Here is a 56,810-nt window from a genome sequence, read left to right as displayed (position 1 = left end):
GCTTTCGCGACAACCTCGTCGAGCGCCTGCGCCAGTTTCTGCCCGACGAGGCCGTGGTCACCGCGCCCAATTCCCTGGTCGAGTGTTCCACCGACGCCACCGACCTGCGCATGGAGCTGCCCCTGTGCATGCTCCTGCCCGAGACCGAAGGGCAGATTCGCGACATCCTGCGCCTGGCCAATGAACTCGAATTCGCCATCATCCCGCGCGGCGGCGGCTCGGGCCTGACCGGCGGCGCGGTGCCGACCCACAGCCGGGCCGCGATCTTGAGCCTGTCCAAATTCAAGAAGATCCTCCACATCGACCTTGAGGCCAAGACGCTGTGCGCCCAGACCGGCGTGCTGACGCTCACCGCCATCAAGGCGGCCGAGGCCAAGGGCCTGCTTTTCACCGTGGACCCGGCCTCCAAGGCGGCTTCGTCCCTGGGCGGCAACATCGCCGAAAACGCTGGCGGCCCCTTCGCCTTCGAATACGGCACCACGCTCGACAACATCATCAGCTACCGCATGGTCGAAGCCACGGGCGAGATCATCGAAATCCGCCGCGTCGACCATCCGCGCCACAAGATCCAGCCCGAGGAGACGGCCGTCTTCGAGATCCTCGACGAGGACGGCATTGTGCGCGACGTGGTCAAGCTGCCGGGCAACGAGATACGCGGCAAAAACCTCGGCAAGGACGTCTCCAACAAGTATCTGGGCGGCCTTCCCGGCGTGCAGAAGGAAGGCGTGGACGGCGTCATCACCGAGGCCTGCTTCGCCCTGTACGACATCCCGAAATATTCCCGCACCTTGTGTCTGGAGTTTTTCGGCCGCTCCATGAAAAACGCCATGTGCGTCATCCGCGACGTGGTGGGACTGCGCAACCGCATCCGCGAGGAAGGCGACGCGGTCAAGATTTCCGCCCTGGAGGAGTTCAACTCCAAATACGTGCGGGCCATCAGCTACGCCAAGAAATCCGGCCTCTACGAGGGCGACCCCATCTCGGTGCTGCTGCTGCAGCTCGATTCCGACGACGAGGACGCGCTGCTGCGCGCCGCCGCCGACATCGTGGACATCGTCGATCCCTACGACAACGTGGACGTGTTCGAGGCCAAGGACGCCAAGACCGCCGAACTCTACTGGGAAGACCGCCACAAGCTCTCGGCCATCTCCAAGCGCACCTCGGGCTTCAAGATCAACGAGGACGTGGTCATCCCCCTGTCCGTGGTGCCGGAATTCGCCGAATTCCTGGAAGACCTCAATCTCAAGTGCATCGCCCGGGCCTACCGCACCGCCCTGCAAAACGCCGGCCGGCTGCCCGGCGTGCCGGCCTCCGACGAATTCATCGCCATGGAGCTGGAATTCTGCGACCGGGTGCTGCGCGGCCGCATTTCCGCCCGCGACCTGTCCGACTCGGAAGTCGAGGTCCAGACCCACTATTTCTTCACCGACCTGGCCTCGCGCTATCCGCGCCTCAAGGACCGGCTGGTCGCCATCCACGCCGAGATGACCGCCACCCGCATCGAGGTGGCCAGCCACATGCACGCCGGCGACGGCAACTGCCACGTCAACATCCCGGTCAACTCCAACGATCCCGAGATGATGCGCCAGGCCTGGGAGGCCGCCGAAGCCGTTTTCGAGACCGTCACCAAGCTCGGCGGCGCGGTCTCCGGCGAACACGGCATCGGCATCACCAAGATCGCCTTCCTGGCCCAGGACAAGATCGACGCGCTTCGCGCCTACAAAAAGCGCGTGGACCCCAAAAACATCATCAACCCCGGCAAGCTCACCACCCGCGAGCTGGCCGTGGAACCCTACACCTTTTCCTTCAACCGCCTCATCCGGGACATCAAAAAGACCGCGCTGCCCGACAAGGACCTGCTGATTTCCATCTTAAGCGGCATCCAGTTCTGCAACCGCTGCGGCAAGTGCAAGCAGGTCTGCCCCATGTTCGCCCCGGAACGCGGCATGCTCTACCATCCGCGCAACAAGAACATCAGCTTCGGCGCGCTCATCGAGGCCATCTACTATTCCCAGATCACCCACGGCGAACCCGACGCTGCGCTGTTGGAACGACTTCGCGGCATTACCGACCACTGCACCGCCTGCGGCAAGTGCACGGGCGTGTGTTCGGTGAAAATCCAGTCCGGCCAGGTGGCCCTGGGGCTTCGCGGCTTCCTTGACCAGCAAGGGCACGGCGGCCATCCCATCAAGCACAAGATCCTCAACTATCTGGCCGAGGACCCCGCCGGCCGTGTGCCCAAGGCGGCCAAGCTCATGGCCTACGGCCAGCAGTTCCACGGTAAGCTCATGCCGCTTTTGCCGAAGTTCTGGCGAAACCGCATCGAGAACCCCGGCCTTCGCGGCCCCAATCCGTCCCTTGGCCTGCGCAATCTGGCCGAGCGCCTGGACCTGGACAAAGGCTCCATCTTCATCCCCCAGGAAGGCCGGGAAGCGCCCGAGACCGTGCTCTATTTCCCGGGCTGCGGCGCGTCGGTCTTCTCCAGCGCCATCGGCCTGGCGGCGGTGCATCTGCTGCTGCGCGCCGAGGTGGCCGTGCTCATGCCGCACACCCACCTGTGCTGCGGCTATCCGCTCCTGGCCGCCGGCATGGGCGAGGCTTACCGCAATAACCGCGAGCGCAACCGGGCCGCCCTGGCCGCGCTCCTGGACGAAGCCGAAAGCCTGGGCCTTCGCCCGACCTATTGCCTGACCAGCTGCGGCACCTGCCGGGAGTCGCTGGAAGAGCATGAGCTCAAAACCCTGCGCCCCAACCTCAAGCACATGGACGTGACCCAGTTCCTCATGGGCCGGCTGGATTTCCCGCCAGCCGAGGACGCCTCGCCCATCCTCTACCACGCCGCCTGCCACGCCGAATGGGCCGATGTGCCTAAGACCAAGGCGGCCGACATGTACAAGACCGCCCTGGCCAAGATCACCGGCCGGCCCGTGGCGCTGTCGCCCAATTGCTGCGGCGAATCCGGCACAGGGGCCATGACCACCCCGGCCATCTACAACCGCCTGCGCGACCGCAAGCGCGAGACCCTGGCCGAAAACCTGGCCGAAGCCCAAGAATCCATGCCCATCCTGGTCGGCTGCCCCTCCTGCAAGATGGGCATCAGCCGCATCCTGTCCGAGATGCGCGACAAGCATACGGTGCAGCATACCCTGGAATACCTGGCCGAGGCCCTGGACGGCCCCAAATGGAAAAAGCTGCTCGCCAAGGCGGCCAAGGCGGCCCGGGTGCGAGGGTAGGGTGGAGAAGATTCTCGCCATCGATTACGGCCAGGCCCGGGTGGGCCTGGCCGTTTGCGCTCCAGGGAGCGAGATCGCCTTTCCCCATTCCACCATCGCCTGGGAGACCCGCGACGACTTGTTTGCCAGGCTGCTTGCGGTTATCGAAGAACAAAACCCAGGCCGCATCGTCATTGGCTATCCGGCCCGGGCCGGCGGCGACGAAGGCCTCACCGGCCGGCAAGTCCGCAACTTCGCCGCCCGGCTGGCCCGGCGCACCGCCGTGCCCCTGGCCTACGCCGACGAGGCCCACTCCACCGAGGAAGCCGCCGAACGCCTGCGCGAAGCCGGCCTGTCCGGCCGGGAGTTGCTCGCCAAGGTGGACGCCATGGCCGCGGCCGTCATCCTCGAACGCTACCTGCGCGGCGGAGAACTATGTTTCGAGCCATCCTCCTTGGGTTCCTGATCGTCCTTGTCGTCCTTGGCGGAACCATCGGCTACAAGGCCTACGAATTCCTGGCCGTGCCGCCCCAAACGCCCGGCCAGAACAAAATCGTGCTCATCGAGCCCGGCCAGAACCTCGACGCCGTGGCCAACATGCTCGTGGCCGAAGGCGTGCTGCGCGACGCCGACGGCTTCAAGCTGCTGGCCAAGTTCCTGGACAAGGGCGGGCGCGTCAAAGCCGGTGAATTCGAAGTCTCCACCGGCTGGACCCCGCAAAAACTCCTCGATTACCTGACCACGGCCAAGGGTGTGCAACACAAGCTCGCCGCCCCCGAAGGCCTGACCATGCGCCAGATCGCCAGACTGGCCGAAGACGCCGGCCTGTGCTCGGCCGCCGCCTTCCTGCGCGCCGCCCGCGATCCCGAAATCCTCAAGAAATACAACATCCCGGCCGAATCCGCCGAAGGATTCCTGTTCCCCAACACCTACCTCTTCACCCGCAAACGCGGCGACGACGGAACCTACGTCGTCGAAGCCATGCTCAAGGAATTCTGGAAACAGGCCGAAGCCCTCTGGCCCGGCGAAAAACCGGCCGGCCAAAAACTCCTGGCCTTCGTCACCATGGCCTCCATCGTCGAAAAGGAAACCGGCGTCGATGCCGAACGCACCCGCGTCGCCGGCGTGTTCGCCAACCGCCTGGCCAAAGGCATGCTGCTGCAAACCGATCCCACCATCATCTACGGCCTGGGCGAAAAATTTACCGGCAACCTCACCCGCGCCCACCTCGAAGACGCCGCCAATCCCTACAATACCTACACTAAGCCCGGACTCCCGCCCGGCCCCATCTGCTCGCCCGGCCTCAAATCCCTGCAGGCCGTGGCCAACCCCGAAAGCCACGAATTCTACTACTTCGTCGCCACCGGCGAAGGCGAACACAAGTTCAGCAAGACGTTGGACGAACACATCAATGCCGTGAACAAGTACCAACGCGGCCGAGGCAAGAAGGACGACGGCAAGGCTAAGCCGTAGGGTGGGGGAATAGGGAAAGAAAAGATGCCTCCGGCGGCCGGGGGGCTCAGCCCCTTTGGCCGCCGGAGGCATCTTCCTGTCTTTCTAGTCTTTACTCCACCCTACCGCGTCAACACCTCACCAAGATCCGCCAAATACGCTTTGAGCATGGCAGGGGTGATGTCGCCCATGTGGCCGATGCGGAAGATGGGTTGTTTGCCGGCGGCTTCCAGGTCTTCGTTGAGTTTGGCGTAGCCGGGATCAAACAGGTAGCCTTTGGCGCGCAGGGTTTCTTTTATGGCGCGCAGGTCGGCGCTGGTCATGCCGGGTTTGGCGGCCACGGCGGTGACGGTGGGCGAGCGGAAGTCGGCGGCGGCGAAGGGGGCGTAGCCGGGCAGTTTGTCCACGAAGGCGATGGTGGTGTCGCGCATGGCGGCGTGGCGGGCGTAGCGGGCGTCGAGGCCTTCTTCTTCGACGATGTAGCGCAGTTGCAGGTACATCTGGTTGCCCAGCGCCCCGTTGGGGGTGGACTGGGTCTGGAATTTTTCGGCCCGGCCGAGGTGGCTTAAGATATCGGTGGCGTGGCCTCGGGCGGTGACGTGGCGGGCTTTTTCGATGGCGGCGGGGCTGACGAAGCCGATGCCGAAGCCGGCGTGGAGCCCGAGCGATTTCTGGGTGGCGGTGGCGTAGAAATCGCAGCCCGAGGCGGCGATGGGGCAGGGCGCGCCGCCGAAGATGCTGACGCCATCGACCAGGGCCAGGGCGTTGTGGGCCTTGATGACGCGGCATAGGGCCGGCACGTCATTGGTTACGCCGGTGGAGGTTTCGTTGTGGGTGATGGCGACCACGGCGGGTTTGTGCTGGGCCAGGGCGGCGTCCAGGGCTTCGGGGGTGACGGGCTGGCCGGGTTCGGCGGCCAGGCGCACGGCGTTTTTGCCGTTGGCCAGGCTCATTTTGTGCCACAGGTCGCCGAACGCGCCGCAGGTGGCGTGGAGGATGGTTTCGCCCTGCGCCACTAGCGAGCGGATGGAGGCTTCCATGGCGGTGGAGCCGGAGCCGAGAAACAGGATGGTGCGGTAGTCGGCCGGCAGTCCGGCGATAATGCCGAGGTTATGGAAGATCGGCTCGAAGCGTTTGGCGTTTTCGGCGTCGCGGTGGCCGTATTCGGGCCAGGAGCCGGCTTCGCGGACTTCGGGGCGGATGTAGGTGGGGCCGGTGATGAAAAGGGTCAGTTCTGGAAACGGCGCTTGGGCCATGGTGGTGCTCCCTGTTGGGGTGAGCGGCGAAATTTACGGAAAAAGGCCCTGGTGGGCAAGGGCGGGCCGGGCATGGATGCTGCAATAGAGAGGCAGGCCGGCAAAAGTGGCCGGGGAGGACGCCTATGCCTTATCGTTTGGTGCTTGTGATCCTGGCGCTTTGCGCCGCTTCCTGCGCGCCCATGGCCAACGGGGAGTTTGCCCGGCTCTATAACCGGGACAACGACGACTGCCTGACCCAGATGCAGGGGCGGCAGGATTTTCGCAGTTTCCGGCAGAAAACGCCGTCGTTCTTGTTGCCGTGACCGGGCAGGAACGCTCCCCGCGTCGGTCGCGGGGGGCGTTTGCCTGGGGCGTGGTGAAGCGGCGCGTGGCCGGGGTGGGCGTTGGGCTGGCCGGGGCCGGCCTCGTGTCGCGTCCTTGAAAATACGGGACTATTTTTTACGCAAGAGCCTGGCGTCTCGTGGGCTGGCCGGGCGACGCCCCAGGCGCATTGCGTGGGCGCGCCATCAGGGATGGTCGGTGGCCGGCTGGTCGGCGGGGGGCGTTTCGGCCTCGCCGTCTTCCGTGGCCGCCTGGGGATAGACGATCTCGCCGGTGGCCTCGTCGAAGTAGGGGCCTTCCTCGACGTCGGGGCGATCCCCTTTGCGCTGCAGTTTTTCTTCTTTTTTCTTCTTCTTGGCCAATTCCTTGGAACGTTTCGCAAAGGTATAGGCGTTTTTGGCCACTGTTCCTCCTGGGGAAGGTTTGTTCTCGGCAGGGGCCGGGGACCGGCCGACAGGGGGCGCGGGGCCCCGGGGACGAAGCGAGACGATGGCGTCTCGGCACCGACTATAACCGAAAGCGGCGGCTTGGGGAAGGAGAAAGGTCAGGGCCGGCCGGCGGCGGCTCGGGGCGCTGGCGGGGCAGGCAGCGGGCCCAGGAGCGTTGCGGCCGGGACCAGCGGCCACAAATGCCCCTGGGCCATGTTCCAATCGGCCCAGAGGACTTCCCAGGCTGCGCCAAAGAGGTAGTGGCCGGCCAAAAATTCGAAGGCCAGGGTGAGGGCGCACCACAGAATGCCCACGCCCAGCCGGGCGGCGGCCGAAGGGCGGTGGCGGCCGACAAAGCGCCGGGCAAGCAGGATGATGGCCAGGCACAGGGTCAGGGTCCCCACGGCCCGGGCGGCCATGTCGCCTATAAGCGGGGCCAGGACGAACTGGCGGCCCGCGCCGAGGGTTACGGCGCAGGCGAGTTGCAGGAGCCAGCAGGCCACGGCCAGGGACAGGAAACGGCGTCGCATGGGGCTATTGTAGCGCCAATCGCGCCTTGGGAAAAGCGTCCGTCTTGCCCCCGGCCGCGCCCGGCGCTATAGCCTTCCCCATGCAGCAGCCCGAAATCATCCTCATTCGCGTGGCCGGCGACGACAAGCCCGGCCTCACCGCCGCCATCACCGCCGAACTGGCCAAATTCGGGGCCGACATCCTCGACATCGGCCAGTCGGTCATCCACGACAGCCTGACGCTCGGCATCCTGGTGCGCGTGCCCACCACGGCCGAGTCCACGCCGTTTCTGAAGGACTTGCTCTTTTGCGCCCACAAGCTCGGCGTGAATCTCAGCTTCACGCCCGTGGACCCGGCCCATTACGAAAGCTGGGTCGAGGCCCAGGGCAAACCCCGGCGCATCGTCACCCTGCTGGCCCGCAGCCTCAATGCCGAGCATATCGCCGCCGTCACCGGCGTTATTGCCCGAAACGGGCTTAATATCGACATCGTCAACCGCCTGTCCGGCCGCACGTCCCTGGACGGTAAAAACGCCCCGCGCATGGCCTGCGTGGAATTTTCCGTGCGCGGCACGCCAACCGATCTGACGGCCATGAAAAGCGAATTTTTGGCCATCTCCGGCGACATGGGCGTGGACATCGCCATCCAGGAGGACAACGCCTTTCGCCGCAACCGGCGGCTGGTGGCCTTTGACATGGACTCGACGCTCATTGCCGCCGAGGTCATCGACGAACTGGCCAAGGCAGCCGGCGTGGGCGAGCAGGTGTCGGCCATCACCGAATCGGCCATGCGCGGCGAGATCGATTTCCAGGAGAGCCTGCGCCGCCGGCTGCGCCAGCTCAAGGGACTGCCCGAGGCCACCCTGGCCGAGGTGGCGGCGCGCATTCCGCTCAACGACGGGGCCGAGCGGCTCATCACCAACCTCAAGCGGTTCGGCTACAAGATCGCCATCATTTCCGGCGGCTTCACCTACTTCGGCAACCGGCTCAAGGAGCGGCTTGGCATCGATTATGTCTTTGCCAACGAGCTGGAAATCGAAAACGGCGCGCTCACCGGCGGGGTGGTGGGCGAGATCGTGGACGCGGCCAAGAAGGCCGAGCTGCTGCGCCTTATCGCCGACAAGGAAGGGTTGTCCCTGGAGCAGGTCATTGCCGTGGGCGACGGGGCCAACGATCTGCCCATGCTCGGCATCGCCGGCCTTGGCATCGCCTACCACGCCAAGCCGGTGGTGAAAAAGGGGGCCGGCCATTCCATTTCCACCCTGGGCCTGGACAGCATCCTCTATCTGGTGGGCGTGCGCGACCGCGACACCCTGTCGTAACCGGCCCGCCACGTCCGGCGGGCGGCCCAGGGCGCATTGACAGGGTTTGTTCAAATTGTCACATATCCGGCATGGCGTCGTAAACGAAAACCGTTCGTGACAAAGGGTAACGCCAACGCCGCCGCCGGGCCGACCCGCCCCGTCGCCAAACCAGGAGCCGCCCCTTGGAAACCCCGCTCGATCAGGCCATCCACAAGCTCAAGGTCGATGTGCTGCACATGATGCATCTGGCCCAGGACGCCGTGCAAAAAGCCGTGGCCAGCCTCCTTGACCACAACGCCGCCCAGGCCCGCGAAGTCATCGACGCCGACCGCGAGATCAACGACTACGAATGCCGGGTGGATTCGGAGAGCCTCAAGATTCTGGCCCTGCACCATCCCGTGGCCAAGGATCTGCGTTTTATCGTGGGGTCCATGCGGATGCTCGTCAATATTGAGCGCCTCGGTGACGAGGCCGTGAACATCGCCGAGCGGGTGCTGGTGCTGACCAGCGAAACGCGGCTGCCCGTCCATGGCAACCTACGACAGCTGGCCGATCTGGCCCGGGAACTCATGGCTGCCTCCATCGCCTGCTACATGGACCTTGACGACGCGGCCGCCCTGCGCATCATCGAACAGAACGCGGCGGCGCTGGAACTCAACGTCCGCATCTTCCGCGACGTGACCACCGAGATGATCAAGGAATCCCGGCCGGTGGAGCGGGCGGTGCAGCAGGCGTTCGTGGCCCACAGCTTAAAGCGCGTGTGCGACCAGTGCGCCAACATCGCCGAATCGACAATTTTCATCCGCCGGGCCGTGGACTACAAGCACAAGTGCACGCCCCTGCCGGGAACCGACAAATAGCCGGCCGTTTTTGCCTCGGCCAATGACAAAACGCCGGCCCGGGACAGCATGTCCCGGGCCGGCGTTTGCTTTTCAGCGAGGTTCGGTCTGGCGTCGTTTCCTCGAAACAGCGTTGGCGCTTTTCGCGCAGCCCTTTGGAAACCAGAGCAGCGGTGCTTTGGGTCAAAGGCGAATCACCCTTTATCCCTTTTCCCATCGAGGGGGTCCGGGGGGGATCATCCCCCCCGGCCGCCGGAGGCATCCCTCTACGGCGGTGCTAGAAAAACATGTCGCGCTTGCCGTGTTCGATGTCCTGCAGGCGCTCGATGGTCAGGTCGCGCACGCCGTCCTTGCTGATGGTGGACAGCGCTTCCTGGATGCGCTGTTCGCCGATGGCCCGGGTCTCGGGGTCGGCGTAGTCGATGAGATATTCCTTGAAGGTGAGCAGGGCGTTGGGCAGGCAGACGTGCTGGATGGTTCCGTCCTTGGCCAGGCTCATGAACCGGTCGCCGGTGCGGCCCTGGCGGTAGCAGGCGGTGCAGTAGCTGGGGATAAATCCGCGCTCGCACAGCATCCGGATGACCTCGGCCGGCGAACGCTGGTCGCTGGGCTCGAACTGCTGGCCGTTGTTGGTGTTGTTGGTGGGTTCGTGGTCCTCGTGGACCTTCTGGTAGCCGCCAACGCCCGTGCAGGAGCCGGCGCTGATCTGGGAGACGCCGTAGTTGATGAGCTCGTCGCGGAAATCCGGGTCCTCGCGGGTGGACAGGATCATGCCGGTGTAGGGCACGGCCAGGCGGATGACGGCGATGATTTTTTTGAAGGCCTCGTCGGGCACGAGGTAGGGGAAGGTGTCGAGGTTGACGGCTCCGGCCGGGCGCATCCGGGGCACGGAGATGGTATGGGGGCCGACGCCGAAGGTTTTTTCCAGATGCTCGGCGTGCAGGAACATGGCCACGGTCTCGTATTTCCAGTCATAGAGGCCGTAGAGCACGCCGATGCCCACGTCGTCGATGCCGCCTTGCATGGCCCGGTCCATGGCCGTGGTGTGCCAGTTGTAGTCGTGCTTGGGGCCGGTGGGGTGCAGGGCCGCGTAGCGCTCGCGGTTATAGGTTTCCTGGAAGAGGATATAGGTGCCGATTTCGGCGTCCTTGAGTTTTTTGTAGTCTTCGATGGTGGTGGCAGCGATGTTGATGTTGACGCGGCGGATGGAGCCGTTGCCGTCCTTGATGCTGTAGATGGCTTGTATCGCGTCGGTGACGTACTCGATGGGACAGTGAAGCGGGTCCTCGCCGGCTTCCACGGCCAGGCGTTTGTGGCCAAGGGATTCGAGAATCTCCACCTCGCGCCGGATTTCGTCCATGGTCAGGCGCTTGCGCAGCTGCTCTTTGTTGCTGCGCTTATAGCCGCAGTAGACGCAGTTGTTGATGCAGTGGCTGGAGATGTAGAGCGGCGCAAACAGCACGATGCGTTTGCCGTAGATGGCTTCCTTGACCTGTTTGGCGGCCCGGAACATCCGGTCGAGCAGGGCCGGGTCGGAGACTTCGAGGAGCACGGCCACTTCCTCGGCGTTAAGCCCCTTGTAGTCCAGGGCCTTGTCGATGATGGCGGCCACGGCGTCGGGGTTGGCGGCCAGGGTCTTGGCGTTGGAAAGGGCTGCGTGGATGCGGTCGTCGTCGATGAAGGCGTCCGAGGAACGCTGGGATTCGTCAATCATTTTGGGCCTCCTTGCCAAGCATTTTGCTCGTCAGGGCGGATTTGACGGTTACGCCGGGAATATTCCCGAGTCTGCCGGTAAGCGAACCGATCTCATCGGTTGTTCCTTCGATGATGAGCGAAACCACGCCGGCCTGATATTCCGGCTTGGGGATGCCCATGCGGCCGAGCACGATGTGGCCGTGGTCGCTGATGACGGCGTTGACCTTGTCCGAGACGTGTTTGGGGTCCTCGATGACGATGCCGATCACGCCGATGCGCCTGTTCATGGGTTCTCCTTTGGGGCAATAAAAAACGCCTTTGTTTCCCATGGGAAAACAAAGGCGTCGGTAAGCGGCTGGTTCATGGCGTCTCCCTTCGGCGCAGGGAGGCGTCCCCTTGCCGTCAGATCGCGGTATGGTGTCGTTGCCTTCGCGCCAGGACCCAGAGGGTACCGGTGCGGCAGCGCCTTGAACATGCCTGAAGTGGTTGCCTGAGGCAAGCATTGTTTGCGAGGTCGTGGCCGGCGTCAGCCATGGAGCGCCCGTTCGCGAGAGCCGGAATCTGGTAAATGGTGTAATCGGAATTGTTTTTGTATGGTATTGCCTTTTTCTTGCGGTATTTTCGGTGTATGCTAGGAATGATGCCGAGCAAGAGATTGCATTGTTTGAGGATGAAACAAAAAATGGTTGACAAGATAACTGATATTTCGAGCGATAGTCGGCGTGACATCTTTGGCAATCATTCTGATGCTGGTGAAAATTTGATAGAACGCTGTCCGGATTTGGATTTAGAAGAAACAGGATTTGTTGTGTCTGATGGTGGAATGCGATTTTTGTTAAAAAATAGCAGTGACATCATCTTTGTCGTTGATCCTGATTTCGAACGTATCGTCCAGGCAAGTCGTGCAGCCTGCGAATTCTTGGGTTTCAGTCACGGACACATCATTGGCAAGACGCTCTCCGTCCTCCACCCTGTAGAGGAGCACGCCGTTTGCCGCGAGGTGTTTCGGGCCTGCGTCACGGCGGCCGAAGCCGGCGCGCCGGGCCATAGCCCGTCCATGACACTTGTCCGCCGGGACGGCCTGCGCGCCTCTTGCCGCATGGCCGTGACCATGCTGGGCTGGGGCGTGCGCCGATTGGCCTGCTGCATCTATTCGAGCCCGGCCCTGCGAGGAATTGTCGGCAGCGGCCTGCAGGAAAGCGAAGCCTACTTCGCCCAGGCGCTGCCACATATCGATGACGGGGCCTGGAGCTGGAATCCGGTCACCGACGAAATTTTTCTGTCCCGGCAATGGTTGCGGCTGCTCGGCTACGAGCCTGGTGACATCCCGACCACCAGCGAGGACTGCAACGCCTTGCTGCATCCCGATGATCGCGACCGGGTACTGGGATTGCTTGCCGCTTGCGTGCGTGGCGAGAGGACCTCGTTTTCCATGGAATACCGGTTGCTGGCCAAGGACGGTTCCTACCGCTGGCTCCACGGCCGGGGCGCGCCGGTGCGCGACACGGCCGGCCGGTTGACCCTGCTTACCGGCGCGACCACGGACATTACCCGGCGCAAGGAAACCGAGCTGGCCCTGGCCCAGGCCCGGGACGCGGCCATGGCTGCCAGTCGGGCCAAGAGCGCCTTTTTGGCCAGCATGAGCCACGAGATCCGCACGCCCATGAACGTGATTCTCGGCATGGCCGAACTGTTGGCCGAGACGTCGATTTCCTCGTCTCAGCGGCGCTATCTGGAGGGCATTGCCGGCTCCGGCCGGATGCTGTCGCAGCTTTTAAGCGACATTCTCGATTTTTCCCAGATCGAGGCCGACCGGGTGGCGCTTTTCCCCGAGGTCTTCGATCCGGCGGCCCTGGCCCGGGAGGTGTGCGGTCTGGCCGGCGAGGCCGCCGCTGGCAAGGGGTTGGACTTGCAGGTGCATACGGACCCGTCCCTGCCCGACCGGCTGGTGGCCGATCCGTTGCGGGTGCGCCAGGTGCTGCTCAACCTCGTCTGGAACGCCGTCAAATACACCCAATCCGGCCGTATCACGGTTTCGGCCACGCCTTTGTCCGACCCTGCCGGCCAGGGCTTTGTCCTTTTTTCGGTGCGCGACAGCGGCCCGGGCATCGCGCCTGAGGCCATGGCCCGCATTTTTGATCCCTTCTCCCAGGCCGACGCCGCGGCCCATCGCCGCCAGGGCGGGGCCGGGCTTGGCCTTTCCATAAGCCGGGCGCTGGCCCGGCTCATGGGCGGCGATGTCGTGGCGGAAAGCGCCCCCGGCGCAGGGTCGTGCTTTTCCTTCACCCTGCCGGCGTTGCGAGCCGGCAGGCAGTGCGTGCCGGAACGACCGGTCGCTTTAGGTCTGTCCAACCCGGCGCGTCGGGAGACGACAATGGGGCATGGTGCAACAATAACAAAGCGGAGAGTGTTGTTGGCCGAGGATTCCGAATCCAACCGGGAACTCATTGCACTGTTTTTGGAGAACGAGCCGGTGGAACTCGTGTGGGCGCGAAACGGCTATGAGGCCGTGGCCGCCGTCACCGAGGCGCGGGAACCCTTTGACGCGGTGCTCATGGATGTGGAGATGCCGGTCATGGACGGGCTGGAGGCCACACGGCACATCCGCCGGCTGGAAGCCGACCGGGGCAGCTGTCGCACGCCGGTGGCGCTTTTGACCGCCCATGCCCTGTACGAGTTCGAGAGCAGGGGCCGCGAGGCCGGCTGTGACGCGTTTTTGACCAAGCCCATCCGCAAGGCCCGGCTGCTGGAGTATCTGGGCGGACTGTTCGGCTGGCGTCTGGCGGAGTAAGACCTGAGTGCAAGTAGGGCGTCTGTCCTGTTTGACCGCCTGTCCATAACGCGCGGCACGACGTTTTTCCTGGATTCCACGTGAGCAGTGGAATCGACGTCAGCCAGGTTTTTGGGCCAAACAAAACGGCCGGGGCACTGCCATGCCCCGGCCGTTTCGTTTGCGGATGTCCCGAAGTTATTCGGGTACGACTTCGAGGACCGGATCGCCGTAGGGATCGACCACGGTCTTCTTGATATTCAAGAGTTCTATCCAGCGCCGCACCGTGCCGACGATGACAACGGCCATGAGGGCGACCACGATGATGGCCAGGGTGGCCAGCAGGTAGAGGCCCTTGGGAATGTAGTTGTTAAACACCTGCAGATAGCCGGCCCACATGGTGATGACCACCATGGACAGGCCCGGCACGGCCGTCATCCAGGCATAGCGCGCCTTGCCCATGCGGATGATCATGGTGGTGCCGATTAAAAGTCCCACGGCGGCCAAGAGCTGGTTGGACATGCCAAAAAGCGGCCAGATGGTGGAGATGTCGCCGGTGTAGACGAGGTAGCCCCACATGAAGGTGAAGATGGCCGAGGTGGACAGGATGCCCGGCATCCAGTGCTTTTCCTGAAACTTGGGGATCACCTGGCCGATCATTTCCTGGAGGAAGAACCGGCCCACCCGGGTGCCCGTGTCCACGGCCGTGAGGATGAACACGGCCTCGAACATGATGGCGAAGTGGTACCAGTAGTCCATGAGGTGGTTCATGATGGGAATCGACGAGAAGATGTGGGCCATGCCCACGGCCAGGGACACCGCGCCGCCGGGGCGGCCGGTGATGTTCTCGCCGACGGCGGCGGAGAGTTGGGCCAGATCGACGGTGGCCATGCCCAGTGTGGCGAACACTTCGGGCTTGGTGTTTATCGCGAAATAGTCGGCCGGCACCAGCACGCAGGCGGCGATAAGGGCCATGATGGCCACGAAGCCTTCCATGAGCATGGCCCCGAAGCCGACGAAGAGCAGGTTGTTTTCGTTGTCGAGCATCTTGGGCGTGGTGCCGGTGCCGATGATGGCGTGGAAACCCGACAGCGCGCCGCAGGCGATGGTGATGAACAGGAACGGGAAGACCGCGCCCGGGATGATGGGGCCGCCGCCGCTGACAAACTTGGTGAGCGCCGGCATCTGCAGGTCGGGCCGGACGTAGAAGATGCCGATGGCCAGCATGGCGATGGTGCCGATCTTCAAATAGGTCGAAAGATAGTCGCGCGGGCATAGCAGCAGCCAGACCGGCAGCACCGAGGCCACGAAGCCGTAAATGGGGATGGTCAGCGCGATGGCCGGCCGGGGCATGTTGAACAGCGGTCCCCAGGTGGGGCTGGCGGCCACGTAGGGGCCGATGAGGATGGCGACAAAGAGCAGGCCCACGCCGATGATGGAGGCGCCAAGCACGTCGCCGTCGCGCCACTTGTGGAGATAGACGCCCATGATAAGCGCAATGGGGATGGTGGCGAAAACGGTGAACGTGCCCCAGGCGCTGTCGTGCATGGCGTTGACCACGGCAATGGACAGGCCGGCCAGGGTCAAAACGAGGATGAACAGCACGGCGAAGCCGGCCACCGAGCCGGTGCTCTTGCCGATTTCCTGGGTGGCAATGTAGGCCAGGGACCGGCCCTTGTGACGCACCGAGGCGAAAAGCACCACGGTGTCGTGGACGCAGCCGGCCATGACGCAGCCGACGAGGATCCACAGCGCGCCCGGCAGGTAGCCGAACTGGGCCGCGAGCACCGGCCCGAGCAGGGGGCCGGCCGCGGCGATGGCCGCGAAGTGGTGGCCGAAAAGGACGTACTTGTTGGTCTTTACGTAGTCATGTCCGTCCGCCATTTTGACCGCCGGGGTGAGCCGGTCGATCTTGGCTCCCAGCACCTTGCGGGTGAAAAACAACCCGTAGAAGCGGTAGCCGATGGCGAAGACGCACAGGGCGGCGAAGACCAGGGTCATGGCGTTCATGCCAGCCTCCCGTGTTTGGGCCTCCCGGGGATCGGGCGGGCCGTTGCCGATGTTCGGCCCCGAAATGACATCCCGGGTCGGCGACAACAAGACGCCGCGCGCCAAAAGGCGATTGTCGGGGGCGAAAGGGCGGTTTTACGGGGCGGCTGACAGGTCGGCCGGGTTTATGGGCCGGGGCGGGGTCGGCCCGGGGGGCACCGCGGCATCCCGGGTGTCCTGGGAGGGCCTGGGCGGCGCGGCCGGTGGGGTCCGAAAGACGATGCGCGCGCCCTCACCCGGAGCGCTTTCGATGCACAGGGCGTAATCGTGGCCGAAAAGCTGCACCAGCCGTTGGTTGGTGTTGCGCGCGCCAACGCCTTCGGTGAGCGACCCGGCGGCGTCGGGCGAGAGGATGCGCGCGCGGGTCTCGGGCGACATGCCAAGGCCCTCGTCGGCCACTTCCACCCACAGATGGCCGTCCCGGCGACGGACCGTCACCGTCACCCGGCCGCCTTCGGGGCGGCCTTGCAGGCCGTGGCGCACGCTGTTTTCCACCAGGGGCTGGATGAGCAGCGGCGGCAGCAGCCAATCCTCGCAACCGGGTTCGAGGTCGATTTCCGAGACAATGCGGTCGCCAAAGCGGGCCTGCTCAATGGCGAGATAGGAGCGCACCTGCTCCATCTCCTCGGACAGGCGGATGAGCCCCCGGGAGCTGTCGAGGTTGCGGCGCATGTAGCGGGCGAGGTCAAGCAGCAGTTCCCGGGCCTGACCCGGGGCGGTTCGGCAAAACGAGGCAATGGTGTTGAGGGAGTTGAACAGGAAATGCGGGTTGATCTGGGCCTGGAGGCGGCTTATTTCGGCATGGGCCAGGAGCTGGTTTTTGATGCCGATGTCTTCCAGTTCGAGCTGGGTGGAAAACAGATCGGCCAGACCCTTGGCCAACTCGAACAGGGGCTGGTCCAGGGGGCGCGCTTTGGTGCCGTAGATTTTCAGGCAACCGCGTATGGCCGCGCCCTTGCGCAAGGGCACGATGATGGCCTCGCGCAGGGGGCAGTCGGGCAGGGCGCAGCCGATGCTTTCCTGGTCGCGCAAGAAAAGGGCCGCGCCGGATTCGTAGGAGAGCCGCGTGGCCCGGGTGCGCCAGGGTTCGCCGGCCAGATGGTGGTCCTGGCCGGCCCCGACATGGGCCAGGATGGTGCTGTCGCCGGTGATGGCCACGGCGGCCACGCCGGTTTCCTTGCGGATGATGGCGGCCGTGGCCTGGGCCGATTCCGGGGTCAGGCCGCCGCGCAGGTGGGGCACAGTCTGGCTGGCGATGGACAGGATGCGCCGGGCCTCGGTGGAGTCCTGGCGTTCGCGCAGGCTGCGTTGGAGCTTGAGCGCTCTCGTGAAGATGGCCGCTCCCATGGCGTTTATGACGATCATGGGCGCGCCGATGACCTTGACCAGTTCCAGGGCCTCGCCAAAGGGCCGCGACAGGGCCAGCACCAGCCCCATGTGGACGGTCTCGCCCACCAGCCCCAGGGCCATGGCCCAGCCCCAGTCCAGGGACTGGCCAGGAAAGCGCCGGGCGATGAGCCCGGCCGCAGCACCCTCCAGGAATGTCGCCAGGGCGCAGGGCAGGGCGCTGAATCCCCCTACATCGATGAGATAGCGGTGGCCGCCGGCGATGAGCCCGGCTCCGATGCCGACCACCGGGCCGCCGAAAAGCCCGGCGGTAATCACGCCCATGGCCCGCAGGTTGGCGTAGGAATGGAACACGGCGTTGCCGGTGTAGGTGCCCAGTATCCCGAAAACGCCAAACAGCACGGTGACGGCGGCCGTGGCCCAGGCCGGGCGCTTTTGCCCCAGGCCCATGCGCTCGAAGGGGGCCAGGGTCATGATGGCGAAGCCGCCGGCCAACAGCAGGCCGAAGCGCTGGGAGAGATGGACAAAAAGCCCCGGGACTTCGGGGGTGAGGATGTCGAGGTTCATGGGGCCTCCGTCAGAGTCCCAGGCGTTCCTTGAAGTCGCGCACCCGGTTCCGGCTGACCGTCACTTCGGTGCGGGCCGGGTCGTTCATGACCAGCAGGTATTTGCCGCCGACCCAGGGCGAGAGTTCGGCGATGCGTTCCAGATTGACCAGCACGGCCCGGTTGGCCCGGAAAAAGGGCTGGCCGGTCAGACGTTCCTCGGCCCGGGTCAGGGTGGGGAAGCCGTGGCAGGGAAAGCGGCCCTGGTCGGTGAGCGCGCCCACGTCGCGGTCGTCGGCCTCGATGAGCACCACCTCGGCGGCGGGCAAGAGCGCAATGCGGCCGTGGCGCAGCACGGCCACCCGGGCCAGGCCGCCGCCGGCCCGGCCCAGGCCGGCCAGCAGCGACCCCAGGGCGTCGGTGAGGCCGACCCGGCCCTGGGCCAGCCGGCGACGCACCCGGTCGAGGCTCACGGCCAAGCGTTCGGCGGCCACGGGCTTTAAAAGATAGTCCACGGCGTTTTGCTCGAAGGCGGCCACGGCGTACTGGTCAAAGGCGGTGACAAAGACGAACAGCGGCACATCGGGCAGGCTGGCGGCCTCGGCCAGGACGTCGAAGCCGTCGCGGCCGGGCATGCGGATGTCGAGGAAGACGAGGTCCGGGCGGGAAACGGCCATGGCGGCCAGGGCAGCCTCGGCCCCGTCGGCCTGGCTGGCCTCGACGTCGGGGTGTTCGCCGAGCAGGTAGGCCAGCTCGTCGCGAGCCGGTTTTTCATCGTCAACGATAAGCGCGCGGATGCCCATGCCCGTATTTAGCCCCGCCGCCATCCCCTGTCCAGCCAGCGCCGCGTCAGCCTCTGACTCCCCAGCCGACAGCGCCGAACCCCCTTTTCCCCGTTGGGGGGTCCGGGGGCCTCAGGCCCCCGGCCGCCGGAGGCCTCTTTCTCTTCACATAACTAATCCCCCCGTACGGGGTCGCCGGTGTTGTCGGGCGACCATAGGGGTGTTTCGGTGCAGGCGCTTTGGCGCAGTTCGCAGGGGTTGGCGTCGCAGACCGGGCAGCAGGGCGGGTCGCAGGGGTCGGCGTGGATCATGACGTCGGCGTCGGGGCCGAGGTGCGCCAAGAGGAGCTTTTCCATGGCGTCCACCTGTTCGTGGGCTTCGGCCAGGGTCATGTCGCGGGGCAGGATCAGGTGCAGGTCCACGTGGACGGCACGGCCGGACTTGATGGCCCGCAGCCGGTGGATGTCGATCCAGGACGGGTGGCGGCGCTCCCGCAGCAGGTCGCAGATGCCGGCGAGCAGGGCCGGATCGGATTCGTTCATGAAGCCGGACACGGACTGGCGCACCAGCGCGATGCCGGTCCAGGCGATGTTGGCCCCGACCAGGCAGGCGACCAGCCCGTCGAGCCACAGCCAGCCGGTGGCCCAGACAAGCCCCAGGCCCAGAAGCACGCCGACGGAGGTGTAGACGTCGGTGAGCACATGGCGGCCGTCGGCTTCCAGGGTCAGCGACCCCGAGCGTTTGCCCTGGCGCAGGAGTTTGAGCCCCAGCCACAGGTTGACGCCGCTTGCCGCCGTCAAAAGCCCGATGCCCGCGCCCAGGCGCGGCAGGGGCTGGGGATTGGCGATCTTGTCGAAACATTCCCAAAAGATAGCCGCAGCAGCGAAGAGAATGAGCATCCCTTCGAACCAGGCGGCGTAGTATTCGATGTTGCCGTGGCCGTAGGGATGGCGCGCGTCGGCCGGCTTGGCGGCCACGGAGACGCTTAAGACCGCAAACGCGGCGGCCACCACGTTGATGATGGACTCCAGGGCGTCGGACAGGATGGCGGCGGAGTCGGTCAGCACGTAGGCCCACATCTTGACGGCCAGCAGGACCACGGCCACGGCCAGGGACAGCCGGGCCGCCCGCACCTCGGGCACGGCGGTTTTGGCGAAGAGTTGCATGGCGGCTTTGTACGTCGGGGGCGGCGTCCTGTCCATGGCCGAGGGCTTTTCCTTGACGCGGGGCGGCCGGACGGACACAAGAAGCCGATGACCGCCGCCATCGACATTACCCTCTTCCCGTATGCGTTTCCGGTTGCTGCAGCCATTTTGGGGCTGGTGCTGGGGAGCTTTTATTCGGTGTGCGTCTCCCGGGGCATCCGCGAGACCTCCATCGTGTCGCCGCCGTCCCACTGCCCGGAGTGCGGGCATCGGCTGCGGCCCTGGGAGCTTGTGCCGGTGGTGAGCTATCTGCTGCTGCGGGGGCGCTGCGCGGCCTGCCGCAAGCCCATTTCGCCGCTGTATCCGCTCATTGAACTGGCCTCGGCGGCCTGGGCGACGCTTTGCGCCCTGCATTTCGGGCCGAGCTGGTTTTTTCTGGGCTACCTCGCCCTGGGCGGGCTTTTCATCATCGCCTCGGGCATCGATTTCGCGGTCTATCTGCTGCCCAATTACCTCACCTATCCGGCGGCCGTGCTTGGCCTGGCCCTGGGCGCCTTGGACCCGGCCATCGGGCCGGTGCTGGCCGGCGTCGGCGCGGCCCTGGGCTTTGGCGTCTTTTGGCTGCTGGCCGCCGCCTACCGCACGGCCAAGGGCGTGGACGGGCTGGGCGGGGGCGACGTCAAGCTCATGCTCTCCATCGGTGGGGCCGTAGGGGGCTTGGGGCTGCCCTATGCCGTGCTCATGGGCAGTCTGGCCGCCCTGGTCGCCAGCCCCTACTATGTCCTGGGCCGGGGCAAGGACCGGCAGATGCCCATTCCCTTCGGCCCGTTTTTGTGTCTGGGCGGCATGATCCAGATGCTCTACGGCCAGCGGATTTTCGCCCTTTTGGCCGGCCGCTGACCGCCGGACCCGGGCTTGGGCTGGCCTGGGGCCGATGCTTCGTGTTAGAGAACCGACAGGCCCACGGGCCGTACCGCCATCCCGACGGAGGACGCCATGACGCGCCGTTTCGCCTGCCTTGCCACCGCTGCGGTTTTGGGCCTGATGACGGCCTGTACCCCCGTGCAGGTCAAACCCTATTCCGATTCCATGTTCTACGGCAATTGCATCATGCCCTTTGGGCCGGACCCCTGCGATTCGGACATGGAAATCTGCCAGACCTTCCAGGACGTGTTCAAGACGGACTATCCCAACGTCGAGGCCTGCCGGGCGGCCTGCAACAAGATTTTCATCGACCAGAACAACAAATACCTGGGCCGCAACTGCTTCTACATGCTCGACCACGGCGGCTCCCTGTGCGAGCAGCAGTGCAACCGGTTGTACCCGAAGCAAAAATGACGCTTGGCATTCGGGCCGGCCAGGGGCATGGTGTGCCCCGTCCGGCCCATGGCCGGGATAAACCCGTCACTTTCGGACCGCCCATGCGCCATACTCTTTTCCCGTCATGACACGTCCGGCCGCTCCGCCCCGGGCTGACGCCCCGCACCGCGACATCGTTGCCTCCGGCGGCGTCGTGACCCTGACCTTTTCCGGTTCCTGGCGCATGGACCAGACCCTGCCCGACATCGAGGCGGTGCGTCAGGCCCTGGCCGCTTCTCCCGCGCCCCAAAAGCTCGTGCTGGCCGGGGAGGGCGTGACCGGCTGGGACAGCCTGTTTCTCACCCAGTGCCGGGCCATCATCGCCCTGGCCCGGGAACGCGGCGTGGCCGTGGACGCCGGCGCCCTGCCCCCGGGCGTGGAGAGCCTGCTGGCCCTGGCCGCCAAGGTGCCCGAACGCCAGGGCGCGGCCCGCGCGGCCAAGCGCACGCCCTTTCTGGAGCGCATGGCCGACATGGGCTACGGCGCGGCCCAGGGCGTGCGAAACCTGCTCGATTTCACCGGCGACGTGACCCTGGCCGCCTGGGCCCTGGTGACGGGACGGGCGGTGTTCCAGCGTTCCCAGCTGACGACGCTTATTTACCAGGCCAGCATCGACGCCCTGGGCATCGTGTCGCTCATAAGCTTCCTGGTCGGCCTCATCCTGGCCTTTGTCGGGGCTATCCAGCTGTCGCAGTTCGGGGCGCAGATCTACGTTTCCACCATCGTCGGCATCGCCATGGTGCGGGTCATGGGCGCGATCATGACCGGCATCATCATGGCCGGCCGCACCGGCGCGGCCTACGCCGCCGAACTGGGCACCATGCAGGTCAACGAGGAAATCGACGCCCTGCGCACCTTCGGCTTTTCGCCGACCCAGTTTCTCGTGTTGCCGCGTATGATCGCCCTGGTCCTCATGATGCCGCTTTTGTGCATCTACGCCGACCTCATGGGCATCATGGGCGGTTTCGTGGTGGGCGTGTTCATGCTTAAGATCAACCCCATCCAGTACCTGACCCATACCTGGCAGTCGGTGCCCCTGGCCAACTTCTGGATTGGGCTGGTCCACAGCACGGTGTTCGGGGTGCTGGTGGCCATGGCCGGCTGCTACCGGGGGATGCGCTGCGGCCGCAGCGCCCTGGGCGTCGGGCAGGCCACCACGGCCGCCGTGGTCACGAGCATTTTGGCCATCGTCATCGCCACGGCCATCCTGACCGTGTGCTGCAACATCATCGGCGTGTGAGGCCCGCGTGAAGCCCGTTTACGACACCGCCGCCCAGGTGAGCGCCGCCGCAACGGACGATCCGGCCATCCGGGTCGAGGGCCTGACCATGGCCTACGGCGACTTCGTCATCATGCGCGAGCTGAATTTCGTGGTCCAAAAGGGCGACATCTTCATCATCATGGGCGGCAGCGGCTGCGGCAAATCGACCCTGCTGCGGGTGCTGGTGGGCCTTAAGGAACCGGCCGCCGGCAAGGTGTACTACCGCGAGGGAAGCCTGTGGGACGCCGAACCGGCCACCCGGGCGGCCATTTCCCGGCGCACCGGCATCCTTTACCAGTCCGGGGCGCTTTTCAGCTCCATGACCCTGGCCGAGAACATCGCCTTGCCGCTTTCGCAGTACACGGCGCTTACCCGCAAGCAGATCCGCGAGGTCTGCTCGCTCAAGCTCGCCCTGGTGGGTCTGGCCGGGTTCGAGGACTTCTATCCCTCGGAAATCAGCGGAGGCATGTGCAAGCGGGCCGGGCTGGCCCGGGCCATGGCCCTGGACCCGGACATTCTGTTTTTCGACGAGCCTTCGGCCGGGCTGGACCCGGTCAGCGCCCATCTCTTGGACGAACTTATCTTGGAGCTGCGCGAGAGTCTCAAGGCCACGTTTGTGGTGGTCACCCATGAACTGGCCAGCATTTTCGCCATCGGCAACAACTCCGTCTATCTCGACGTGGAAACCCGGACCATGACCGCCAGCGGCGACCCCAAGGAACTGCTGGCCCACAGCCAAGACCCCCAGCTCCGCCGGTTCCTCACCCGGGGCCAGGAACAGCAAAAGGACGACTGACCATGAGCGGCAAGGCCAACAAGACCATGATCGGGCTTTTCGTGCTGGGGGCGCTGACCCTGGCCCTGGCAGCCATCGTCGCCCTGGGTTCGGGCGTGTTTTTCACCAAGACGTTTCCCTGCATCATGTACTTTCCCAACTCCGTCTCGGGTCTGGAAGTCGGCGCGCCGGTGCTGTTTCGCGGCGTGCCCATCGGCTCGGTCAAGGAGATCAGCATCGAGGCCGACGCCTCGCGGCTGCATTTCTACATTCCGGTGGTGATCGAGATTCTGGGCAACAAGATCAAGCTGGCCCCGAACGAAAAGACCAAGGGCGCGGAAACCCTGGTCCAGGCCCGCAAGGAAACCCCGGGCGATCTGCTGTCCCAGCTCATCGAAAAAGGGCTGCGGGCGCAGCTTGTGACCCAAAGCTTCGTCACCGGCCAACTGGCCGTGTCCCTGGACCTCATGCCCGACACGCCGGTGCGTCTGGTCGGCGGCGCGCCGTTGCCGGAAATCCCCACCGTGCCCTCGACCTTTGAAAAGCTCACCGAGACCATCAAGCAACTGCCGCTCCAAGAGTTGGTCAACCGCCTGATTGGCGCAGTGACCGGCATCGAACAGCTCGTCAATTCGCCCGAACTGACCAAGATGCCGGCCAAGATCGATGCCGTGTTGACCAGCGGCGGCGAGCTCGTCACCGAACTGCGCGCCCAGGTCGGTCCGTTGTCCAAGAACTTCGAGGACGCGGCCCAAAGCTTCACCGAACTGGCCAAACATCTCGACAAGCGTACCGAAGGCATTAGCGTCTCGGCCAAGACGGCCATGGATTCCTTTGACGCCACCATGAAGGAGAGCCGGGCGGCGATTAGCCGGTTCCAGAAGATCATCAACAGCGATTCGCCCACGGTCACTGACCTCAACCGGGCGCTGTCGGAAATCGCCGCCGCCGCCCGGGCCATCCGGGAACTGGCCGACTACCTCGAACGCCACCCCGAAGCGCTCATCCAGGGCAAGGGAGGACCCCGCAAATGAACCCCGCCATCCGTCGCCTCGTCGTGATCCTGGCCGCCGGCGCGGCCTGCCTGCTGCCGCTTCTGGTCGGCTGCGGCAAATCCGCGCCCACCCATTTCTACTCCCTAAGCGGAGCGGCCCCGGCCGCCGAAGGCAGCGGGCCGTCCGGCCCGTGCCTGGCCGTGGGCATCGGGCCGGTGGACTTCCCGTCCTACCTGGACCGTTCCCAGATCGTCACCCGCACCGGGGCCAACCAGATGCATCTGGCCGAGTTCGAGCAGTGGATCGAGGCCCCCCACGACAACTTCCAGCGGGCGCTGACCGAGAACCTGTCGCGGCTGGTGTGCGTCAAGCCGATCTACACCTACCCCTGGCCGGTTGGGGCGCGCCTGGAGCGCCAGGTGGTCATCCAGGTGGCTCGCCTCGACGGAACCCTGGGCCAGGAAGCCGTGCTGCGTGTCAACTGGTCCGTCCTGGACGCCGACCACAAGACCCTGGAGTGGCGTTCCGGTGACTACCGCGAGCCGGTCTCCGGGCCGGACTATGCCAGTCTGGCCGCGGCCGAGAGCCGGCTGGTGGAGAAGTTCGCCAAGGAAGTCGCGGCCACCTTGGCCGGCAAATAGCCGGGCTGACCTCTCTTTCGCCCGAGTGGAGCGGGGCCGGACGCGATTGCCGCGTCCGGCCCCGCTTTTTTTGAGCTTTGGCGACAAGATAGGGGGCGGTCCTTGGCCGGGGAGGAGAATGCGATAGACGGAGAAGCCGGGCCGATGCGCGGCGCTGTCGCGGGAGAGAGGCGTGGGGCTTGGGCTTTGCCAGTCCTTTTCCCGGTTGCCGGACTGTGGAATCGTTCCTGCCCGGTCTGGCCGGCAGGCGATGCCGGGCAGGCAATCGTCCCGTCTGGTCTGCACTTCGGCCGCCTTCAAGCCATGAGGCGATGGACGGTATCCTGTTGGCAGCCAAAGCCCGAAGCAGGATAGCCGCGCCTGATGTGCGTCGCCATCTGCCGGATGACGGTGTTGGCGGCCCTCGCCCGTCGCCATGCCATACGTAGCGGGATAGCCGGAAGCAGCCTTTTTCCAGGCGCGCCGCCACTGGCTGAGTGTCGGCGTGTCTCACGGCCGTTGCCTTGTCACGCCGCTTTCCACGTTGCCGGGGCATGCGGCAGGGGGCTTTCCCTCCATTGGCCGGCGCAGAACGCCAAAAAAAACCGGGCCCCCGAAGGGGCCCGGCCGTGGCATCGGACAGTCGGATAACGCCGCAGGTGAACTAGAACTTGTAAGTCAGACCGAAAGCGACCTTCCAGGCGTCGCCCTCGCGGGACTTGCTGGCCAGGCGATGGCCCCAGACGCTGGACTGGAAATCGCCGTGAGCCCAGCCCGTCTCCATGACGGCGGCCAGGTTCTCGTAGATCATGTACTTGGTGTCGAAGTTGACGGCCATGAGGGATTCCTCAGTCGTCAGGTCGCGACCCATGGTGTAGTACGGGTTGGAACCAAGCAGCACGTTCATCTTGCGGATGGCGCCGGGCTGGTTGGTGCCGCGCATGTAGGTGAAGGTCAGGATGTGGGACAGCTTTTCGATGAACGAGATGTTGTTCAGCGAAGCGCCGAGGCCCCAGGCGCCGACCGGGTTGGCGCCCATGTTGGACTCCTTGCCCAGCTCCTGGGAATCGTCGAACAGGAAGCTGTTGCCCGGGCCCCAGTTGGGCAGGATCTGCGGCAGACGCTCGGAACCGTTGCGGATGGAGCCGTCTTCGCCGGTGGACCACCAGCCGAAGACCTGCGGGGTCAGGATATCCCAGCCGGTGTACTCGGCGCCGAAGTCGATGAACCAGCCCTGGCGCTTGGCGTACTTGCGGTCGGACATGGCGCCCGCGCCGAAGATGACGTCAGCGTAGAACTTCACGGGGTCAAGAGCGGTCACTTCGAAGGTCGAGCCAGCCCACCAGTAGGCGTTCTGGTCGTTCTTCCAACCGTACAGGACCGAACCGGCGGACATCAGGTAGTCGGCGAAGCCGGCGTTGAAGTAGCCGGCCTTGTCGCCGGCAACAGCCACGGCGCCCCACGGGGTGGCCTTGAAGCCGTCCAGGGTGATGGGCAGAGCCAGGAAGTACATATCCAGCTCGTCGGCAACCTGGGTGGTGGTGGTGTCGTAGGTGCGGTTGGTGTCGATCATGCGCGAGAAGCCCGCGGACACGGCCAGGGTGTCCTTGATCAGCGGGGCGTTCACGACCAGGGCGGCAGCGCGGTCGCCGCCGAAGACAACGGAGTCGGTGAAGAAGGCGTTGGCCGGCAGGGACAGATCCTGCAGACCAGCGGTGACTTCGATGTCGCAATCCGGCAGCTTGAACTGCAGGTAAGCCTGGTAGACGGCGATGGCGACCTGCGGGTTGGCGGCGGTCAGGGTGCCGTGGCCCCAGGTGTCTTCAACCTTGATGCCCAGACGGAACTTCACGGCCTCGTTGGCCACGAAGTCGGAACGCAGACGAAAACGTTCCCAGATCTGGAAACGGTCTTCGGTCTGGGTGCCGGCGCCGGTGTAGGCGCCGCTGTTGTTGTCCCAGCTGCCGGTGTTCCAGCCGGTGAAGTTGTGATTGGCAAAGAAGACGCCGTAGACGCGGGCATCGCCGGTCATCTTCACTTCCGTGGCGGCCTGGGCGAACCCGGCCATGCCCAGAACGAGGGCGGCCAGCAGGGCCCAAACAGTGTAACGCTTCATAACCTTCCTCCTGAAAATAAACAGTTGGCGTTAAACGGTGTCCGACGCCGTCGACGGGTGGCGTCCCGCCGACTTGGTTTAGCAATAATGTTATCCATTACTTCTTGGCAAGACAAAATGGGGCGTTTTTTTACGCGAGTCAAAATTTTTTTACGCAAGCCCGTGGCCGCCAGGAACCACGGCATCCGACGCGGCCTGCGGGGGGAGGGGCCATGGCAGATCGTGCTTAACTCGCTGCATTTCAATGGCAAGTAGTGCAATCTGACAAGTCCGATCAGGCCGGCCCCAGGTCGCGCAGCCGCAGCTCGATCTCCGGGATGCCGGAAAAGTAGGTGATCTTGGGCGAATAGGCCACGCGCACTGTGCGGCCGGCCGTCTCCTGGCCGATTTGGGCGGCCATGCGCCAGGCCTTGCCCTTAAACGTCACCCCGGCGGCCGGATCGCGCAGGGTCAGGGCCACATGGTTTTCCCCAAAGGCCCGCCGGGCTTGCACCGTCACCGGCGGCGAGGCAAAGGCCGGCTCGGGATTGCCGCAGCCAAAGGGCTCGAGCAGGGCCAACTCGCGCACCAGGGTGGAGCTGATTTCGCCAAAGGCCAGCTCGCCGTCCAGGCGCAGGCTCGGCGTCGGAACCGCATGGCCCAGGGCCGCCGCCGCCGCCTCGTTGAAGCGCCGCGACACCTCGCCAAGTTTGTCGGGATCTATGGAGAATCCTGCCGCTTGCTTGTGGCCGCCGAAAGCGAGCAGGCTGTCGGCGATGTCGCAGAGAAGGCCGTGCAGGTCGCATTCCGGGATGGAGCGGCCCGAGCCCTTGAGCCGGCCCTTGGCTGGATCGGCCGTGAGGATAAGCGTTGGCCGGTAGCGGGCCTCGGCCACCCGGGAGGCCACGATGCCGATGACGCCCTGGTGCCAGTGGGGGGCGAAAAGGGTCAGGCCGAAGTGGTCCGGGGCGGCCTCGGCTTGACGTAGCGCCTCGGCCTGGATGGCGTCCTCCTCGGCCCGGCGGCGGGTGTTTTCGGCGTCGAGGTCGGCGGCCAGGGGCCGGGCGGTCTCCAGGTCCGGGGCCAGGAGCAGCTCCAGGGCGGCGTCGGGTCGGCCCATGCGGCCGGCGGCGTTGATGCGCGGGGCCAGGCCGAAGGTGATCTGGGACGCGCCAAGCGTCGCCTTGGGATTTTGGCCGGCCACTTCCTTTAAGGCATACACGCCGGGCCGGCGGGCTTCGGCCAAAAGCAACATGCCGTTTTTGGCAAGAATGCGGTTTTGGCCGCCAAGGGGCACCACGTCGGCCAGGGTGCCAAGCGCCACGAGGTCAAGCAGCCGGCGGACGTCGCCGGGGTCGCCGGGCAGGGCGCGGCTGAGGGCGGCGGCCAGGAAAAAGGCCACCCCGACTCCGGCCAGGTCGTTGCCCGGGCCGTCGCCCAGCTTGGGATCGACCACGGCGTCGGCCGGCGGCAGCTCCTCGCCCGGCAGGTGGTGGTCGGTGACCACCACCGAAAGCCCCAGTTCCTTGGCCCGAGCCACCTCGGCCACGGCGGTGATGCCGCAGTCCACGGTGATGAGCACCTCGGCCCCGGCCGCGGCCAGTTCCTCGATGCCGCCGATGTTGAGGCCGTAGCCTTCCTCGGCCCGCACCGGCAGCCGGTAAAGGGGGCTTAGGCCGCGCTCCCGAAAGAAATCGAGCAGAAGCGCCGTGCCGGTGATGCCGTCCACGTCGTAGTCGCCCCAGATGGCCAGGGTCTGGCCGGCGGCCACGGCCCGGACGATGACGCCGACGGCCGTTTCCAGGCCCGGGATGTCGGCCGGACGCATGAGATGGCGCAGGCCTGGCGACAGGTAGCGGTCCATGGCCTCGGCCGTGTCGTAGCCGCGCGTGGCGAGCAGGGCGGCAATGGGCTGGGACACGCCCAGGCCGTCGGCCACGGCCGCGATGCGGCCGGCGTCGGCCAGGGGGGCGGGGAATATCCATTTCTTGGGCAAGGGGTCCTCCGGGAAAACGGGACAAGCGGCGCGAGCCGGCAGCCAAGGGGCCTGCCGTCGCCGGGATTGTTTTTCAAGTTGGGCGGCCATGGCGTCGCCGGGACGGCGGCAGGGCAGGGCGACGTTCCGCGCGGAGAGCGCGTATCAAGGGCGGGTTATGTGTCCATGCCGAAGAACGCAAGTGGTGTTTGTCGTAGTACACGACGCCATAAGACGTGTTGTCCCGGTGAGGCTGTCGGTTTTGCAGGAGCGGCACGGGAAGGCGGCCCCAACAAGGCGCGTCCCACTGGGCAGGACGCTCAAGGCGCAAGCGCCGCGCGCGGCGAGGTCAAGGCAGGCGCACCGCGTTCCGCCGCCAAGTCGGCGCGTCACCTGCGGGAACTGCGGCCCAGCGCCGTCATCGGACCGGCCTGGTGGCGGCAGCCCGGAAAACGTCAGCCGGCCTCGTCGGTCAAGGGCTCGGTGTCCATGGTGACGCCGACGGCCCGGGCAGCGGCCGCATCGTCGGTCGGGGATGCGCCAAGGGGCAATGAGGCCGCCGGCAGTTCGGCCTTGGCCAGACCCTTGGCAATGAGGAATTCGGCGAATTTGCGGGCCTCGGCCTGGTCGGGATTGAGCTCCAGGGCCTTTTGCAGATACTCCATGGTCTGGGCGTATTGCTTTTTGTCGAAAAAGGCCCGGGCGATGTTGAACATGAGATTGTCGTCGCGAATCGAGAGTTCCTCGGCCCGGCGGTAATACTCCAGGGCCTGGTCGGTCATCTTGTTCTTGCGCAGATTGATGCCGAATTCATTGAACAGGTGCTTGTGGCTTTTCTCAAAGGCAGCGTCCAGGCGAACCAGCCGCTGGAAGATGTCGTCGGCCTTGTTGGCCTCGCCCCGGTCAAGGTAGGTGAGTCCCAGGCCGAAGTTGGCACGGACGTTGTCCTCGTCCACGGCCAGCGCCTGGCCGAATTCCAGTTCGGCGCAAAACGTCTCGCCCTTTTCACGGTGGCGCTCGCCCTTCTGGATGACCATGTTGAGTTCGCGCAGGCGTGGATACACCGTGGAGACGTAGAACTCCGGCTCGGGGGAGAACTTTTCCAGCAATTCGTCCAGGCTGATGTTGCGCTTGGGGCCGGACGGCACGTAATTTTTGTTGAGCGGCTGGATCTCCAGGACATGCTTGTCGTCTTCTTCCACGAACCAGTACATCTTCTGGATGGTGCGGCGGGTCGTCGTGCCCGTGCCGACCTTCTGGATGGCCTGGGTGGAGAAGATGCCCTTGATGCGTTCGCGCGCGGGAGCGGTCGCGGCATCGTGGGATTCCGGAGTCTTTTGGCTCATGGCTTATGCTTTGTGACGATCCTGTTTACGCATCTCTATCAGGGAACAGGGAAACCGGTCAACGCCGCAGGTCTGATTCGGGAGGCGTCAAACGGCCGCTTCCCACTGGGCCAGGAGTTCGCCCAGAAAATCGGGATGGCGTCCCGGCCGGCGGCGCTCGGCCAGATAGATGGCCTTCAAGTCGCCGTAGGCGGCGTCCAGTTCGGCGTTTTCCACCCAGTAGTCGAAGAGCGGGGCCTGGGCCAGTTCGCCCTGGGCGGCGGCCAGGCGCTTGGCCACCACTTCCGGGGAATCCGTGCCCCGGCCGGACAGGCGGCGGTAGAGCTCGGCCCGGGACGGCGGCAGGATATAGATATAGGCCCCGTCGCGGCCAAGGCTGTCGCGCAACTGGTCCGCGCCCTGGACGTCGATGTCAAACAGGATGTCGCGCCCGGCGGCCAAGGCGTCCTTCACCGGGGCGATGGGCGTGCCGTAAAAGTTGCCGTGGACCTCGGCCCATTCGGCCAGCTTGCCGGCCTCGCGCCAGGCGAGGAACTCTTCCCGGGACAGGAAATGGTAGTCGATGCCGGGCCGTTCCCCCTGACGCGGGGCGCGGGTGGTGGCCGAGACCGAGAAACTGATGGCCGGAAACTCGGCGCACAGTTTTTTGATCAGGGTGGACTTGCCGGCTCCGGAAGGAGCGCAAATGACCAGAAACATGCCTAAACGTCTAGCCGGCATGGTCTTCCTCCTGGGCTTCGAAGCGGGTTCCCAGGGTTTCGGCCTGGATGCCCGACAAGATGACGTGGTTGGAGTCGGTGATGATGATGGAGCGGGTCTTGCGGCCCTGGGTGGCGTCGATGAGGCGACGCTCGGCCCGGGCTTCCTCGCGCAGGCGGCGCATGGGCGAAGAGGCCGGGTTGACGATGGCCGTCACCCGCGAGGCGGCGACGTAGTTGCCAAAACCGATGTTGAGCAGTCCTTGGGCCATGCCTCACCTGAGCTTTTTGTCGACGAAAAAGCCGCGACGCCGGGGGCGCGTCGCGGCCAGCATACCGGAAACGGCGGCAAAGGAAAGCCCGGCCGCCTACTCGATATTTTGCACCTGCTCGCGGCATTTCTCCAGCTCGGCCTTGAAGTCGACCACCAGCCGGCTGATGTCGAGGTTCTGGGCCTTGTTGCCGCAGGTGTTGATCTCGCGGAAGGCTTCCTGGATGAGGAAGTCGAGCTTCTTGCCGATCTCGCCGCCCTGGCGCAAAAGCCCCTCCAGACGGGCGAGGTGGCCGGAAAGACGCGTCATCTCCTCGGAAACGTCGAGCTTGTCGGCCAGGATGGCGGTTTCCTGAAGCAGACGGTCCTGGGTGGGTTCGACCCCGACTTTTTCCAGCAGGGCGGTGATGCGGGCTACGAGCTGCTCGGTGCGCTCGGCCACGACCGCCGGCGCACCGGCCTCGATGGCCGCTTGCCAGTCCTTGAGCCGGCCCAAGCGGGTCAGCAGGTCGTCGGCCAGGTTGCGTCCCTCGCGGGCGCGGGCGTCGTTGAAATCGACCAGAGCCTGGCGCAGGCCGGAGGCCAGCTTGGCGAAAAGCTCGGGATCGGGGTCCACGGCCTCTTCCTGCCAGAGGTGGGAAATGCCGATCATGCGGCTTATGTCCGGGGCGAAGGGCACGCCCTTGTGGGCGGCAAACGCGGCCAGCTCGTCGAGCATGGCCCCGGCCAAGCCGGTGTTGAAGCTGGCCTTCCACATGTCCACCCGGGTGGGGGTGAATTCCAGGTGGATTTCCACCCGTCCCCGGGCCACGGCCTCGCGCACCACGCGCTCCAGGGCCGCTTCGCTGGGGCGCAAAAACAGCGGCAACCGCCATTTGAGGTCGAGAAAACGGCTGTTGACGGCCCGTACTTCCCAGACCTGGGTGAAGGTGTCGGATTCGATGCGGCTTTTGCCGTATCCGGTCATGCTCTTGGGCATGGAAGCTCCTTGGAGAAAGGGTGAAGGACGGCCCCTTCGCGCAGATCGCGGCGGCAGCGGGCACGGATGTCGGTGAGGATGGCGAGCATCTCCGGCGCGGCGTAGTCGGGAAACGTCCAGGGCAGGATTTGCCAGGACCCGCCCTGAAAAACAAGAGTCAAGTCAGCGAATATTCCCTGGGCGAGGTAGACGCGGTGGGTGAAATTCTTGCCCGTTGCCAACACGAGCCGTTCGCAGGTGACAAGCCCCGGGTCGAGATTGACCCGGCGCGAGCCGTCCGGTCGGGCCAAACGGTCCTCCAGGGCATTGGTGGCCAGCTTGGCCGCGACGAGTCCGTCCAGGGGATAGGGCCGGGCAAAGGCGGCCAACCGGCGCACGATGGGCGAGCCCAGCTCTTCATTATAATAGGCCGTGTGGTCAAAGGGCAGGGCCGGGCAGACCAGCTCGGCCGGGCCGAAGAGGTCTTGCAGGGCGCAAAGCACCCCAGGCCAGAGCCGGTCTGATTCCGCGGACAGGCACGAAACCATGAGTTTGCCCGGCCGGGGTTCCCGGGGGCGGCTCATCTGGCCTCCTGGGGCAGGACGGCCACCAGCAGGCTGTCGCCGTCGAGGCCCACCGGCCGGGCCGCGACCAGACCGCCGGGCGTCAGGGGGGGGGGCATCGACAAAACGGCAGTCCACGTAGCGCCCGCAGGAACCGGCGGCCGGATCGGCGCACTCGACAGCCACCTCCAGCCGATCTTCGGTGGCAAGGCGGGTCAAGAACGCCCGGGCCTTGTCCTCGGCGGTACGTCGCAGCTCGGCTGCCCGGCGCGTTTTGATTTCCTTGGGCAGCTGTCCGGCCATGGTCGCGGCCGGTGTGCCCGGGCGGCGCGAATAGGGGAATACATGGGCATAACTGACCGGCAGCCGGGTCAAGAACGCGGCTGTTGCGGCGTGGGCGGTGTCGGCTTCGCCGGGAAATCCGGCCAGAAGATCCAGGCCCAGGGCCATGCGGCCCCATTTCATACCGAGTTTGTCTACAAAAAAGGACACGGCGTCTGCATCATTCGGGCGGCGGTTCATGGCGCCCAGCACGCCCGGATCGGCGCTTTGCAGCGAGATGTGCAAATGGCGGCAGACACGGCGGCTTTCGCCCAGGACGGCCAGGCCCTCGGCGTCCAGCATGGCCGGGTCCAGGGAGCCCAGGCGCAGGCGGAAGGCCGGACCGTGGCTGGCCAGCAGGTCACGCTCCAGATCGGCCACCAGCCGCCAGAAGCTCATGGGCGGGGCGAGGTCCGGGCCGAAATGGCCGAGGTTGATGCCGGTGAGCCCCAGTTCGGCATGGCCGGCGTCCAGCAGTCGGCGGGCTTCAGCCAGGATGGCGGGGTAGGGCCGGGACACCGACGGCCCCCGGGCAGCCGGCACGATGCAATAAGTGCAGCCGTGGGAGCAGCCGTCCTGGATTTTAAGCAAGGCCCTGGCCCGGTCATAGCCGGCGACGGCCAGATTCGGAAAGTGGTCGCCGGGGCGAGGCGGGCAAGGGGCCAGCGTGTCAGAGGCGGCCGCCAGCCGATCCTTGTCGGGCATGGGCACGGCCCCCAGGGCGGCGAAGGCCTCTGGGTGGACAGCGGCGGCGCAGCCTGTGGCCGCGACTTCGGTTCCGGGCTTGGCTTCGCGGATAAGTGCCCGGGCCAGGCGGCGGCTTTCGGATTCGGCCCTGGCGGTGACGGCGCAGGAAATGAGCACGATGCGGTCGGCGTCAGCCGGGGATGGTGCCGGGCTCCAGCCCTTGGCGGCAAAGGCCTCGGCCAGGGCCCGGGCCTCGTACTGATTGACCTTGCAGCCCAGGGTGGCGAGCCAGAAACGGCGTGGTGATGTGTGCGGCATGGGCGGGGCATAGCAAAGGGCGAGGTCGGGGTCCATGGTGCAGCGTAGTCCTGTATTTGGGATAAACAGGATAATTTGGGGTAAAGTCCTGAAAAAAGGACATGCTTATTCTTGTAGTGTGCTGTTTTTGTTGAAAATAATTGTGGAACGTTTTTTGTAAGAGTTGTGTCATTCTTGAGGATGGGTGCCATGGCGCAGACATTTGATCAAATAGGACTGGTCGTGCGGGGAGTTCGAGCCCTGAGGGAGGATGCTGGCGTTGTGCGGCAGGACCTCTATTTTCGAGCTCTGGTCGATCTTGGCGATGGCGGCGTGGCCGGCATCGAGGCCGCCAGCATGTTGGGTTCGCGCCATGAGGAAGCGTCGCTTCTTCCGGCGATCGGGGCCGCCCCCGGTGAGGGGGATGCCCTAGCCGCCTGGGGGCGGGAGTTGCGTGAACCTGCGGCGTATCTGCTGCGGGGCGACCATCAGCAAGCCGGCGGCAATCTGGGCTTGTCGCTTGGAGTTATGCCGGAGCGGATCATCGCCATGTACGATGTGAGCGTGCTTATGGCCGATCCGGCGCGCAGCCTCGACGTGCTGCTCACGGCCAAGCGGCGCGGTGTCCGGGTGCTGCTCGACAATTTCGACCTCGACAATCCGCCGGCTCGCTTTATGGAGTTGTTGCCGGCGGATATTTTACGGGTTACGCCGCGCCAGCTTCCCTGGCATTGGGATGAAGCGAAGCGTTCGGAAGCCATGTCCTCGCTGGTGCAATTTGCCGACAACTTACTGATGGATGTCGCTGTTGCCGGCGTGGAATGCAGCAGCTACAAACTTGCCCTCAAACGACTCGGCGTCCGCTACGCACAGGGCGTCTGGAAGCGTGATACGGCCGGTGTTATTCCGAATACGGGATATTGGCCCTAGCTTTTTAGGGCATCCCTTTTTTTGAGGGATGGAGCGACTTGGCGGAAGGATCTCGCTGCCCTCGGGTTCTTTCGCCAAGTTGCTTTTGGTCGTGTGTCGCCGGTTCGTCTTTTTTTTCAGTACATGGTTATCGTGGTCGAATCTGGGCCGCGCTTCTTCGTGTTGAATTCATTTCTTAGATGGCGGATTGCGGGAAATGATCTTCGGTGTTTGTTTACGGATCTGTGCTTGGCCGGCTGCGTTTGTTTCATGTCCGCCATGGCGAAGGCAAGCATGAACAATAATTTAGTAGACATGAAAGCTGTGCCGGCGTAGGCCTCGGAGAATAAAGTGAGGGTTACTTATGGATGACTTTTTGAAAGAGGCTTTGGAGATCGTAAAGGCTCAGGCGAGCGTGCGCAATATGTCCGAGGAAGAGATTACTTCCATGGTTCGCCGCCTGACTGATGATATTCGGGGGCTTGTGTCCGCTGGTCCGAGTCTGGCTGCTGCCGAGGAAGTCGCCGCGACTCCGGCGGTGGATCCCAAGAAGGCGGTTCGCGAGCGCAGTATCATTTGCTTGGAGTCGGGCAAGTCGTTCAAGATCCTGACCAAAAAACATCTGGCGAAATTCGGGCTGACCCCGGAGGAATACCGCACGAAGTGGGGCTATCCCAAGGGCATGCCGCTGGTGTGCAAGGAATTGCAGCGTGAGCGCCGCAAGAAGATGAAGGAAATGAGGCTTTGGGAAAAGCGCGTCAAGGGCGGCGCGAAATAGGCTGCCTCGCCCGGCGGGAATTCCTGTCGGGCTTTTTGTGGCGATGGACTTGGCTGGAGATACGCGCTTATGACCGCAAAGCGCGGTCAATAGTGACCAGTGATGGCCAGTTTTGGCCGGTCGCCGAAACCCCTTGACGCCCCTGAATGTCGCGTGTATCAAGCCTTTCCACACATTCGCCAGCATAGCTCAGTTGGTAGAGCAGCTGATTCGTAATCAGCAGGTCTGGAGTTCGAGTCTCCATGCTGGCTCCATGATTTCAAGGGGTTAGGACCGATGGTCCTGGCCCCTTTTTCGTTTTTCAGCGGGCTATGCCTGTTGGCATCGTTGGCGGCCCCGATTTATCCGCAATCCCAAATCCCCCTGTCATCCGGTCCCCCATCCACCCGTATTGTCCACCAGGTTTTCCCGGCCCGGCGGCGCGTTCTGTGTTTCATATGTTATTTCGGTGTGTTGAACGAATTTGAACGAATTTGAACGCTGATTTCACGCTGATCGTAAGTAATTTCAGCAGGATGTGTCGGATCCGTCGAAATTTGAAGTTTTGGGATGCCGGGGCGGGCCGGGCCGCAGGGGCGAAATGAGCCGGAAAATCAGGGGTTGGCGAGGCGTTACCCAATGCGCAGAGGGCTGCGCGCTGTGCCGAGGTGGTTCATCAGGAATGACAATGCTCTGTGTTGCCCACTATGTGCACGGGGTCCTTTTGCGTTAGGAATGCGGCTGTGAATTCTTCGTTGCGTTTTCTATGAGCACAAGGCAAATCAGGGAGGGCATTTTGCCCGCGTGTAGAGAACTCGTTGAAGGCCCTAATAGTGTTCATATTTCTCTATTTTTTCAGTATGGTTCTTTGTGTTTGCTTGGCACCAGAGAGTGTCTGGTCTCAGGATCCTGGGATAAACGCTTTTAATCCCGAAGTACGGATGGTTACGCTCGAAGACGAGGGGCATATTATTCTTTGTGGAGAGAATGGGGAGAGGATTGGAGTGATTGATTTGAAAGAAAAAGAGACTGAACGTACTAATTCTAAAGGTCTTGTTTCAGCACTTGATGACGAGGAAGAATTGTCAGTCAGTAAGTGAATTAGAGTGTCAAGATTTGCATTGTCGTGTTTTGGTGTGCAGGTAGATTTTGATTTATTTTGGTCCTGTAGTATCTGCCTGTATTTTTTTTGTTGACGATAGGAATGTATGAAATGAAGAAATTTTTTAAAATCTCATCGCAGAAGAGCGCCAGTGTTTATTTATTTGGGGTTGTTTTGGTGTCAGTTGTTGCTGTTTTTGCTGTATTTTCAGGGTTTGATAATAGTTTAATTGGTAAGTTTCTGGGTAGTCCTAAGGCTAAGACGGTATTGAATGATGGGATAAGAATTGAGACCGCCGTTGTCGGTGCTTGCAGTGTCGGATTGGCTGAACGAAAAGGGGCGTTGGATGTTTCCTTGGTAATGGATGTCGCTCAATGTCAGGAAAAAACTTTAGCTCGTATACAGTTGACTAATTTAACCAGTAAGGTTCATAAGAACATCGAAATATCGTGTGTGGAGATAGCTGCCGATGGATGTATGATTAATAGGTCGTTCTTGACTGTTCCAAATGAGATTAAATCTCGAGAAACCATTGTCCTAGACGACCTTGTATTGAAGTCTATTGATGAAAGAACTGCTAGGATTGAGTGCGCTGTTTTAGGTTCAGACCGTATTTAAACGTGATATAGTATTTGATTTATCCGCAATTCTCTTCTTTGCCTGCTTTTCCTTTCCAGTGGCCACAGCGGCGCAGAATGTTCCGCTATACTCATTAATTTCAGTGTGTTGACACGATTTGAAAGATTTTGAGCGCAAGTTATGTGTGAATCATAAGTGATTTCAGAAAGATGCGTCGTATTTGTCGAAATTTAAAATTTTGGGATAGCCGGGGCTGGCGGGCCGATGAGTCGAAAATGAACCGGATAATGAGTGGTCAGTGAGGCATCATGTGGTGCGCAGACGTCTGCGCGTTGGGGGGGAGGGGGCATCCCCCCTGGCCTGTCCCCAGGACATCCTCCCCTGCTCTCTACCACCCTTTTCTTGGGCTTTTTCCAGTTCGCCAGCCCTTTTCACTCCCCCTGGTCAGAACCCCCAGGATCTTCCCGTATATCCTAACCATCCGATTTTCAGTAAGTTTTTGGTCTTAGATGTTGATTCTACAGACATTTCAGTAAATGCAATGCACACGATGTGAAGCGATACCCCTCTTACCTTTACTAGACCAGTGGCATTTCGCACTAAAAAAATCGTCACTAATAATCTTTCGCGCTTCATCAAGTGTTTTTACTCATTGCGGACCTACTAATTCCTGCGGTTTCTTCGGCAAGCGAAACATGTTAAATTTCCAGCAGAGCAACAGAAATTGTAAAAAATTCAAACCTTAACTGCAAGTATTCCTATTGTTCATAAAAACTATTCTCCTGAGACTGTGGACTATCAATACTATGTCAGGTACAAGGATTAAACAGGATGCACGGTTGCCCCCCCCCCCTCTAAAGGTAAAAACACCATGCACTAAACCTGCAAAACAGATGTAAGATTAGATGATCAAACAAACGAAAACTAAGAAAATAGCTGCAAAATCAAACGAACAAACCACCATTAAAAAACATGAAAATACTTGTAGCCGAGGATGATGATGTTAACATCATAGTTTACACGCGTATGCTCTCAAAACTTGGCCATGAGATTACCCTTGCACGCAACGGCAAAGAAGCGTTCGAAGCGTCAAAGGTTGAAAATTTTGACCTGATATTGATGGATATAAACATGCCCTTAATGGACGGCATCGAAAGCACACATTTGATCAGAAAGTCTACCTTAAACACATCAACCTCCATATATGCCATCACAGCGACGACAACTGACATCGTGCTAGCGCAAGCAGGCAAAAGAACCTTTGACAGAATTCTCATGAAACCGATAAGTTTTATGGCCCTCAAAGAATTAACAAATACACAAAAAGAAACATGCCTAGAAACAACTTGGCACTCGCCAGCAACAAACTAAAAACACATAAAACACACCAGTGGAGACGTTGATTTCGCAACACTTACTATTCACAATTATACGACAAGATGTGGTATGCAAATGCACAACATTAAGAAAGAATTTTACAACCAAAATTTTCATTCTTCATTGGATGTTCGCACTAGAATACAATACAGAACTTGAAAAAATCTAGTACAATAACCAACAGAGAAAAAACGGTCGATTTGTTAAAGACCTATACAATTTTAATATTTGGAAATAAAAGCTCTCAATCTAAGACGCATTGGCACCAAAGCATAGACAACATAATGTAAAGATTCCACATTTATTACATAACCTCCTACCTCTACACTTATATACTTCAAGCCCTTATCAACTCCTACCACAAGCAACAATGCCATGATCCCACACCAAAACTTTTAAACGTTTACCATGACTATTACAAGTATAAACACAATAAAAGGCAATTTGCTTTGCATTTATTCTAACGTTATTTCGCTAAGTTAAAAAACATTGGTTTAATTTTGTGAACAACATTCTGAAATACTTTTGCCGCATGTTTAATAAGTCTGATATAAATCGAAATCTATTCTTGCTAGTTGTATCCAGCATGCTGCCTGTTTTGCTATTTGTTATATTTTATGGCTTGGCCCAAAGAAGACTCGCCATTAAAGAGTTCAAAAAAGAAATAGCCAATCTAGCTCAGAATGTTGCAACTATCGAAGCTGTAAAATTTAATCAAATAAATCATTATTTAAGTACTTTATCTGCGCTACCAGAAGTCAAAAGTTTTTCAGTATCCCAATGCAACTCATTATTTAAGCAGTTCATTCTTGACAATAAAAACATAGTCAATATTGTCCTTCTTGATTTAGATGGAAATGTCCAAGCTTCAGCTATACCACCCAATGGAATAATAAATTTGTCTGACAGAGAAGCTTTCACCGAAGCTATCCGCGGCAAAAGTATTAGTGTCAGTAACTATGTTGTCAGTCGACTCGCGGGAGTTCCTGTCTTGCAGTTTGGCTTTCCTGTTAAAGATAATGGTGGAACAATTGCAGGAGTCTTGTTTGTAACTTACCGACTTGATACTTATTTAGACCACCTTAGCAAAATAAGTATTTTGAATGGTACTAGAATAACCTTGGTTGATCGGAACGGCATTTCTTTGGCTGAGCAATCTTGGAAACTAAATTCGCCACACATAGGGATCCCATACAATATTGATACATGGAAAACAATTGCCGAAACAGATCAAGAAAAAGGAACAATATCTGGCATTAGAGACGACGGTGTCGAAGCCATCTATTATTTCATTAAATTAAAACTACCCCCCAATGGACTTCCTTACATGGTCGTCATCGCCAACACTCCGCGTGCGACTGTGCTGGAAACAGCTAATTTATATTTTTTCATTAATTTAGTATTAGTTGGCATAGCTTCATTACTCTCTTTACTGGTAGCTAAATTTGTTGGAGAATCTTTAGTTAGTCGTCAATACGATTTGATAAAAAAAGCGGAGGAAAAATACAAAGCTATAGCTGATTACAGCTATGAATGGGAGTATTGGGTCGGAAGTGACGGAAATTTACTCTGGGTATCACCAGCCTGCGAACGTGTGACCGGCTACCGGCCTGAGGAATTTATCCAAAACCAGCAACTTATATATGAAATTGTTCAACCTGAAGACTTAAGCAAACTAGAAACACACTGCAAAAACATTTTTTCTGAGAACAATCAACAATGCGACATTGAATTCAAAATTTTCAATAGAGCTAACAAACTTGTTTGGATTCATCATCATTGTCAGCAAATTATATTATCAGATGGCTCTTCTCTCGGTAGATTTGTTCGAAACCTTGACATCACAGAGCGTAAATCTTTCGAATTTTCACTAATTCAATCAAGAACGCAAGCACTTGAGTCTGCCAATTTAAAATCAGAATTTCTAGCCAACATGAGCCATGAAATTAGAACTCCGTTAAATGGAATAATTGGCATGACGGGACTTTTATTGGATAGCAACCTTACGTATGAACAGACACGTTTCGCTGAAGCTATTCGTTCCAGTGGCGACTCCTTGCTTGACTTGATTGACGATATTCTCGACTTTTCTAAAATAGAGGCTGGAAAGATTGAGTTTGAGTCATTTGACTTCAATCTTATAAATCTACTTGATGACTTCGACGATACTATGGCGTTACGAGCGTATGGTCGTGGCCTTGAACTTTTATGTAAAGTTGAACCCAACGTCCCTAAATGGTTACGAGGTGATCCAGGGCGCTTGCGTCAGATACTTACTAATTTGACGGGCAACGCAATCAAGTTCACCCATGCTGGCGAAATAACCTTACGAGTCACACTTGTAAAAGATGGCACAACAAATTGTATTCTTCGCTTCTCTGTCTGTGACACAGGAATTGGAATCTCACCAGTAAATACTCGTAATTTGTTCAATAAATTCACTCAAGCTGACACATCGACAACCCGGAAATATGGAGGAACCGGTTTGGGTCTAGCAATTTCAAAACAACTTACAGAATTAATGGGGGGAGAAATCGGAGTCACGAGCCAAGAAAGTCAGGGATCTGAATTTTGGTTTACGGTACGTCTTGAGATACCACCGCCGGGAACCCATGAGACGACACTCATACCCGCGAACCTCTTTGAGGTGCGCGTTTTAATTGTGGACGACAATGCAACCAACCGTGACATCCTGTATTCTCTTATGACAACTTGGGGGATGCGCCCTTCTACGGTTATTGACGCTCCAAGTGCACTGCAAGCACTTTATAAAGCTTTGAACGAGAATAATCCTTTCATTATCGCTGTGATTGACTCAAAAATGCCCGGCATGAACGGAGAAGCACTGGGACGGGCTATTAAAGCCGATCCTCGTCTCTCAAGGACCAAAATGGTGATTTTGACCTCACTAGGTCAGAACGAAAATGTAGAAATCTATAAAAAAGTAGGTTTTTCTGCTTATGCAAACAAACCTATTCGCCAATCTGATTTTTTTAAAATACTTTCAAGTGTTATTATTGATACAGACGATGTTAACAATCAAAACATAATCACACATTGTAATACAAATGAGAATATCATTCATTTCTCTCAAGGTGGGCGTATTCTTGTTGTCGATGACAACACAACCAACAGACAAGTAGCAACAGGCATACTAACAAAGTTAGGATTAAGCGTCGAAACTGTCTCTGGCGGAGCAGCTGCAATTCAAGTTTTAGAATTAATCAATTTCGATATCGTCTTCATGGATGTATTGATGCCAGACATGGATGGGTACGAAGCGACAAAGCGCATTCGAGACCCCCTCTCAAAAGTTATTAATCATAACATACCGATCATAGCGATGACAGCGAATGCAATGACTGGTGATCGAAAAAAGTGCCTCGACGCAGGCATGGATGATTATATATCCAAACCGATAATGCTTAAAAATTTGACTCAAGTTCTTGCAAAATGGCTTCATGGCGAGCAAAATTCTAAACACACACAGAATCCAGACGAAACTGATACCCATTCAGATGGAACTCCAAAAAAGTACTGCAATGAATTATTTAATAGAGTTACTTGTCTTGAACGCATGTTAAACGACGAAGACGTTGCACGCGATGTTATAAAAATATTTCTAGAAGATACGCCTCGCAATCTTTTTCTAATCAAACAGAGTATAAATTCTAATGACTTACAAAGCCTTGTGCGCCATTGTCATACTATGAGAGGAGCCTCAAGCTATGTTGGTGGACACACACTCGTAGCAATAGCTCAAAATATTGAAAACAATGCAAAGGGCGGCAAAATTGATTTTGTCAAAGCACAGATTGACGATTTAGAAAAAGAGTTTTTACTACTCAAGGCAGAATTAGCTAAAAACTTTGACTTGACATAACAATCAAGTGAATGACTTTATTAAATTTTTACATTAAAATTTTATTAGTTACGAATCAAAATTATAAAAATACTATATACATCTATGATTTTACAATTAATCAATTCAGACACTAATTATTTATACAGCATCTTTGTCTTATGCGTGACCTGTCCTCCTGCCCCAGGATATCCTCCTAGGAATTATTCAAGATTCCAACAGGGAGGATACCCAAATGGACCAGGACTGGAACATCATTTTCAGCTACACGCGGGAACTAGCCATTGAGGACGGGGTGTTGATCGACGTCACCGAGCAAGCGAATCAGCTTGGCTTCAAGGTGAACACCTGTGTCACTGACCGCCTCTATGGTGATTACCTTGTGCCCCCTGCCGGCCTGGAAGGAGAAGGGCAGTCCCTTGAGGGACGTCTTCATGATCTTCTTTTTCGGACATTGATCGCGGCGAAAGCTTCCATTGCTGGCGACCGCGCCGAATTCGACATCTTGTTTCTCATGAAGCCGGGCAGCTGGGATACCGTTCACGTCCTGGCGATCATGGGTCCGGGTGATCACTCCGAGCCAGTGTTGGTGGCAGGTCGGCAAGTATCCCAGCTGTCGACGGGCGCGCGCATATGGCGCCAAAGCCGGAGCGAACTGAGAGAGCCAGCCTTGGTGCGGGTTGTTGACAGAATTTGAAAGATTAGTATCAATTATTGTCGATAAATATTAGAAATAATACATTTTTTTGAGCCTTTGACCGGATTTGCCTTTTTCAATGAAAAACGTAAAATCCTCACCAGGATGCTCTACGTGCATGCGCAGGGATTTGCGCACGCATTATTCGGATTAGCTGGCAAGCCTGGTGAAGAAGCGGCACTCGGGTTGCCCTTTTGGGGCGCGGGGTTACTTATGCGTCACCTCCTGCGCATTGACCAAAGATATAATCCAGAAGTATCTTGCGCATCATCTTGAACGTGACCTCAACGACGGGTTTGATGTGAGCAGTCGGCTACGAATATTGTCGGTTCGTAGCTGGACTTTCAGTCCGCCCAATTAAAAAATATCCAGTTTCAGTTGGAGTTTGGGTAGTCGTTATTTACTGAACTACTCAATTAGAGGTTTTTAATGATTTTTGTTGGTGTTGTGTTGTTGGTAATTGCTGTAGCAGTTGTTTTGATGATTTATTTTAAAAAAGAGAAATCTTCTTTTCGGCACGAAAAACTGCCATATTTAGAAGTTTCTTGTCTTACAAGCCCAAAAGTTGAAAAGCATGGGAAATCATCGATAGAATATGGCCAAGATGAAACAGATAAGATTAAAAGTTTTGTTCAACAAATGCTTTTTGATTCTAGTGGAAACAGTAGTTTTTCAAAAGACGTCTTTAAAATTCCTTCGGTCCTGCCTCAAAGAATTGCCAGATCCATGAATCAAGTGGCGGCAGGGGCAACGAATTCAACTGTGTTGGGACGTCTTGAGAATCCAAACACTACGCCTAAGATTTTAGCTGGATTAGCAAGTTCTGATCCAGTTCTAACTGCTAATATTCTTAAGTTAGCAAATAGCTCTTTTTTCGGCATTAAATCAAAAGTTTCGAGTTTAGAAAGTGCTATCAATGTAATTGGATTTGGCAATCTTAAGACTCTACTTTGTATAGAAATACTCGAGAGTTCGGCTAAAAGTGCTGGTATGTCTAAGGCCCTTATGAATAAGCTTTGGTCGCATGTTGGAATGACTGCGTATATTGCAAAGAAAATTTCTCCTGCTTTTCACCATGTTGAATCTTCTGTAGCGTCTACGCTCGGAATACTTCATGATATTGGGAAGTTAATATTATATGATTCCAAGTCGGATTGTTTTTTGAATAGTATTCAAGATGAAATAAATGAATATGGAATAAGCCATTCAACTTCTGGATGTGTTGTTTGTAGGTCTTTCAATCTTCCTGATTATTCTGTTGATGCCATACGATTTCACCACGCGCCCCAGTTTATTGACATCGAAGATGTCGATGCTGATTTTACTGCTATCAGCTATGCAGTTGTTCTTTGCATGGCTAATGAACTAGCACATTTTTTAGAAAGTTCTTTTGTTTACACTCCTCGGCCAATACTTGAATCTTATCATTTTTTATTAAGTAAGTCCCAGATTTTCAGTGTCTTAAATGATCCAGGGTTGAAGAATGGAATATGTCATTCGTCCTTGTTTGGTGATGTTTGAATCTGTCAGATGGCCCAGCCAAGTGACTTGGCCCTTGCCCCGTAGCTATTCTCCGCTAGCCCTGATTCCCTGGTCCATCAGGCAAGCATACTGGCCTAAGCAAAATCCAACGGTAATATGAACTAATCGAAGGCCATTTCATTCTTGACAGCAAAGAAAGACATCCCATATTTAGTCAGCAATTCATCTCGTCTGCGAACCCATCCAGTGAGGAAAAAATGGAAGAGTATATCCAGAGCGCTCTTGAAATCGTAAAAGCCCAAGCTAACGCCCGGCCAATGACTGAAGATGAAATTATCAGCATGGTCAAGTCCGTCGCTCAAGGCATTGCTGCTGTCAGCACAGGTCAAATCGCCACGATTAATGCCGATGCTGCCGCCCCGGCCATTGACCCGAAAAAGGCTATCAAGGAAGCCTCGGTAACCTGCCTAGAGTGCGGTAAATCATTCAAAGTCATTACCAAGAAGCACTTGGCGGCCCATGGCCTCACCCCAGAAGAATATAAGGAAAAATTCGGCTACAAAAAGACCCAAGCATTGGTCAGTAAAGCCTTGGTTCGAGAACGTCGCGCCAAAATGAAAGACATGAAATTGTGGGAACGGCGTGGCAAAGACAAAGCCGAATAGCAAGCCAACCTTTCGATGCCGCCCAGCCTGATGCGGCCTCCCCCTCAGCCCCAGTGCGCCTCCCCGTGCTGGGGCTTTTTATGTGTCACCGCCCACCCACTGCTATGTTGATTAGTTTATGCCGCCGGCCGGACTAGGGGGAGGCACGGCCAACCTCCCTTCGGCCGAGGTCTTCATATCCCGGCAAGATGACAAGCCCCGGTCCTCCTGCTACCAAATCGCCATGGAATGGATCATCACCTCAGTCATTGCCGTTGTCGTCTTCATCCTGTCAGCGGTTTTCGTATTGCGGACCAAACGTCATGACGGCGGCAGTGTGCCCGGCCGATTCAACTTCGACGGCTACAAGGAAAGTGAACTGACCCAGCGTGGTGTCTTCGACAAGACAAAATGGCACTGATTCGCCGAGCCTTCACTCGCATCTGCCAAGGGATCGTTCTGCTCACTGGCCTTGTGGTCATCATTCGGCGGAAACTCCGTTAAAACCGTCAAGTTGATTTCTTCAAGTAGTTCCAGCCTCATGGCAGCCCTCTAGTCCAGCGATTCTCTGCCGCCGTCGGGCGGGCCTTCGTCCCCGTTCCTGTTGCGGCTCCCCGGAGACCCCCCAAATTCGCGCCCTACGACCCCGCCCTTGGGTTTTCCCCTGCGGGCTGCAGTTTGGTCTCGTTAGTTCCAAAAACGCAAGGGTGGGCCGCCTAGGCCCAATGTCCGATTCAGCCGGCGGTGCTGCCGAGTACCCGGCTCTCCCCGTTAGCTGCCCCAGCACCGTGACCTGGCCCTTGCCCCGAGGTGATCAAGTCGTTTCGGCTTCAAGGGGCAATTAAGGGAGTGCGCCGGACAGAGAATTGTTTTGCATTTTTTTTGACTCCAGATAAATTATTAAGTTTACTTTTGAATTTAAAATGGTATAATAAACAAAAGCGTATTGAAAGTATCCGCAAAATACTGTATATTGATGTATTCACAGAGAATTATAATGATATCAAAGTTAATGATTGAGTGGCATGAGAAAAATGGATCTCCTAAAATTAATCTTGAAAATATCGAAACGATGCACGAGAAAATATATGAAATACTTTTGAATAATAAAAATTTCATTGCAAAGAACAAAACTTATCAATTTGAAAAAATAGTACTCAAAGTTTTTCCAGGATGGTGCGGTGTAAAAAAAGAAATAACTCTTCTTAATACTGGTGAACTAACTGCATTCTTCAAGACTTCTCGTTGCAAAGACAATAACTATTCAAATTGCATGACAACCAGACTGGGAAAAATAACTTTAAATCGAATAAATCAGTGTATTAATGAAAGTAGATTTTTTTCAGTAATTCAAATTAGCGGCGAAATATTGACAGATGCGACAAGTTATAAAATCTTTATAAGATCAGAGTGTGGAATTGCACGACCGGTCAGAGTTCCTTCTCTTTCGTACTCAGGAAAAACAATGCCACCAATGCAGAGATTCCTAAGGCTTTTAATAAATGAAGTGGATATATTTTAACAAGTGTCTTAATGTATGGGGCAGCGCTAGTTTTCAGGTAGTGGCTAAATCATTGAAAACAAGTTAGCGAAGCGAGAGCTAGACATGAATAAATCAAAAACAAATATTCGAGACGTCCTCACTAATATATACACTGAACTCGAAACAAGATTGAGGATGGACTATGTAATCACAGGTGTGCCAACAGATTTTTTTGAAATTGATTTTTACACAAAAGGTTTTCAAAGAAAAGACTTAATTATACTTGCTGGTATGCCACACTCTCATAAAACATCACTTGCGCTAAATATTAGTTCAAACACAGCAATTAATCACGGGAATAGAGTGTTTTATTTCAGTCTTGATGCATCGCCAGAGATGCTGGTCAAAAAAATTCTTTTCCAGCTTTCAAACACTAGTTACAGTCATTTCTATTTAAATATGCTAGGGTATGGAGACTTAAAACAGCTTTATAAATTTGGTGAAATTATTAACAAAGCTCCGATAAATTTTTTTTGTGATACTAAATATACTTTTAAAAAGATTCAGACTAAATGTTTGAGTTCAAAAATAGTCCCAAAGCTTATTGTTATTGATTCTCTGCAATTGCTCGGTGATGTCACTAAAGACAAGACGACAATAGAAAAGGCTTTGATATCTTTTAAGAAGTTAGCTGAAAAACTAAATACTGCAATCGTTTTAATTTATGACGACCTGGAAGGGGCGAGGGATAGGTACACAAAAAATGAATACACGATAGACACAAGCATGTTTATAGAAAACAATGCAGATGTAGTCTTTTACATTAAAAACAATGCAGTCGTGTCTGTTGACGAAGATGACAACACTCAACAAACATTTAAAGAGATCATTCTTGCTAAGCAAAAGAATGGACCATGTGGCAGCTTGAGGATCGGATTCAATATAAATTCTCTGCTTTTTTATAATACAAATGAAGATTTATTTGACGTATCTATAAACAATGCCGAGAGAATAGTATCTTGCTAAATTTGTCAGTTGTAAATAATGTTAGTACAGGCGAGCCGCATTGAAGGACGAAAACTGTATAGTTATTTGCCTTGTATGGCTTTTATAAATCTTAAATGTCATAAATCTGTGATCTCCTTTTCGATCCAGGGTATCATCCCTAGAAGTTCTAATCTTCCAATAGGAGGATGCCCAAATGAGGGAGGAATGAGGTGTCATTTTCAGCTATACGCGCAAGCAGGCAATTGAGGGCGGTGACTTAATCGACGTCACCGAGCAAGCGAGATAGATTGTGCGTGTTGTTTTGCTTGTGAACGTAACTCAAGGATTGTATTTTTAAATTCATGAAAAGACCCTGAGATATTCAAAGGTGGCTTTGTTTCGCAGATAAGTCGATGCTCGATATCCCATGGACTAGGGTACTCAACCCAGGTCACTAACGCGTTTGTATTCATCCAATCTGATAATGATTTCTCACCTTCTTTCCCAAAGTTCGTTCGTCGGCCCACACGCCAGAGAGGAAGTCCTCTTAAGCAACCCAGGGTAAACCTTAGCGTTGAGCTACTCGCGTTACCTCTGCAGTGATTTATTATTCTTTTTTGAAGATTTTGTTTGCTCATCGATGCAGATGGAGATTGTCTAGGAGATATGCCTAAATATAATAATTTCTTGTTTTCGAAAACGTGGCAATCGTCCGTAGGCACAAGTGTCGATATTTCTTTGAAGTACCACGTATATATCCCTGGATTTTTCGGTATTAGATTCCTATTTTGAATTAGTTCAAAGCGAGTATACAAAAATTTTGGATTTAAAAGCCTGTCTAAGATGTGGTCAAATTTATTATTAACCATCAGCTGCTCCTGGATTTATTTGAAACGAAGACTGGTCATGGTTTTGCAGGCATATTTCATCTGATCCATTGTTTCAGAACGTCGTGATCTGAAATTTGTATTCAAATAAAGTTTGGTATTACCTAGGCCCTCCGTCTGGGTTGGAAGGTGAAGATCAGTCCATGGAAAGACGTCTGACCGATCTTCTCTTCAAAATACTTATCGCGGAAATAAATCTAGAGCTTGAAGTTGACTTGCATTGGATCTAAACATATACGATTTGTCAATGGCTTAATCAGGCCCTCAATGTCGGGACGAGAAAAAAGGATTATGGGCAGACAAAAATCAATAACCTAGGGGCGGTATTATGAAGAGACTTTTCTTGACGCTTGCCTTGGTTCTGGTTCCTGTCTTATCATTCGCAGGCACGGATCAAGAAGTCCGAGACATGATGATCAAGGAGTCAATCAGTTCCTACCCTGGCAATTGCCCGTGTCCCTACAACACCATGCGCAACGGTAGGAGTTGTGGCGGGAGAAGTGCCTACAGCCGACCGGGTGGCCGTTCTCCGCTCTGTTACCCAAAGGACGTCACCGACCCAATGGTCAAGGCGTACCGTGCGCAGCACAATTTGAAATAGGCTGGGGCAGGCGTTCTCCCCTTTTCAACCCTGAATCCAGGAGAATCCCCTGTGAAGAAAGCGTATTTGCTTATCGTTGCTCTGCTGCTGGTTTGCTGCATGGCTTCTGCGGGCATTGCCGGGCAGAAAGCCACCACTCCGAACACGGCCTCCCCGGCTAAGCTCGAAGCTCCTGCCGCCAAGGCCGAGCTTATTGACCTGAATTCCGCGACCGAAGATCAGCTTAAATCTCTGCCTGGCATTGGTGACGCCTACTCCAAGAAGATCATTGAGGGCCGTCCCTACGCCAAGAAGGATCAGCTTGTTTCCAAAAAGATCATTCCTGGCGCAACCTACGACAAGATCAAAGACAAGATCATCGCCAAGCAGAAGTAGGCGAGTCAAGTAAGCGGGGGTGAGGCATGCTCTTGCCCCCGCAAAGGTGCTCCAATGAAATTTTGCCTCTCGGCTTTGATTGTGTGCTTCTGGCTATTTTACCCAGGAGCCATCCAGGCCTACGACATTGGTCTTCATGACACGCCTGTTAGTGTGTACTTTTCTCCAAGGGGTGGCGCACAGCAAGCAATTGTTGATGCCATTGGTCAAGCTAAAAAGACACTCTATGTGCAAGCTTACAGTTTTACCTCTGCTCCAATAGCAAAGGCCCTTGTTGATGCCTCTCGCCGGGGAGTAAAGGTCGAAGCTCTTCTCGATAAAAGTCAAAGAAAAGCCACTTATACCGGGGCGACATTTCTTAAAAATGAAGGCATTCCAGTCTGGATTGACGACAAACATGCCATCGCTCACAATAAAGTGATGATAATTGACGGTGTGATTGTTGTCACAGGGTCTTTTAACTTCACTAAGGCAGCCGAAGAGAAGAATGCTGAGAACCTGCTGATCATTCGAGACCCCGGGTTAGCCAAACTCTACATGGACAATTGGGATCGGCATCGGGAGCATTCTGAGGAGTATTAAGGACTCGGGATCAGTCTTCAAGTGTCTCGGAGTTAATCACAGACATTGACAAGTGGGCTTTACGTCCCTCAGGTTTTTAAGTAGGCTTTTCAGCTTGCGATGTTTAAATTTGATAATAGCCAATAGCATTTCTGCAGAAAACAACAAAGAGGTAGTGGCATGTCCTTGAAGTGCAAGTGCAAGTCGTGCGGTCATGATTTTGATGTTGAATGTGCTGATTGGGAATTGATCTCTAGCGAAGAAGCGGAGATGGGCGACAAGTCGTCATACGTGATGAGCATTGACGGAGTTTGTCCAAGCAAAAAATGCGGCAAGCCGTTTCATGTTGATCTTTTCGAACATACTTATACTGAGCTTGAAGAACCGGATCAGAGCAGTGTCGCAGACAACGTGGAAATTGTGGATGGTTGGTGTGAACGTACGCCATGGGAACCAGAAGATCCTCGCGTCAAATAGGTAGTCTTAATAGCTCTAGGGTAAGTGTTTTTTTTATTTTTCCCCCAGCGTTTTGTTTTATAATTAAATTGTTTCAACAAAAGACTGGATAGCCCCGTCTTTGCGTTTTAAATTAGTTATGAAAAGGGTGATTTTTTGGCAGACGGCATTATCCAAGACTGAATGCTCATATAGAAAGCCCACGCCGTCCACTTTGACATGGAAGACGTGGGCTTCTTGCTTGGGCCTAACTATTTTTTGTCGATCTTGGTCTATTTTGCTTCAGCAGGAACTTTCAGCAACTCAAGAATGCCAACATTCTTTTCTTTAGCGGCAGCAGCAAGCGATTTCATGCCGTCAAAACCATTGTCCAGAACAAACTGAGTAACATCTCCGCGCTTCATTCCAAATTCCTTCATAATCATCTGAATCTGCTTGAGGGGATTGTTTTCGCCTGTAAGCGTTTTTCTGGCAATCTTGACCGACATATCTTTCTTAGTGACGCCGAACTTGTTCATGTACTCTTTACGTGTCAGACCATGAGTCTCAAGATGTTTCGTGCCTAAAACCTTAAATTCTACGCCACAGACGGCACATTTGACACCTTTCTTGGTCTTCACATGCTGCGCAGTTTCGATTTGCTTCATGGGCTCGGGCTGGACGTCAATGATCGGGCCGGCGCTGAGAGCAGTCAGTTTTTCGTAAATGCTCTTCGTTACGACTTCCAATTCGCTGAAATGAACTTTGCCGTGTCGGAGTTGGTCTTTCGCCAGGTTTAAAGCTTCTGCCCAAATTTCTTTATCGATCATGATTAGCTCCTTAGTGTTCGGATGAATAAATGGCCAGATAGCTTTAAGGTGACTTTCTGTCAACGTGAAATGAAATTTATGTTCATGAGCTTTGCTCAGTAATTGATCTTCCGTTGCCTCATGAGGGGAGTGGCGGCCAGCATCCCAGCCCCGGCCCTCTGGACATCCCTTGGATTCGCGCCCTACGGCCCCGTCCTGGCCCATTCCCCTTGCGGGCTAGATTGCCCTGGCCCCTCGCCCCCAAATCGTAAGGGTGGGCCGCCTAGGCCCAATGTCCGATTCGGCCGGCGGCGCTACCAATCGCCCCGGCCTCCCCATCAGCTGCCCAGCCCCGTGACCAGGCCCTTGCCCCGAGGGTATCCTCTTCTGGTCCCCGGCCTCCTGGATCACGAGGTGAACATGCCGACTGAAGCAGAATCCAACGACAAAATGCTCGAACTGATCGAAGAGATCACCAAGCGCTTTCAACCCATCGAACACCTTTTTGATGTCATGGGCGCGGCAGATTCAGGAGTACAAGGAGTGTTTGTACGGCGGTGGGCAGAGATAGGCATGCATCTCACTGCAACTTTCAGAGAATATCTTGATCAGATAGTTGCTGTGTCGAAAGGCAATGGCTGACGTTCTGGTCATCTAATCTATTTTCATGGAGGTTCGGAATATCATGCTTTTGAAATTTGTCGTTGGGATCGCCTTAGGTGTCGTTGTTGGCGGTGTGGTCAAAACAATCGCTCACGGAGGTGGTGTCATTGTTGGTCGTTATAACGTTCGAAATGCGATAGGGAAAGAAGAAGATAATGTTCGTGGCAGGTTCAACGATCTGAAAGTCACGGACAATGATCCGAAGTTCTATGATTAATGGCTAGCTGGATCTATTCTGTCAGGGCAGTCAATATCTTAAGGATCTTTGTTTTGTCGCTCGGGGATGCTGACTGAATAATGTCTATGGCAAGTTCTTCTGTCACCTTGGTTGTGAGCAGATCAACTTCGAGGTCAAATAACTTCATTAGGGAGATATCGAGCGCGACTGATAAGTTGTGAAGACTTTCAAGGGTAGGATTGCCCCGGCCGCGTTCGATCTCCCCGAGGTGCTTCAAGGATAAATTTGCTTTTTCGGCCAGTTCCAGTTGGGTCAGCCCGGCTTTCTTCCTGAGCGACTGGATTCTTTTTCCCAATATTTCATGGATATTAGCCATTTCTCCCCCTGGCTACCAATACGGGACTGGCGGCAAGGGGCGAACCAGACAATTCACCTTTTTTTCTTGTAAATAGGAATTAAGTTACCTATTTTCAGGGTGGCCGGCACGTAGGTGCAGGAGGGTAGGTCTGAATGGACTTGCAAAGAAATCCTTGCCAGACGTTTTTGTCGTAATGTTTCCATCAAAATAATACGGTTATAAATAGAAGAAGAGGACTACTATGAAGGCTTCGACATTGGCCAATGCATTCATTGGCTTCTTAAATCTAAATGCATTTTTATTTCAGGTTGCAGTTATTTCTATTATTGTTTTATTTAAAACCGGAAGCTTTATTGCGGCAATTCTCGTATTCGTTACAATGCTTATCGTGCTAAGCTTTAAAAAATTCGCGTGGATAGTTGTTGGCGGTCTTTCTGCGTCTTATTGTTATATTGGATGGTTATTCTTTGGATTTTATGGCCTATTGATTCTTGGTCTTGTTGGATTTGGCCTAAATTGGAGTGTGTCGCAGCTTCTTCAGCTTGCTAGTGGCGACAACGATGAATAAACATCAAGGAGGCAAATCATGATTGAAGCAAAAAGTGCTGGACTTGAGGCTGGACAAACTATTGATGGCATGATTGGTATTGAGTTTGAACTTAGCCAGAAGGCTGAAAATGTTTCTGCCAAAATTGTTAATGCAATGAACGCAATTGGCGGGACATTAATCTCCTACGACAAGAATATTTCGACGTATAGTTTTGGAAAGAAGTTTACTGCATTGCCTCTTGATGACTATCCTCTTGAGGTTGAAATACTTATCAGAGAAGATGTGTCAAAGTGCATTGTGACGGTGAAGGCCACCGATAAGTTCAAGGCTAAAAAATTTTTCAATTGGAAACGCACTGAAAAGTTTGAAAACTCTGCCAGTCGAGTTATTTTAAAGATCAAGACTTTCATGTTAGAGTATGAAGCTCATATTAATGAAGATGACGGACTAGGCAAGACGCTTGGAAAGTTTCCGACGATGTGGAATCCTGGAGCTGCAATCGCCTGGTCTTTCCTTTTTACTCCTATATTTGGGTCATTTATACAGATGAAAAACTGGAAGCAGCTAGGCGAGATCGAGAATGAAAAGAAGTCTATGTACTGGATGTGTGGCTCTATACTTTTTGCATTGACGATGACGGTATTCGATGCGAACTTTGAAAAAGCAAATTTGTCCAGCATCAAATTTTTGTACATAGCAGCGTGGTGGTTTTTCGATGGCAGAAAACAGGTTAAATACTTTTATGACCATATCCCTTTTTTTCAGAAAAGATCTTGGGAAAAACCTCTCTCAATTTCTTTGGTAATTTTTATCGTGTATGTTGCGTTCGGTACTGCACTTTTGCTGTCGAGCGCTGTAAGATAAATATATCTTTCCTGACAAAGCCTTCAACACCTCCTTTGAATCCCAAGACGCCCGTTTCTTGTCAAACAGTCTGTGTTCGCTGCCGGTAGTGACCTCTTTCTCCCCCCAGGGTATCCTCCCAGGAAATTCAAATATTCCAACGGGAGGATACCCAAATGGGCGAAGACTGGAACATCATTTTCAGCTACACGCGGAAACAAGCCATCGAGGACGGGGTGTTGATTGACGTCACCGAGCAAGCAGCCGAGATAGGCTTCAAGGTGAACACCTGTGTCACTGACCATCTGTATGGTGATTACCTTGCGCCGCCGGCTGGCCTGGAAGGAGAAGGTCAGTCCCTTGAGGGACGTATTCATGATCTCCTTTTTCGGACATTGATCGCAGCGAAAGCTTCCAGCGCCGGCGACCGCGCCGAATTCGACGTCTTGTTCCTCATGAAGCCGGGCCGATGGGACACTGCCCACGTCCTGGCGATCATGGGACCGGGTGATCACGGCGAGCCAGTGTTGACCATTATGATGCCAGAAGACGAATAATCGTGCTGCGTTGTGAGCGGGATGGGTTTGAAGCGACACGCACTGATTCTATACTAAATTACGATGAAATTGCTACGTGCTGATCAAAGACCATGATGCGCACGTAGTAAGGGGGCAGGACTTGGAGGCTCTATTGCCCCCTTTGCCCCGCCAAGGGTTCGAGTCCGGAACTTTTTTCAGGGGAGATCTGGGTATCGCACTTTTTGAAGCGTGACGTCTTGAGGCCGCAATCAGCAAAGTGGGAATTTTTGGCGATAAATTCTTCTGAATTTGAGGCGTGGTGGAATATCGAAAAGTCAAACCCCGGGATTTTGAGCACTGACCTTCCAGCATGAGGGGCTTGGTGGGAAATGCGTGTATTTTCAACAGGCAAATCGAAAGCTATTCTGGCTTGTAGAATGTATTGATAATAACTTTCTATCAAATTAGACACAAAAGCATGGTGACGTTTTAGTTAAGGCTGTTTTTGTTTCTTTTTTAATTTTCTGACTTCATCCTCAATTCGTCTTTTTCCAAGATTGTACTCTTCAAATCCTGCTGATTTTCTGACGTCATCTGCAAGTTCGCTTAACGATTTGTTGTTGTCTGGGCTTTTTAGTTTTTCAAAAATAATCTGTGCCGCATGAAAAAGAGGTTGTTCTTTCTTTTTTTTAGATGTTTCACGCATTGTATGGCTTTTCCCATGTGTGGACATCGCGCGAATGGAACGTTCTGCATAAAATTGCCATTCGCGAAAAATTATCCCGTCATGGAATACAGTCCGCAACATTATTTGCATCAATGATTCCGTGCTCAAGCTTTCAATTGAAGCAGGAAGATCTGTTACATGTGTTACATACAAGGCAAATATTTCTCCAAATATCCTAAAATCAAAATGTCTTTCTCGCTCGATTTTTGACGTGAACTGTGTAATGAGGTAGTTTATTATTATAAACCTCATTCCGAAAATGCCTATCGAAGAAAAGCAAGCTTTTAATTTTTCGTTATCCTGGAGGTTGTTTATCTTTTCAAAATAAATTTTTATTGTTTTAGGGTCAAGTCCATAAAATTTCAACAAGCCAATGTGAGCTGTGTAAGTTGTGTCTGTTTGCAGTAGCTCTCCTAGAGCGTCGACAACATCATCTTTTGGCCTCTCGTCATTCAAGAGCGTGTCTTTCAAATATGTAAATGTCGTTTTTAAGCTAATTCCTTGAATGCTTGTTGTGTCAGAAATTGCACTAAGGCCTTCAAGAATATACTCTGTCATCGGTGCCAAGGCCTTTGAGTATAGTATTTGTTCAATGTCATTAGTGTATTCGTTTATGATTTTGCACGCAAGACTTCTTTCGTTGATTTGGTTTGAATCTTTATTTTTTGCATTGCCTAGAAAAAGTTTTGTCAAAATCCCATCGATAAAAGACGTATTGCCTGTTCTTTCGTTAAGATAGAACGGGAAAATGATATTCTGATTTATTTCATCGCCCATAATGTTGTGGTCCTATCATTGCCAGGTTGTTGTTTTGTTGTGAGTCAAGATTAATCGTCCATGATTCAAGACCAATATGGCATAATAAGTCACACGCGTCTTCTCTGGCAGATTCCGTTTCATCCTTTCTTGTCGTCGAAGGCGGTATCCCTAAGCCCCGCAGCTTTCCCACGATGTTTTCGGGCACCCCAAATTCTGATCGATTTTATGCAAAAAGTCTTTTTGCAAATTGTCGCATCTTCCGGGATGGCCTAGAAAGTACCCATATGAGCCCACGGGGAGTAACTTCCTCTATTGATAGAGGCGGTTATCCTACAGGGGGTTAATCGGCAAGGGAGAATCGCACCCCCTAAGCGGAAAGCTCACCATGGCAAAAATGGTTGCCAGAGAGCCAGGCAGGGACGAGCCAGGGGAAGCAGGCCGGCACGGCATCGAGCCGCTTGGTCGCTTTGATGGGCTGGCGGTCTTCCTGGAACGAATGCCGACCCTGTGGGCAGACTGAACACATCACTCCAAACAGGAAATGACGGCGAAGAGCGAGTAAAGAATTCAGTCGACTCAATATCTGGCTGGGCAAAGACGAGTAAACTATTTACAGTCGGAGAAACTGACCATGAGCGAAGTAGCTATTCTGAAAGTTATCTTGGAAGCTAATCCTGGTCTTTCCATTGATGACGCGCTTAAGTTGACTGACAAGGCCATTAAGAGCCTTTCCAAAACGAAGGCTGATATTGCTAAAGGCAACACCGGGGCCAGCGATGATGGCAACGG

53 protein-coding genes, 1 tRNA gene and 1 pseudogene (2 of these 55 only partly in view) are annotated in these 56,810 nt (G+C 56.8%); 35 read left to right on the top strand and 20 right to left on the bottom strand.

The genetic code is table 11. From position 1 onward, the window contains the following. The 3 genes in view from DMR_RS15585 to mltG are tightly spaced (at most 1 nt apart) and all read left to right on the top strand, a layout consistent with a single transcriptional unit that may run on beyond the window. On the top strand, positions 1-3,233 hold the 3' portion of the coding sequence (locus DMR_RS15585; RefSeq protein ID WP_015861953.1) for an FAD-binding and (Fe-S)-binding domain-containing protein. Its footprint begins 292 nt before the window's first position; the window shows 3,233 of its 3,525 coding nt (coding positions 293-3,525); its start codon lies beyond the left edge, outside the window; the stop codon is at positions 3,231-3,233. Position 3,234: 1 nt separating this feature from the next. Next, on the top strand, positions 3,235-3,678 hold the full coding sequence (gene ruvX / locus DMR_RS15580; RefSeq protein WP_015861952.1) for a Holliday junction resolvase RuvX: 444 nt from the start codon (positions 3,235-3,237) through the stop codon (positions 3,676-3,678). Continuing rightward, positions 3,648-4,685 (top strand): endolytic transglycosylase MltG, encoded by a 1,038-nt coding sequence (gene mltG, locus DMR_RS15575; protein ID WP_015861951.1) that lies wholly within the window; start codon positions 3,648-3,650, stop codon positions 4,683-4,685. The genes ruvX and mltG overlap by 31 nt, the downstream gene beginning before the upstream one ends. A 101-nt stretch (positions 4,686-4,786) precedes the next feature. Here mltG and DMR_RS15570 read toward each other — a convergent pair whose 3' ends face one another. Further along, positions 4,787-5,920, bottom strand: a complete 1,134-nt coding sequence (locus tag DMR_RS15570; RefSeq protein ID WP_015861950.1) for a pyridoxal-phosphate-dependent aminotransferase family protein — start codon at positions 5,918-5,920, stop codon at positions 4,787-4,789. Positions 5,921-6,045: 125 nt separating this feature from the next. On the opposite strand from DMR_RS15570, the gene DMR_RS15565 reads away from it, so the two are divergent. Further along, positions 6,046-6,225, top strand: coding sequence for a hypothetical protein (locus DMR_RS15565; protein WP_015861949.1), 180 nt, complete (start codon positions 6,046-6,048; stop codon positions 6,223-6,225). 204 nt (positions 6,226-6,429) lie between these two features. Here the strand turns inward: DMR_RS15565 and DMR_RS15560 are convergent, their stop codons facing one another. Both DMR_RS15560 and DMR_RS15555 read right to left on the bottom strand, forming a co-directional pair. After that, on the bottom strand, positions 6,430-6,648 hold the full coding sequence (locus DMR_RS15560; RefSeq protein ID WP_043600865.1) for a hypothetical protein: 219 nt from the start codon (positions 6,646-6,648) through the stop codon (positions 6,430-6,432). A 140-nt stretch (positions 6,649-6,788) separates the two neighbouring features. Next, positions 6,789-7,202, bottom strand: coding sequence for a hypothetical protein (locus tag DMR_RS15555; RefSeq protein WP_015861948.1), 414 nt, complete (start codon positions 7,200-7,202; stop codon positions 6,789-6,791). Between the two features lie 80 nt (positions 7,203-7,282). Between DMR_RS15555 and serB the strand changes: the two genes are divergently transcribed. Together serB and phoU are read left to right on the top strand one after the other, a co-directional pair. Next, the gene (gene serB / locus DMR_RS15550) at positions 7,283-8,503 is read left to right on the top strand and encodes a phosphoserine phosphatase SerB (protein ID WP_015861947.1); all 1,221 of its coding nucleotides are present in this window, start codon (positions 7,283-7,285) and stop codon (positions 8,501-8,503) included. 164 nt (positions 8,504-8,667) lie between these two features. Continuing rightward, positions 8,668-9,345, top strand: a complete 678-nt coding sequence (gene phoU / locus DMR_RS15545; protein ID WP_015861946.1) for a phosphate signaling complex protein PhoU — start codon at positions 8,668-8,670, stop codon at positions 9,343-9,345. 256 nt (positions 9,346-9,601) lie between these two features. On the opposite strand, the gene hydG is transcribed toward phoU, so the two are convergent. Together hydG and DMR_RS15535 are read right to left on the bottom strand one after the other, a co-directional pair. After that, the gene (hydG, locus tag DMR_RS15540; protein ID WP_015861945.1) at positions 9,602-11,038 is read right to left on the bottom strand and encodes a [FeFe] hydrogenase H-cluster radical SAM maturase HydG; all 1,437 of its coding nucleotides are present in this window, start codon (positions 11,036-11,038) and stop codon (positions 9,602-9,604) included. Then, a complete protein-coding gene (locus tag DMR_RS15535; RefSeq protein ID WP_043600863.1) occupies positions 11,031-11,306 on the bottom strand; it encodes a TM1266 family iron-only hydrogenase system putative regulator in 276 nt (91 codons plus the stop codon). Before DMR_RS15535 ends, hydG begins: the two co-directional genes overlap by 8 nt. A 341-nt stretch (positions 11,307-11,647) precedes the next feature. Between DMR_RS15535 and DMR_RS15525 the strand changes: the two genes are divergently transcribed. Next, positions 11,648-13,810: an ATP-binding protein gene (locus DMR_RS15525; RefSeq protein WP_148208457.1), complete on the top strand. Its 2,163-nt coding sequence runs from the start codon at positions 11,648-11,650 to the stop codon at positions 13,808-13,810. A 177-nt stretch (positions 13,811-13,987) separates the two neighbouring features. Here the strand turns inward: DMR_RS15525 and DMR_RS15520 are convergent, their stop codons facing one another. From DMR_RS15520 to DMR_RS15505, 4 genes are all read right to left on the bottom strand, one after another. Then, positions 13,988-15,799 (bottom strand): carbon starvation CstA family protein, encoded by a 1,812-nt coding sequence (locus DMR_RS15520; protein WP_015861942.1) that lies wholly within the window; start codon positions 15,797-15,799, stop codon positions 13,988-13,990. A 135-nt stretch (positions 15,800-15,934) separates the two neighbouring features. Further along, positions 15,935-17,752 (bottom strand): LytS/YhcK type 5TM receptor domain-containing protein, encoded by a 1,818-nt coding sequence (locus DMR_RS15515; RefSeq protein ID WP_015861941.1) that lies wholly within the window; start codon positions 17,750-17,752, stop codon positions 15,935-15,937. Between the two features lie 10 nt (positions 17,753-17,762). Then, positions 17,763-18,533 (bottom strand): LytR/AlgR family response regulator transcription factor, encoded by a 771-nt coding sequence (locus DMR_RS15510; RefSeq protein WP_043600859.1) that lies wholly within the window; start codon positions 18,531-18,533, stop codon positions 17,763-17,765. A gap of 152 nt (positions 18,534-18,685) precedes the next feature. After that, the gene (locus tag DMR_RS15505; RefSeq protein ID WP_015861939.1) at positions 18,686-19,714 is read right to left on the bottom strand and encodes a cation diffusion facilitator family transporter; all 1,029 of its coding nucleotides are present in this window, start codon (positions 19,712-19,714) and stop codon (positions 18,686-18,688) included. A 51-nt stretch (positions 19,715-19,765) separates the two neighbouring features. Between DMR_RS15505 and DMR_RS15500 the strand changes: the two genes are divergently transcribed. From DMR_RS15500 to DMR_RS15475, 6 genes are all read left to right on the top strand, one after another. Beyond that, positions 19,766-20,557, top strand: coding sequence for a prepilin peptidase (locus DMR_RS15500; protein ID WP_015861938.1), 792 nt, complete (start codon positions 19,766-19,768; stop codon positions 20,555-20,557). A 96-nt stretch (positions 20,558-20,653) separates the two neighbouring features. Then, the gene (locus tag DMR_RS15495; RefSeq protein WP_015861937.1) at positions 20,654-20,995 is read left to right on the top strand and encodes a hypothetical protein; all 342 of its coding nucleotides are present in this window, start codon (positions 20,654-20,656) and stop codon (positions 20,993-20,995) included. A 106-nt stretch (positions 20,996-21,101) separates the two neighbouring features. Then, complete coding sequence (locus DMR_RS15490; RefSeq protein ID WP_015861936.1) at positions 21,102-22,256, top strand: MlaE family ABC transporter permease; 1,155 nt, start codon at positions 21,102-21,104, stop codon at positions 22,254-22,256. A 7-nt stretch (positions 22,257-22,263) separates the two neighbouring features. Beyond that, a complete protein-coding gene (locus tag DMR_RS15485; protein WP_015861935.1) occupies positions 22,264-23,073 on the top strand; it encodes an ABC transporter ATP-binding protein in 810 nt (269 codons plus the stop codon). 2 nt (positions 23,074-23,075) lie between these two features. After that, positions 23,076-24,086, top strand: coding sequence for an MlaD family protein (locus DMR_RS15480; RefSeq protein ID WP_015861934.1), 1,011 nt, complete (start codon positions 23,076-23,078; stop codon positions 24,084-24,086). After that, a complete protein-coding gene (locus tag DMR_RS15475; protein ID WP_015861933.1) occupies positions 24,083-24,688 on the top strand; it encodes a PqiC family protein in 606 nt (201 codons plus the stop codon). The genes DMR_RS15480 and DMR_RS15475 overlap by 4 nt, the downstream gene beginning before the upstream one ends. 643 nt (positions 24,689-25,331) lie before the next feature. Here DMR_RS15475 and DMR_RS15470 read toward each other — a convergent pair. The 7 genes from DMR_RS15470 to DMR_RS25705 all read right to left on the bottom strand — a co-directional run bounded on the left by DMR_RS15470 (position 25,332) and on the right by DMR_RS25705 (position 33,935). After that, positions 25,332-26,783, bottom strand: coding sequence for an outer membrane homotrimeric porin (locus DMR_RS15470; protein WP_015861932.1), 1,452 nt, complete (start codon positions 26,781-26,783; stop codon positions 25,332-25,334). Positions 26,784-27,057: 274 nt separating this feature from the next. Then, positions 27,058-28,758 carry a single-stranded-DNA-specific exonuclease RecJ gene (gene recJ / locus DMR_RS15465; RefSeq protein ID WP_015861931.1) on the bottom strand — a complete coding sequence of 567 codons (1,701 nt, stop codon included), beginning with the start codon at positions 28,756-28,758 and terminating at the stop codon, positions 27,058-27,060. A 434-nt stretch (positions 28,759-29,192) separates the two neighbouring features. Next, entirely contained in the window at positions 29,193-30,083 is an 891-nt protein-coding gene (locus DMR_RS15460; RefSeq protein WP_015861929.1) for a tetratricopeptide repeat protein, read from the bottom strand. 87 nt (positions 30,084-30,170) lie between these two features. Continuing rightward, positions 30,171-30,803 carry a guanylate kinase gene (gene gmk / locus DMR_RS15455; RefSeq protein ID WP_015861928.1) on the bottom strand — a complete coding sequence of 211 codons (633 nt, stop codon included), beginning with the start codon at positions 30,801-30,803 and terminating at the stop codon, positions 30,171-30,173. Then, the gene (locus DMR_RS15450; RefSeq protein WP_006920716.1) at positions 30,793-31,053 is read right to left on the bottom strand and encodes a DUF370 domain-containing protein; all 261 of its coding nucleotides are present in this window, start codon (positions 31,051-31,053) and stop codon (positions 30,793-30,795) included. Before DMR_RS15450 ends, gmk begins: the two co-directional genes overlap by 11 nt. Positions 31,054-31,149: 96 nt before the next feature. Beyond that, on the bottom strand, positions 31,150-32,031 hold the full coding sequence (locus DMR_RS15445; RefSeq protein ID WP_015861927.1) for a YicC/YloC family endoribonuclease: 882 nt from the start codon (positions 32,029-32,031) through the stop codon (positions 31,150-31,152). Further along, positions 32,016-33,935, bottom strand: coding sequence for a DUF4416 family protein (locus tag DMR_RS25705; RefSeq protein WP_327194863.1), 1,920 nt, complete (start codon positions 33,933-33,935; stop codon positions 32,016-32,018). Before DMR_RS25705 ends, DMR_RS15445 begins: the two co-directional genes overlap by 16 nt. A 153-nt stretch (positions 33,936-34,088) precedes the next feature. Here DMR_RS25705 and DMR_RS15430 point away from each other — a divergent pair, with 153 nt between their 5' ends. The 13 genes and pseudogenes from DMR_RS15430 (at position 34,089) to DMR_RS23695 (ending at position 47,796) form a co-directional block, all read left to right on the top strand. Then, positions 34,089-34,808, top strand: a complete 720-nt coding sequence (locus tag DMR_RS15430) for an EAL domain-containing protein (RefSeq protein ID WP_043600855.1) — start codon at positions 34,089-34,091, stop codon at positions 34,806-34,808. 343 nt (positions 34,809-35,151) lie between these two features. Continuing rightward, positions 35,152-35,565, top strand: a complete 414-nt coding sequence (locus tag DMR_RS15425; RefSeq protein ID WP_015861923.1) for a MucR family transcriptional regulator — start codon at positions 35,152-35,154, stop codon at positions 35,563-35,565. 178 nt (positions 35,566-35,743) lie between these two features. Beyond that, positions 35,744-35,819 (top strand) — tRNA-Thr (locus DMR_RS15420). A gap of 666 nt (positions 35,820-36,485) precedes the next feature. Then, positions 36,486-36,644: a hypothetical protein gene (locus tag DMR_RS25075; protein ID WP_015861920.1), complete on the top strand. Its 159-nt coding sequence runs from the start codon at positions 36,486-36,488 to the stop codon at positions 36,642-36,644. 113 nt (positions 36,645-36,757) lie between these two features. Further along, the gene (locus tag DMR_RS23720; RefSeq protein ID WP_015861919.1) at positions 36,758-37,264 is read left to right on the top strand and encodes a hypothetical protein; all 507 of its coding nucleotides are present in this window, start codon (positions 36,758-36,760) and stop codon (positions 37,262-37,264) included. A gap of 933 nt (positions 37,265-38,197) precedes the next feature. Continuing rightward, positions 38,198-38,596: a response regulator gene (locus tag DMR_RS23715; RefSeq protein WP_015861917.1), complete on the top strand. Its 399-nt coding sequence runs from the start codon at positions 38,198-38,200 to the stop codon at positions 38,594-38,596. Positions 38,597-39,104: 508 nt separating this feature from the next. Beyond that, positions 39,105-42,485: a response regulator gene (locus DMR_RS23710; protein ID WP_015861916.1), complete on the top strand. Its 3,381-nt coding sequence runs from the start codon at positions 39,105-39,107 to the stop codon at positions 42,483-42,485. A 214-nt stretch (positions 42,486-42,699) separates the two neighbouring features. Beyond that, positions 42,700-43,053, top strand: a pseudogene (locus DMR_RS15410) (DUF6573 family protein); the annotation flags it as partial. Positions 43,054-43,590: 537 nt separating this feature from the next. Next, complete coding sequence (locus DMR_RS23705; RefSeq protein WP_015861913.1) at positions 43,591-44,682, top strand: HDOD domain-containing protein; 1,092 nt, start codon at positions 43,591-43,593, stop codon at positions 44,680-44,682. A 218-nt stretch (positions 44,683-44,900) separates the two neighbouring features. Beyond that, positions 44,901-45,308 carry a MucR family transcriptional regulator gene (locus DMR_RS15405; protein WP_015861912.1) on the top strand — a complete coding sequence of 136 codons (408 nt, stop codon included), beginning with the start codon at positions 44,901-44,903 and terminating at the stop codon, positions 45,306-45,308. Between the two features lie 223 nt (positions 45,309-45,531). Beyond that, the gene (locus DMR_RS25070) at positions 45,532-45,708 is read left to right on the top strand and encodes a hypothetical protein (protein ID WP_173362483.1); all 177 of its coding nucleotides are present in this window, start codon (positions 45,532-45,534) and stop codon (positions 45,706-45,708) included. Positions 45,709-46,284: 576 nt separating this feature from the next. Further along, positions 46,285-46,809, top strand: a complete 525-nt coding sequence (locus DMR_RS23700; protein WP_081429631.1) for a hypothetical protein — start codon at positions 46,285-46,287, stop codon at positions 46,807-46,809. Positions 46,810-46,965: 156 nt separating this feature from the next. Next, positions 46,966-47,796, top strand: coding sequence for a DnaB-like helicase C-terminal domain-containing protein (locus tag DMR_RS23695; RefSeq protein ID WP_232502811.1), 831 nt, complete (start codon positions 46,966-46,968; stop codon positions 47,794-47,796). Positions 47,797-48,044: 248 nt separating this feature from the next. Here the strand turns inward: DMR_RS23695 and DMR_RS24920 are convergent, their stop codons facing one another. Next, complete coding sequence (locus DMR_RS24920; protein ID WP_015861907.1) at positions 48,045-48,626, bottom strand: GIY-YIG nuclease family protein; 582 nt, start codon at positions 48,624-48,626, stop codon at positions 48,045-48,047. A 670-nt stretch (positions 48,627-49,296) separates the two neighbouring features. On the opposite strand from DMR_RS24920, the gene DMR_RS15395 reads away from it, so the two are divergent. The 3 genes from DMR_RS15395 to DMR_RS24605 all read left to right on the top strand — a co-directional run bounded on the left by DMR_RS15395 (position 49,297) and on the right by DMR_RS24605 (position 50,658). Then, the gene (locus tag DMR_RS15395; RefSeq protein ID WP_015861904.1) at positions 49,297-49,620 is read left to right on the top strand and encodes a ComEA family DNA-binding protein; all 324 of its coding nucleotides are present in this window, start codon (positions 49,297-49,299) and stop codon (positions 49,618-49,620) included. Between the two features lie 54 nt (positions 49,621-49,674). Beyond that, positions 49,675-50,202 carry a phospholipase D family protein gene (locus tag DMR_RS15390; protein WP_015861903.1) on the top strand — a complete coding sequence of 176 codons (528 nt, stop codon included), beginning with the start codon at positions 49,675-49,677 and terminating at the stop codon, positions 50,200-50,202. 159 nt (positions 50,203-50,361) lie between these two features. Further along, positions 50,362-50,658 (top strand): hypothetical protein, encoded by a 297-nt coding sequence (locus DMR_RS24605; RefSeq protein ID WP_015861902.1) that lies wholly within the window; start codon positions 50,362-50,364, stop codon positions 50,656-50,658. 251 nt (positions 50,659-50,909) lie between these two features. Here DMR_RS24605 and DMR_RS15385 read toward each other — a convergent pair whose 3' ends face one another. Then, entirely contained in the window at positions 50,910-51,446 is a 537-nt protein-coding gene (locus DMR_RS15385; RefSeq protein ID WP_043600852.1) for a MucR family transcriptional regulator, read from the bottom strand. A gap of 399 nt (positions 51,447-51,845) precedes the next feature. Here DMR_RS15385 and DMR_RS15380 point away from each other — a divergent pair, with 399 nt between their 5' ends. Both DMR_RS15380 and DMR_RS23685 read left to right on the top strand, forming a co-directional pair. After that, positions 51,846-52,067, top strand: coding sequence for a hypothetical protein (locus DMR_RS15380; RefSeq protein WP_043600850.1), 222 nt, complete (start codon positions 51,846-51,848; stop codon positions 52,065-52,067). 43 nt (positions 52,068-52,110) lie between these two features. Beyond that, complete coding sequence (locus DMR_RS23685; protein ID WP_015861899.1) at positions 52,111-52,305, top strand: hypothetical protein; 195 nt, start codon at positions 52,111-52,113, stop codon at positions 52,303-52,305. 13 nt (positions 52,306-52,318) lie between these two features. On the opposite strand, the gene DMR_RS15375 is transcribed toward DMR_RS23685, so the two are convergent. Further along, on the bottom strand, positions 52,319-52,642 hold the full coding sequence (locus DMR_RS15375) for a helix-turn-helix domain-containing protein (RefSeq protein ID WP_015861898.1): 324 nt from the start codon (positions 52,640-52,642) through the stop codon (positions 52,319-52,321). A 223-nt stretch (positions 52,643-52,865) separates the two neighbouring features. Here DMR_RS15375 and DMR_RS24600 point away from each other — a divergent pair, with 223 nt between their 5' ends. The 3 genes from DMR_RS24600 (at position 52,866) to DMR_RS15365 (ending at position 54,574) form a co-directional block, all read left to right on the top strand. After that, positions 52,866-53,192 carry a hypothetical protein gene (locus DMR_RS24600; RefSeq protein WP_015861897.1) on the top strand — a complete coding sequence of 109 codons (327 nt, stop codon included), beginning with the start codon at positions 52,866-52,868 and terminating at the stop codon, positions 53,190-53,192. A gap of 18 nt (positions 53,193-53,210) precedes the next feature. Continuing rightward, positions 53,211-54,038 (top strand): hypothetical protein, encoded by an 828-nt coding sequence (locus DMR_RS15370; protein WP_015861896.1) that lies wholly within the window; start codon positions 53,211-53,213, stop codon positions 54,036-54,038. A 155-nt stretch (positions 54,039-54,193) separates the two neighbouring features. After that, a complete protein-coding gene (locus tag DMR_RS15365; RefSeq protein ID WP_015861895.1) occupies positions 54,194-54,574 on the top strand; it encodes a DUF6573 family protein in 381 nt (126 codons plus the stop codon). 454 nt (positions 54,575-55,028) lie between these two features. Here DMR_RS15365 and DMR_RS24595 read toward each other — a convergent pair whose 3' ends face one another. Then, a complete protein-coding gene (locus DMR_RS24595; protein ID WP_015861893.1) occupies positions 55,029-56,039 on the bottom strand; it encodes a hypothetical protein in 1,011 nt (336 codons plus the stop codon). A gap of 613 nt (positions 56,040-56,652) precedes the next feature. On the opposite strand from DMR_RS24595, the gene DMR_RS22510 reads away from it, so the two are divergent. Beyond that, positions 56,653-56,810 carry the 5' end (the start) of a MucR family transcriptional regulator gene (locus tag DMR_RS22510; RefSeq protein ID WP_015861890.1) on the top strand. 475 nt of this gene lie beyond the right edge of the window, so 158 of the gene's 633 nt are visible here — the first part of the coding sequence; the start codon lies at positions 56,653-56,655; the stop codon falls past the right edge of the window.

Origin of the sequence: Solidesulfovibrio magneticus RS-1, assembly GCF_000010665.1 — a bacterium.
GTDB classification, from domain to species: domain Bacteria; phylum Desulfobacterota; class Desulfovibrionia; order Desulfovibrionales; family Desulfovibrionaceae; genus Solidesulfovibrio; species Solidesulfovibrio magneticus.
The sequence above is the reverse complement of the archived record's forward strand: the minus strand, read 5'-3'. Positions and strand labels throughout refer to the sequence as shown.

What these genes read in the sequence shown, in the direction of transcription:
- mltG (WP_015861951.1), top strand. Translation starts at nt 3,648, where the DNA reads ATGTTTCGAGCCATCCTCCTTGGGTTCCTGATCGTCCTTGTCGTCCTT.
- DMR_RS15570 (WP_015861950.1), bottom strand. Translation starts at nt 5,920, where the DNA reads ATGGCCCAAGCGCCGTTTCCAGAACTGACCCTTTTCATCACCGGCCCC.
- DMR_RS15565 (WP_015861949.1), top strand. Translation starts at nt 6,046, where the DNA reads ATGCCTTATCGTTTGGTGCTTGTGATCCTGGCGCTTTGCGCCGCTTCC.
- DMR_RS15555 (WP_015861948.1), bottom strand. Translation starts at nt 7,202, where the DNA reads ATGCGACGCCGTTTCCTGTCCCTGGCCGTGGCCTGCTGGCTCCTGCAA.
- serB (WP_015861947.1), top strand. Translation starts at nt 7,283, where the DNA reads ATGCAGCAGCCCGAAATCATCCTCATTCGCGTGGCCGGCGACGACAAG.
- hydG (WP_015861945.1), bottom strand. Translation starts at nt 11,038, where the DNA reads ATGATTGACGAATCCCAGCGTTCCTCGGACGCCTTCATCGACGACGAC.
- DMR_RS15535 (WP_043600863.1), bottom strand. Translation starts at nt 11,306, where the DNA reads ATGAACAGGCGCATCGGCGTGATCGGCATCGTCATCGAGGACCCCAAA.
- DMR_RS15525 (WP_148208457.1), top strand. Translation starts at nt 11,648, where the DNA reads ATGCTAGGAATGATGCCGAGCAAGAGATTGCATTGTTTGAGGATGAAA.
- DMR_RS15520 (WP_015861942.1), bottom strand. Translation starts at nt 15,799, where the DNA reads ATGAACGCCATGACCCTGGTCTTCGCCGCCCTGTGCGTCTTCGCCATC.
- DMR_RS15515 (WP_015861941.1), bottom strand. Translation starts at nt 17,752, where the DNA reads ATGAACCTCGACATCCTCACCCCCGAAGTCCCGGGGCTTTTTGTCCAT.
- DMR_RS15510 (WP_043600859.1), bottom strand. Translation starts at nt 18,533, where the DNA reads ATGGGCATCCGCGCGCTTATCGTTGACGATGAAAAACCGGCTCGCGAC.
- DMR_RS15505 (WP_015861939.1), bottom strand. Translation starts at nt 19,714, where the DNA reads ATGGACAGGACGCCGCCCCCGACGTACAAAGCCGCCATGCAACTCTTC.
- DMR_RS15500 (WP_015861938.1), top strand. Translation starts at nt 19,766, where the DNA reads ATGACCGCCGCCATCGACATTACCCTCTTCCCGTATGCGTTTCCGGTT.
- DMR_RS15495 (WP_015861937.1), top strand. Translation starts at nt 20,654, where the DNA reads ATGACGCGCCGTTTCGCCTGCCTTGCCACCGCTGCGGTTTTGGGCCTG.
- DMR_RS15490 (WP_015861936.1), top strand. Translation starts at nt 21,102, where the DNA reads ATGACACGTCCGGCCGCTCCGCCCCGGGCTGACGCCCCGCACCGCGAC.
- DMR_RS15480 (WP_015861934.1), top strand. Translation starts at nt 23,076, where the DNA reads ATGAGCGGCAAGGCCAACAAGACCATGATCGGGCTTTTCGTGCTGGGG.
- DMR_RS15475 (WP_015861933.1), top strand. Translation starts at nt 24,083, where the DNA reads ATGAACCCCGCCATCCGTCGCCTCGTCGTGATCCTGGCCGCCGGCGCG.
- DMR_RS15470 (WP_015861932.1), bottom strand. Translation starts at nt 26,783, where the DNA reads ATGAAGCGTTACACTGTTTGGGCCCTGCTGGCCGCCCTCGTTCTGGGC.
- DMR_RS15460 (WP_015861929.1), bottom strand. Translation starts at nt 30,083, where the DNA reads ATGAGCCAAAAGACTCCGGAATCCCACGATGCCGCGACCGCTCCCGCG.
- gmk (WP_015861928.1), bottom strand. Translation starts at nt 30,803, where the DNA reads ATGCCGGCTAGACGTTTAGGCATGTTTCTGGTCATTTGCGCTCCTTCC.
- DMR_RS15450 (WP_006920716.1), bottom strand. Translation starts at nt 31,053, where the DNA reads ATGGCCCAAGGACTGCTCAACATCGGTTTTGGCAACTACGTCGCCGCC.
- DMR_RS15445 (WP_015861927.1), bottom strand. Translation starts at nt 32,031, where the DNA reads ATGCCCAAGAGCATGACCGGATACGGCAAAAGCCGCATCGAATCCGAC.
- DMR_RS25705 (WP_327194863.1), bottom strand. Translation starts at nt 33,935, where the DNA reads ATGGACCCCGACCTCGCCCTTTGCTATGCCCCGCCCATGCCGCACACA.
- DMR_RS15430 (WP_043600855.1), top strand. Translation starts at nt 34,089, where the DNA reads ATGGCGCAGACATTTGATCAAATAGGACTGGTCGTGCGGGGAGTTCGA.
- DMR_RS15425 (WP_015861923.1), top strand. Translation starts at nt 35,152, where the DNA reads ATGGATGACTTTTTGAAAGAGGCTTTGGAGATCGTAAAGGCTCAGGCG.
- DMR_RS25075 (WP_015861920.1), top strand. Translation starts at nt 36,486, where the DNA reads ATGGTTACGCTCGAAGACGAGGGGCATATTATTCTTTGTGGAGAGAAT.
- DMR_RS23720 (WP_015861919.1), top strand. Translation starts at nt 36,758, where the DNA reads ATGAAGAAATTTTTTAAAATCTCATCGCAGAAGAGCGCCAGTGTTTAT.
- DMR_RS23715 (WP_015861917.1), top strand. Translation starts at nt 38,198, where the DNA reads ATGAAAATACTTGTAGCCGAGGATGATGATGTTAACATCATAGTTTAC.
- DMR_RS23705 (WP_015861913.1), top strand. Translation starts at nt 43,591, where the DNA reads ATGATTTTTGTTGGTGTTGTGTTGTTGGTAATTGCTGTAGCAGTTGTT.
- DMR_RS15405 (WP_015861912.1), top strand. Translation starts at nt 44,901, where the DNA reads ATGGAAGAGTATATCCAGAGCGCTCTTGAAATCGTAAAAGCCCAAGCT.
- DMR_RS25070 (WP_173362483.1), top strand. Translation starts at nt 45,532, where the DNA reads ATGGAATGGATCATCACCTCAGTCATTGCCGTTGTCGTCTTCATCCTG.
- DMR_RS23700 (WP_081429631.1), top strand. Translation starts at nt 46,285, where the DNA reads ATGATATCAAAGTTAATGATTGAGTGGCATGAGAAAAATGGATCTCCT.
- DMR_RS23695 (WP_232502811.1), top strand. Translation starts at nt 46,966, where the DNA reads ATGGACTATGTAATCACAGGTGTGCCAACAGATTTTTTTGAAATTGAT.
- DMR_RS24920 (WP_015861907.1), bottom strand. Translation starts at nt 48,626, where the DNA reads ATGGTTAATAATAAATTTGACCACATCTTAGACAGGCTTTTAAATCCA.
- DMR_RS15390 (WP_015861903.1), top strand. Translation starts at nt 49,675, where the DNA reads ATGAAATTTTGCCTCTCGGCTTTGATTGTGTGCTTCTGGCTATTTTAC.
- DMR_RS24605 (WP_015861902.1), top strand. Translation starts at nt 50,362, where the DNA reads ATGTCCTTGAAGTGCAAGTGCAAGTCGTGCGGTCATGATTTTGATGTT.
- DMR_RS15385 (WP_043600852.1), bottom strand. Translation starts at nt 51,446, where the DNA reads ATGATCGATAAAGAAATTTGGGCAGAAGCTTTAAACCTGGCGAAAGAC.
- DMR_RS15380 (WP_043600850.1), top strand. Translation starts at nt 51,846, where the DNA reads ATGCCGACTGAAGCAGAATCCAACGACAAAATGCTCGAACTGATCGAA.
- DMR_RS23685 (WP_015861899.1), top strand. Translation starts at nt 52,111, where the DNA reads ATGCTTTTGAAATTTGTCGTTGGGATCGCCTTAGGTGTCGTTGTTGGC.
- DMR_RS15375 (WP_015861898.1), bottom strand. Translation starts at nt 52,642, where the DNA reads ATGGCTAATATCCATGAAATATTGGGAAAAAGAATCCAGTCGCTCAGG.
- DMR_RS24600 (WP_015861897.1), top strand. Translation starts at nt 52,866, where the DNA reads ATGAAGGCTTCGACATTGGCCAATGCATTCATTGGCTTCTTAAATCTA.
- DMR_RS15370 (WP_015861896.1), top strand. Translation starts at nt 53,211, where the DNA reads ATGATTGAAGCAAAAAGTGCTGGACTTGAGGCTGGACAAACTATTGAT.
- DMR_RS15365 (WP_015861895.1), top strand. Translation starts at nt 54,194, where the DNA reads ATGGGCGAAGACTGGAACATCATTTTCAGCTACACGCGGAAACAAGCC.
- DMR_RS24595 (WP_015861893.1), bottom strand. Translation starts at nt 56,039, where the DNA reads ATGGGCGATGAAATAAATCAGAATATCATTTTCCCGTTCTATCTTAAC.